Source organism: Cohnella sp. GCM10020058 (genome assembly GCF_042683485.1).
GTDB lineage: Bacteria > Bacillota > Bacilli > Paenibacillales > Paenibacillaceae > Cohnella.
In genome coordinates this window covers 1-56,693 of the sequence record NZ_JBHUJV010000015.1, presented here as the reverse complement: position 1 = coordinate 56,693, position 56,693 = coordinate 1, and the positions used below count along the sequence as shown (strand labels likewise).

General features: G+C 55.6%; 58 protein-coding genes (1 of these 58 running past the window's edge). 19 read left to right on the top strand and 39 right to left on the bottom strand.

Features of this window, described 5'->3' with window-relative positions:
* Positions 1-47 carry the 3' end of a hypothetical protein gene (locus tag ACFSR7_RS25205; RefSeq protein WP_378166379.1) on the top strand. It extends 340 nt beyond the left edge of the window, so the window shows 47 of its 387 coding nt (coding positions 341-387); the start codon falls outside the window, past its left edge; its stop codon occupies positions 45-47.
* Between the two features lie 85 nt (positions 48-132).
* Here the strand turns inward: ACFSR7_RS25205 and ACFSR7_RS25200 are convergent, their stop codons facing one another.
* Entirely contained in the window at positions 133-1,212 is a 1,080-nt protein-coding gene (locus tag ACFSR7_RS25200; protein ID WP_378166377.1) for a zinc metalloprotease, read from the bottom strand.
* A 460-nt stretch (positions 1,213-1,672) separates the two neighbouring features.
* Between ACFSR7_RS25200 and ACFSR7_RS25195 the strand changes: the two genes are divergently transcribed.
* Together ACFSR7_RS25195 and ACFSR7_RS25190 are read left to right on the top strand one after the other, a co-directional pair.
* A complete protein-coding gene (locus ACFSR7_RS25195) occupies positions 1,673-2,029 on the top strand; it encodes a hypothetical protein (protein WP_378166376.1) in 357 nt (118 codons plus the stop codon).
* 640 nt (positions 2,030-2,669) lie between these two features.
* Positions 2,670-3,233, top strand: a complete 564-nt coding sequence (locus tag ACFSR7_RS25190; protein WP_378166374.1) for a dihydrofolate reductase family protein — start codon at positions 2,670-2,672, stop codon at positions 3,231-3,233.
* Positions 3,234-3,314: 81 nt separating this feature from the next.
* Here ACFSR7_RS25190 and ACFSR7_RS25185 read toward each other — a convergent pair whose 3' ends face one another.
* Complete coding sequence (locus tag ACFSR7_RS25185) at positions 3,315-4,013, bottom strand: VCBS repeat-containing protein (protein WP_378166372.1); 699 nt, start codon at positions 4,011-4,013, stop codon at positions 3,315-3,317.
* 276 nt (positions 4,014-4,289) lie between these two features.
* On the opposite strand from ACFSR7_RS25185, the gene ACFSR7_RS25180 reads away from it, so the two are divergent.
* The 4 genes from ACFSR7_RS25180 to ACFSR7_RS25165 all read left to right on the top strand — a co-directional run bounded on the left by ACFSR7_RS25180 (position 4,290) and on the right by ACFSR7_RS25165 (position 6,365).
* On the top strand, positions 4,290-4,760 hold the full coding sequence (locus tag ACFSR7_RS25180) for a CDI toxin immunity protein (RefSeq protein ID WP_378166370.1): 471 nt from the start codon (positions 4,290-4,292) through the stop codon (positions 4,758-4,760).
* 36 nt (positions 4,761-4,796) lie between these two features.
* A complete protein-coding gene (locus tag ACFSR7_RS25175; protein WP_378166368.1) occupies positions 4,797-5,393 on the top strand; it encodes a HEAT repeat domain-containing protein in 597 nt (198 codons plus the stop codon).
* Positions 5,394-5,458: 65 nt separating this feature from the next.
* Positions 5,459-5,809 carry a hypothetical protein gene (locus tag ACFSR7_RS25170; RefSeq protein WP_378166366.1) on the top strand — a complete coding sequence of 117 codons (351 nt, stop codon included), beginning with the start codon at positions 5,459-5,461 and terminating at the stop codon, positions 5,807-5,809.
* On the top strand, positions 5,796-6,365 hold the full coding sequence (locus ACFSR7_RS25165; protein WP_378166364.1) for a dihydrofolate reductase family protein: 570 nt from the start codon (positions 5,796-5,798) through the stop codon (positions 6,363-6,365). The genes ACFSR7_RS25170 and ACFSR7_RS25165 overlap by 14 nt, the downstream gene beginning before the upstream one ends.
* Before the next feature lie 81 nt (positions 6,366-6,446).
* Here the strand turns inward: ACFSR7_RS25165 and ACFSR7_RS25160 are convergent, their stop codons facing one another.
* Positions 6,447-6,776, bottom strand: coding sequence for a hypothetical protein (locus tag ACFSR7_RS25160; protein WP_378166362.1), 330 nt, complete (start codon positions 6,774-6,776; stop codon positions 6,447-6,449).
* A gap of 298 nt (positions 6,777-7,074) precedes the next feature.
* On the opposite strand from ACFSR7_RS25160, the gene ACFSR7_RS25155 reads away from it, so the two are divergent.
* The 3 genes from ACFSR7_RS25155 (at position 7,075) to ACFSR7_RS25145 (ending at position 9,631) form a co-directional block, all read left to right on the top strand.
* Complete coding sequence (locus ACFSR7_RS25155) at positions 7,075-8,295, top strand: copper amine oxidase N-terminal domain-containing protein (RefSeq protein ID WP_378166361.1); 1,221 nt, start codon at positions 7,075-7,077, stop codon at positions 8,293-8,295.
* Positions 8,296-8,502: 207 nt separating this feature from the next.
* Positions 8,503-9,147 (top strand): hypothetical protein, encoded by a 645-nt coding sequence (locus ACFSR7_RS25150; RefSeq protein ID WP_378166359.1) that lies wholly within the window; start codon positions 8,503-8,505, stop codon positions 9,145-9,147.
* Between the two features lie 130 nt (positions 9,148-9,277).
* Positions 9,278-9,631, top strand: a complete 354-nt coding sequence (locus tag ACFSR7_RS25145; protein WP_378166357.1) for a hypothetical protein — start codon at positions 9,278-9,280, stop codon at positions 9,629-9,631.
* A gap of 169 nt (positions 9,632-9,800) precedes the next feature.
* Here the strand turns inward: ACFSR7_RS25145 and ACFSR7_RS25140 are convergent, their stop codons facing one another.
* From ACFSR7_RS25140 to ACFSR7_RS25120, 5 genes are all read right to left on the bottom strand, one after another.
* Positions 9,801-11,792, bottom strand: a complete 1,992-nt coding sequence (locus ACFSR7_RS25140; RefSeq protein WP_378166355.1) for a GDSL-type esterase/lipase family protein — start codon at positions 11,790-11,792, stop codon at positions 9,801-9,803.
* Between the two features lie 20 nt (positions 11,793-11,812).
* Positions 11,813-13,432, bottom strand: a complete 1,620-nt coding sequence (locus tag ACFSR7_RS25135; protein ID WP_378166353.1) for a glycoside hydrolase family 43 protein — start codon at positions 13,430-13,432, stop codon at positions 11,813-11,815.
* Positions 13,433-13,476: 44 nt separating this feature from the next.
* A complete protein-coding gene (locus tag ACFSR7_RS25130; protein ID WP_378166351.1) occupies positions 13,477-14,607 on the bottom strand; it encodes a glycoside hydrolase family 88/105 protein in 1,131 nt (376 codons plus the stop codon).
* Positions 14,604-15,668 (bottom strand): dienelactone hydrolase family protein, encoded by a 1,065-nt coding sequence (locus ACFSR7_RS25125; RefSeq protein WP_378166350.1) that lies wholly within the window; start codon positions 15,666-15,668, stop codon positions 14,604-14,606. The genes ACFSR7_RS25130 and ACFSR7_RS25125 overlap by 4 nt, the downstream gene beginning before the upstream one ends.
* 76 nt (positions 15,669-15,744) lie before the next feature.
* Complete coding sequence (locus ACFSR7_RS25120) at positions 15,745-16,635, bottom strand: pectinesterase family protein (protein WP_378166348.1); 891 nt, start codon at positions 16,633-16,635, stop codon at positions 15,745-15,747.
* 81 nt (positions 16,636-16,716) lie between these two features.
* Between ACFSR7_RS25120 and ACFSR7_RS25115 the strand changes: the two genes are divergently transcribed.
* Positions 16,717-17,586, top strand: coding sequence for a helix-turn-helix transcriptional regulator (locus tag ACFSR7_RS25115; RefSeq protein WP_378166346.1), 870 nt, complete (start codon positions 16,717-16,719; stop codon positions 17,584-17,586).
* Here ACFSR7_RS25115 and ACFSR7_RS25110 read toward each other — a convergent pair.
* Both ACFSR7_RS25110 and ACFSR7_RS25105 read right to left on the bottom strand, forming a co-directional pair.
* Positions 17,583-19,070 (bottom strand): glycoside hydrolase family 28 protein, encoded by a 1,488-nt coding sequence (locus ACFSR7_RS25110; protein ID WP_378166344.1) that lies wholly within the window; start codon positions 19,068-19,070, stop codon positions 17,583-17,585. The two genes, ACFSR7_RS25115 and ACFSR7_RS25110, sit on opposite strands and share 4 nt — an antisense overlap.
* Before the next feature lie 16 nt (positions 19,071-19,086).
* Positions 19,087-20,706, bottom strand: a complete 1,620-nt coding sequence (locus tag ACFSR7_RS25105) for a glycoside hydrolase family 43 protein (RefSeq protein WP_378166342.1) — start codon at positions 20,704-20,706, stop codon at positions 19,087-19,089.
* 194 nt (positions 20,707-20,900) lie between these two features.
* Between ACFSR7_RS25105 and ACFSR7_RS25100 the strand changes: the two genes are divergently transcribed.
* The 4 genes from ACFSR7_RS25100 to ACFSR7_RS25085 all read left to right on the top strand — a co-directional run bounded on the left by ACFSR7_RS25100 (position 20,901) and on the right by ACFSR7_RS25085 (position 27,020).
* The gene (locus ACFSR7_RS25100; RefSeq protein ID WP_378166340.1) at positions 20,901-23,168 is read left to right on the top strand and encodes a helix-turn-helix domain-containing protein; all 2,268 of its coding nucleotides are present in this window, start codon (positions 20,901-20,903) and stop codon (positions 23,166-23,168) included.
* A 251-nt stretch (positions 23,169-23,419) separates the two neighbouring features.
* Entirely contained in the window at positions 23,420-24,376 is a 957-nt protein-coding gene (locus tag ACFSR7_RS25095; RefSeq protein ID WP_378166338.1) for an ABC transporter permease, read from the top strand.
* A gap of 12 nt (positions 24,377-24,388) precedes the next feature.
* Positions 24,389-25,273, top strand: a complete 885-nt coding sequence (locus ACFSR7_RS25090) for a carbohydrate ABC transporter permease (protein WP_282910662.1) — start codon at positions 24,389-24,391, stop codon at positions 25,271-25,273.
* Positions 25,274-25,442: 169 nt separating this feature from the next.
* Entirely contained in the window at positions 25,443-27,020 is a 1,578-nt protein-coding gene (locus ACFSR7_RS25085) for a DUF3502 domain-containing protein (protein ID WP_378166336.1), read from the top strand.
* Between the two features lie 666 nt (positions 27,021-27,686).
* Here ACFSR7_RS25085 and ACFSR7_RS25080 read toward each other — a convergent pair.
* From ACFSR7_RS25080 to ACFSR7_RS25045, 8 genes are all read right to left on the bottom strand, one after another.
* On the bottom strand, positions 27,687-29,999 hold the full coding sequence (locus tag ACFSR7_RS25080) for a glycoside hydrolase family 95 protein (RefSeq protein ID WP_378166334.1): 2,313 nt from the start codon (positions 29,997-29,999) through the stop codon (positions 27,687-27,689).
* 225 nt (positions 30,000-30,224) lie between these two features.
* Positions 30,225-30,782, bottom strand: a complete 558-nt coding sequence (locus ACFSR7_RS25075; RefSeq protein ID WP_378166333.1) for a cupin domain-containing protein — start codon at positions 30,780-30,782, stop codon at positions 30,225-30,227.
* A 471-nt stretch (positions 30,783-31,253) separates the two neighbouring features.
* On the bottom strand, positions 31,254-32,204 hold the full coding sequence (locus tag ACFSR7_RS25070) for an NHL repeat-containing protein (protein WP_378166331.1): 951 nt from the start codon (positions 32,202-32,204) through the stop codon (positions 31,254-31,256).
* Positions 32,205-32,736: 532 nt separating this feature from the next.
* On the bottom strand, positions 32,737-32,973 hold the full coding sequence (locus ACFSR7_RS25065; RefSeq protein WP_378166330.1) for a hypothetical protein: 237 nt from the start codon (positions 32,971-32,973) through the stop codon (positions 32,737-32,739).
* A gap of 126 nt (positions 32,974-33,099) precedes the next feature.
* Complete coding sequence (locus ACFSR7_RS25060) at positions 33,100-35,001, bottom strand: glycoside hydrolase family 127 protein (protein WP_378166328.1); 1,902 nt, start codon at positions 34,999-35,001, stop codon at positions 33,100-33,102.
* Between the two features lie 60 nt (positions 35,002-35,061).
* Positions 35,062-35,931 (bottom strand): carbohydrate ABC transporter permease, encoded by an 870-nt coding sequence (locus ACFSR7_RS25055; protein ID WP_378166326.1) that lies wholly within the window; start codon positions 35,929-35,931, stop codon positions 35,062-35,064.
* Positions 35,928-36,854: a carbohydrate ABC transporter permease gene (locus ACFSR7_RS25050; protein ID WP_378166324.1), complete on the bottom strand. Its 927-nt coding sequence runs from the start codon at positions 36,852-36,854 to the stop codon at positions 35,928-35,930. The genes ACFSR7_RS25055 and ACFSR7_RS25050 overlap by 4 nt, the downstream gene beginning before the upstream one ends.
* A gap of 72 nt (positions 36,855-36,926) precedes the next feature.
* Entirely contained in the window at positions 36,927-38,345 is a 1,419-nt protein-coding gene (locus tag ACFSR7_RS25045) for an ABC transporter substrate-binding protein (protein WP_378166323.1), read from the bottom strand.
* Positions 38,346-38,668: 323 nt separating this feature from the next.
* Here ACFSR7_RS25045 and ACFSR7_RS25040 point away from each other — a divergent pair, with 323 nt between their 5' ends.
* Positions 38,669-39,559: a helix-turn-helix transcriptional regulator gene (locus ACFSR7_RS25040; protein WP_378166321.1), complete on the top strand. Its 891-nt coding sequence runs from the start codon at positions 38,669-38,671 to the stop codon at positions 39,557-39,559.
* Between the two features lie 631 nt (positions 39,560-40,190).
* On the opposite strand, the gene ACFSR7_RS25035 is transcribed toward ACFSR7_RS25040, so the two are convergent.
* From ACFSR7_RS25035 to ACFSR7_RS24975, 13 genes are all read right to left on the bottom strand, one after another.
* Positions 40,191-40,586 (bottom strand): hypothetical protein, encoded by a 396-nt coding sequence (locus ACFSR7_RS25035; protein WP_378166320.1) that lies wholly within the window; start codon positions 40,584-40,586, stop codon positions 40,191-40,193.
* A gap of 144 nt (positions 40,587-40,730) precedes the next feature.
* Positions 40,731-40,982, bottom strand: coding sequence for a type B 50S ribosomal protein L31 (locus ACFSR7_RS25030; RefSeq protein WP_378166318.1), 252 nt, complete (start codon positions 40,980-40,982; stop codon positions 40,731-40,733).
* Between the two features lie 99 nt (positions 40,983-41,081).
* On the bottom strand, positions 41,082-41,408 hold the full coding sequence (locus tag ACFSR7_RS25025; protein WP_378166316.1) for a DUF3024 domain-containing protein: 327 nt from the start codon (positions 41,406-41,408) through the stop codon (positions 41,082-41,084).
* A 30-nt stretch (positions 41,409-41,438) separates the two neighbouring features.
* A complete protein-coding gene (gene rpsN / locus ACFSR7_RS25020) occupies positions 41,439-41,708 on the bottom strand; it encodes a 30S ribosomal protein S14 (RefSeq protein ID WP_282912893.1) in 270 nt (89 codons plus the stop codon).
* An 88-nt stretch (positions 41,709-41,796) separates the two neighbouring features.
* Positions 41,797-42,657, bottom strand: coding sequence for an AAA family ATPase (locus ACFSR7_RS25015; protein WP_378166314.1), 861 nt, complete (start codon positions 42,655-42,657; stop codon positions 41,797-41,799).
* Between the two features lie 20 nt (positions 42,658-42,677).
* The gene (gene rpmG, locus ACFSR7_RS25010) at positions 42,678-42,827 is read right to left on the bottom strand and encodes a 50S ribosomal protein L33 (RefSeq protein ID WP_378166312.1); all 150 of its coding nucleotides are present in this window, start codon (positions 42,825-42,827) and stop codon (positions 42,678-42,680) included.
* Between the two features lie 119 nt (positions 42,828-42,946).
* Positions 42,947-44,149: an MFS transporter gene (locus tag ACFSR7_RS25005; RefSeq protein WP_378166310.1), complete on the bottom strand. Its 1,203-nt coding sequence runs from the start codon at positions 44,147-44,149 to the stop codon at positions 42,947-42,949.
* Positions 44,150-44,227: 78 nt separating this feature from the next.
* The gene (locus ACFSR7_RS25000; RefSeq protein ID WP_378166839.1) at positions 44,228-44,815 is read right to left on the bottom strand and encodes a TetR/AcrR family transcriptional regulator; all 588 of its coding nucleotides are present in this window, start codon (positions 44,813-44,815) and stop codon (positions 44,228-44,230) included.
* Positions 44,816-44,933: 118 nt separating this feature from the next.
* Entirely contained in the window at positions 44,934-45,410 is a 477-nt protein-coding gene (locus tag ACFSR7_RS24995; RefSeq protein ID WP_378166308.1) for a hypothetical protein, read from the bottom strand.
* A gap of 66 nt (positions 45,411-45,476) precedes the next feature.
* Positions 45,477-45,857 carry a hypothetical protein gene (locus ACFSR7_RS24990; protein WP_378166307.1) on the bottom strand — a complete coding sequence of 127 codons (381 nt, stop codon included), beginning with the start codon at positions 45,855-45,857 and terminating at the stop codon, positions 45,477-45,479.
* 52 nt (positions 45,858-45,909) lie between these two features.
* Positions 45,910-46,122 carry a hypothetical protein gene (locus ACFSR7_RS24985; protein WP_378166305.1) on the bottom strand — a complete coding sequence of 71 codons (213 nt, stop codon included), beginning with the start codon at positions 46,120-46,122 and terminating at the stop codon, positions 45,910-45,912.
* Positions 46,123-46,356: 234 nt separating this feature from the next.
* Positions 46,357-46,983 (bottom strand): hypothetical protein, encoded by a 627-nt coding sequence (locus ACFSR7_RS24980; RefSeq protein ID WP_378166303.1) that lies wholly within the window; start codon positions 46,981-46,983, stop codon positions 46,357-46,359.
* A gap of 28 nt (positions 46,984-47,011) precedes the next feature.
* Complete coding sequence (locus ACFSR7_RS24975; protein ID WP_378166301.1) at positions 47,012-47,938, bottom strand: helix-turn-helix transcriptional regulator; 927 nt, start codon at positions 47,936-47,938, stop codon at positions 47,012-47,014.
* A 96-nt stretch (positions 47,939-48,034) separates the two neighbouring features.
* On the opposite strand from ACFSR7_RS24975, the gene ACFSR7_RS24970 reads away from it, so the two are divergent.
* Positions 48,035-48,517, top strand: coding sequence for an effector binding domain-containing protein (locus ACFSR7_RS24970; RefSeq protein WP_378166300.1), 483 nt, complete (start codon positions 48,035-48,037; stop codon positions 48,515-48,517).
* Between the two features lie 64 nt (positions 48,518-48,581).
* Here ACFSR7_RS24970 and ACFSR7_RS24965 read toward each other — a convergent pair whose 3' ends face one another.
* The 6 genes from ACFSR7_RS24965 to ACFSR7_RS24940 all read right to left on the bottom strand — a co-directional run bounded on the left by ACFSR7_RS24965 (position 48,582) and on the right by ACFSR7_RS24940 (position 53,435).
* Complete coding sequence (locus ACFSR7_RS24965) at positions 48,582-49,982, bottom strand: M56 family metallopeptidase (protein WP_378166298.1); 1,401 nt, start codon at positions 49,980-49,982, stop codon at positions 48,582-48,584.
* Between the two features lie 9 nt (positions 49,983-49,991).
* Complete coding sequence (locus ACFSR7_RS24960; protein ID WP_378166296.1) at positions 49,992-50,366, bottom strand: BlaI/MecI/CopY family transcriptional regulator; 375 nt, start codon at positions 50,364-50,366, stop codon at positions 49,992-49,994.
* A 201-nt stretch (positions 50,367-50,567) separates the two neighbouring features.
* Positions 50,568-51,044, bottom strand: coding sequence for a hypothetical protein (locus ACFSR7_RS24955; RefSeq protein ID WP_378166294.1), 477 nt, complete (start codon positions 51,042-51,044; stop codon positions 50,568-50,570).
* Positions 51,045-51,595: 551 nt separating this feature from the next.
* Positions 51,596-52,027, bottom strand: a complete 432-nt coding sequence (locus ACFSR7_RS24950; protein WP_378166838.1) for a DoxX family protein — start codon at positions 52,025-52,027, stop codon at positions 51,596-51,598.
* A gap of 56 nt (positions 52,028-52,083) precedes the next feature.
* Positions 52,084-52,479: a VOC family protein gene (locus tag ACFSR7_RS24945; RefSeq protein ID WP_378166292.1), complete on the bottom strand. Its 396-nt coding sequence runs from the start codon at positions 52,477-52,479 to the stop codon at positions 52,084-52,086.
* Positions 52,480-52,640: 161 nt separating this feature from the next.
* Positions 52,641-53,435 carry an alpha/beta fold hydrolase gene (locus ACFSR7_RS24940; RefSeq protein WP_378166290.1) on the bottom strand — a complete coding sequence of 265 codons (795 nt, stop codon included), beginning with the start codon at positions 53,433-53,435 and terminating at the stop codon, positions 52,641-52,643.
* Between the two features lie 28 nt (positions 53,436-53,463).
* Between ACFSR7_RS24940 and ACFSR7_RS24935 the strand changes: the two genes are divergently transcribed.
* Positions 53,464-53,778, top strand: a complete 315-nt coding sequence (locus tag ACFSR7_RS24935; RefSeq protein ID WP_378166288.1) for a hypothetical protein — start codon at positions 53,464-53,466, stop codon at positions 53,776-53,778.
* 246 nt (positions 53,779-54,024) lie between these two features.
* Here the strand turns inward: ACFSR7_RS24935 and ACFSR7_RS24930 are convergent, their stop codons facing one another.
* Complete coding sequence (locus ACFSR7_RS24930; RefSeq protein ID WP_378166287.1) at positions 54,025-54,402, bottom strand: VOC family protein; 378 nt, start codon at positions 54,400-54,402, stop codon at positions 54,025-54,027.
* A gap of 84 nt (positions 54,403-54,486) precedes the next feature.
* Entirely contained in the window at positions 54,487-55,317 is an 831-nt protein-coding gene (locus ACFSR7_RS24925) for a DUF6597 domain-containing transcriptional factor (protein ID WP_378166836.1), read from the bottom strand.
* Positions 55,318-55,407: 90 nt separating this feature from the next.
* On the opposite strand from ACFSR7_RS24925, the gene ACFSR7_RS24920 reads away from it, so the two are divergent.
* The gene (locus ACFSR7_RS24920; RefSeq protein ID WP_378166285.1) at positions 55,408-56,541 is read left to right on the top strand and encodes a serine hydrolase domain-containing protein; all 1,134 of its coding nucleotides are present in this window, start codon (positions 55,408-55,410) and stop codon (positions 56,539-56,541) included.
* The last annotated feature ends 152 nt before the right edge of the window (positions 56,542-56,693 follow it).

The following is a 56,693-nucleotide window of genomic DNA, read 5'->3' as shown; positions in this document are numbered from 1 at the left end:
AGGTAAGTAAACATACATTTGTTTTAGCCCAGGTGCACAAAGTTTAATATCTATTTTCAAATGAACAATGAAACAAACTTCGGTCCACTTGAACCCGAGGTTTGTTTCATTGAGTTTGTTTCATTGAGTTTGTTATTTTTGTATCGTTTGAACAAGCTCTTCTACGTTGGTAACTTCTCCAGTTTTTAAATTCGTGTATTCGTTTCTTGCCCCCTTTAAGGATTGAGTTGCTTTGAAGGTAGAATAATCTTCATTTATCGGAGAATATGTGTCATCCTCATTTTTGCGCAAAAACAACAATACGTTATCTCCCGATTTAAAGATAGTTGTATCATCGGAAATTACTGCCACATTTCCATCCAATCCCCCCATTTGTTGAATTTTCAAGTTAATTCCATCAGTAATATTTTCACCTTTTATAACATTCGTTACATTCAATTCTGAAATTGTTTCAAGACTGACAGGGCCATCTGACCGCTTTAGTTCACTGTTCTTATCCGTAATTACGCCCGAAACCACTATATCCGCTTTGTGAGCCAAACTATTTAAATTTTCATATTCAACCGCCCAGCTTGCTTCAATAGTAGTCACTAATTCATATTTACTTAAGTCAAGATTCTCATCAATTGCTGTTAAGTATTGGGCGGGCCCATATTTTGTGTTTAAACCCTCTTTGTCTGCATTTGTTGGCCATGTATATGGTCTTGTTGGCGTATAAACATCAGTAGCAGCATTATAATTAAACGTGGCGCGATACATTACAGATGGTTCACTAGTGTTATTATTATGTTCTAATCCAATTGCATGCCCCATCTCATGAGTGGCAATTCCTTTAACCATGTCCGTTGTATATCTAGCTAAACTAGTATAAAAAGTATTCACCCAGCTTTTTTGCGATATAACTAGGGTTGTAGCTGAGTTCCAAGTAGTATCGGTAACGCCATCCCAATCCACGGCGTTGTTGCTTAAATTTCCAGTTCTATAATTATCTGTTGTGCCTGTAGTCACGGAAACATAATGTGTACCGTTCCAGAGTGAAGCAGCATTAGTCCATATGTCCGAATAAAAAGTGTTTGTTCCATCGTTATAAAAGGTTGTCATTCCATTGCTTATCTTATAACCTTTTGTGGGAGTGGCGGCTGTAGCAGCTGTTCCCGCGATTGAGGATATAACGGTAAGTACAATGAATGATTTGAGAAGTGGCTTTTTCATTTTGGACTCATCTCCTTTTAGGTAATTATTAACAAATTTATTGTATCACGAATATTATCGCTTTCTATCGAACTAGAGTCCTTATTGGAAACTTATAGTTTAGGAATAAATATATGGAAATATCTTATATAGTCGAATTTTAAATAAATGTGAAACAAACCGTCGTTTTATGTAGTTCAATTTTTCTCAATAAATTATTATTCTGCGCAAAAGATTATTAACAGAGTCCGCTCGACAGCACTCGATCATTGTAAAGAAACGAAGAAAGCTCAAAACTGATATATAGACTGCCTCAACAATATCTTCCCGTAAAACCGTTCAAGGCACGCGCAGAGTATATTGTTTATGATAAGATCGTAAATTCGATAGGGGGAATATGATCCTGTTCAATTGCTTTTTTCAGTTTGATTGCTTCAAAAATTCATTGATAAAACCATGAACGCGAGAAGGGGACATTGAGGTGGGTATTGAAGCAGTTCTCATTGAAGCCGAACTCTATTGCGTAACTTTTGTTCGCGATTATGTTCAATTCGGACTTCATTGCAAATCGGAAGATGCAAGCTTAAGTGCTTATACATTACCAAAGGTTACGGTAAAAGGTAAACAGTATGCTTTTGCAGATATCGGCTATCGGGATGCCCTGTGTGGGCTCATTAACCAAACTGTAGAGGCTGTTTCTATAATGGCCGGTATTTCTATAAAAATAAAGTTTAAAAATAGTGATGAACTGCTCATTAAACTTACTGATACAGAACATAAAACACTTGTTGAATTTGCTCAGTTTCAATGCGGGGATATCGTTCAAGTATGGAATTAAAATGTAAAAGTTATGAGCCTTCAAAAATGTAAAGTAAAGCGATAAGCATGAAATAGGTTGAGGTGAAATTTATTTATTCCTATATCAGCATCCATTCTAATGACTATACAAAAAAAGTAGAATCCAGCGTTTTGGAACAATTCTTGATTAGTAGCTTGGGTTTCAACAAGACGAGTCACCTACGATTTTGGAAAGAAATCAGTGGGGTACGTATTTATGTCAAAGGCATTCCCGCTGCATTAAATGGTAATTATGCGTTCGACACCCTAGAAGGGGTCAAAGAAGTCAATTTAATTGAAATTGATTTGCCACGATCTTATTGATAACATGCTTGAGCAAGCCATAACAGGGATTGCTGTCCGTATTGCGAAGGAGTTTTCATGGATCATTCACGAAGATCATGGTTTAGACTAACGAGTAATGAGCTCAGCGGTACGGAACGTGTTATTCTGCTTCGCTGTCTTTTCGATCAGGATGACGATCGGTTGTTTCCCGTAATCTTGGATGGCCGCACATTAGCAATCCATAAGAAGCCCGGCCTCCTTTGGAATGATAAGATGTTGTTGAATGCCAAAGCCTGCCGGGTCCCCGTCGGCGGGCCGTGCAACCAACGGTCACGAAAATGGGAGGCGTTATTGGAATGGCTAAACTGATCTATCCTATTAATCTATCCTTGGACGGCTACATGGAGGACGAGCGCGGCGATCTCGATTGGTCGGTCTCCGATGACGAGACCTATGCGTTCTGGACCGGCTTCCAGCGGACGATCGGCACCTACCTGTACGGGCGCGGGATGTACGAGTCGATGGTGTACTGGGAGACGGCGCACGTCAGCGAAGACGAACCGGCGGATAAAGCGCGGGAGTTCGCGCAGATCTGGCGAGCGGCCGATAAGATCGTGTATTCAAGGACGCTTCCGGCGGCAGCAAGCGCCAAGACGAAGGTCGAGCGTGAATTTGATCCTGAGGCGATCCGTAGGCTGAAGGCGTCGTCGGAAGCCGACATTACGATCGGCGGCCCCGAGCTTGCTGGGCAGGCCATGCGCGCGGGACTGATCGACGAGTGCCATCTGCTTCTTAATCCGATCGTCTTAGGCGGAGGCAAGCGAGCATTGCCCGACAACCTCCGCATGCGGCTCGAGCTGCTCGGCGAGCGCCGCTTCCAGAGCGGCATTATTCATCTCCACTACCGCGTGATCGTCTGACCGCCAGCCCGCTCAGCGACAACAAGCTGCCGCAGATCGGCAGCTTGTTGCGTTAATGGCCATTTAACGGAAGAAAAAGTTCTAGAAAAGACTGATCAGCTTCGATCCAAGTATAGCGACTGTCAATCTGGAGGATGCAAATTGCGTGCCGTTCCAAGTCAGAAGGTTCTCGACATAGCCTAACGTATCGGCGTTCGTCGTACCGATAATGCGTTGCAGCGCAAATAAATCGTAGCCCACGCCTCTCTCGTTCGTCACGATGGGAAACAGTCCGCCTAGCGCAAGAACCTCGCCCTGGACAGGCTTTTTCAGCTTGCCGTCGTCGTCGTAATATTGCGTTAAATAGTCGTAGCCCTTGTTGCTAATGTCTATCGTAAATAGCACGTCAAGCTGCGGATTACTGACGCTCACCTTGTAGAAGTCCTCGTAATTCACGTTAAACTTATAGGCCTCGTTATATTTTTCAAAGTCAAACATCTCGTAAACGACATTGTTCTTGAAGGAATACATATAGAAGATCCCGTATCCCCCGCTCCCGCCGGTATCGATGCTGACTAAAATGTCCTGTACGCCATCCTTGGAAAAATCCCCAAGGAAGAGCCTCGCATTGTATCCCGCATTGTTCGGAAGATTGACCGCCGTGCTGCGATTCGAATGTCCATCCTGAATGATCAGCGTGATGTGGTCGGCGAAGGGGCCATCGGTTTGGTTGTCGTATAAATACACGTTATCAAGGATGCCGTCCCCATTGACGTCCCCTTGCTTCGCATCGAGCAGCACAATGCTTCATGCATGAGCGTAGTGCATCCGAACATCCCCTATTCGCAGTCAAATGTCGAATGCCTACAAATATGTAGGTCGGTGCGGATGCCTAGCTGCGCATGAAGGAAATGAAAATTCGGCTGTGAAGCGCGTGGTTATTGCGTCAACGTAATTACAATGCCTGCCAGCGAATTCTATTATATGGTTCAGCTCCAAGGGCAGGATAGTTCCATTACATCGCGAATGATAGTCAGTAGCTTAAAATGACATTTTATTCAATTGAGGCGTGATTTCATGGATAGACAAGAAAGAAAATTTCGAATCGAGCAGTTGAAAAGAAAAATAAAAAAGGAAGTACAAAAGAATACTTTGTTTGATGAATGTATAAGTGCCTTAGGCGAAAATACACGAATTTATAGTTTGAACGAATCCGTTAGAGTTGTTGCCATGTTAGTGATGTCGTTTCCTTTTACGAATTGGGGACGAGTTGACTGGAATTCAGTAGAAAAGAAAATCACCATTCATGATATCAATGAAATAAGAAATCTAAAGGAGTTTGAAAACGAGCATGAGGTATTATTGATATGGGATGAGATGAATTTACCTGTAGTCGAGAGCACATTGGCAAAGATACTTACTCATATTGAAGACGTCGTGGCCGTTGGGTTTAATACTTGGATGATAAACTTGGACATGAATAAAATCATTGAGATCCACCATGATGGTGAGATAATCGCTGGAATTCATTGCGCAAATCTTTCTTGATGACATCGTTATTATATATAGGCTAAGGGGATTTTAATGGACGACTGGTACAGGATCAAACACGACCCCAATAAAGATATTTATCAAAAGTTTGATGAGCAGGTAGACGAGTTCTGGCATTGGTCCAAATCAGTCAAGCAAGTCCTTGAATGGGAAACCAACTATCCGTACTGGACTATACTCAACACCATTTTTGATAGCATAATTGAAACAACAGACCCTAATAAATGGGATCGAAGAACGATCAATAACTTGCTTTATATTTTAGGGAGAGATAATGAATGTGAAATGCTGATCCAAAAACTTAGTGATTTCCCCGCAAGCTTTATATTCCTAGCTGAAGAAGGAATCCATTATCCCGACCGCGACACGAAGTGGCAGATAGCTCATTATTTAACGAAATGTACATCAACCCATTTTACGGAAGCAGAACAGCTTCTCATCAGGTATTACGAGGATGAAAACGAGTATGTCAAAAGACGTGCCCTTTTAGCATTAGGGATGATTAAATCAAATTACGCAGAAAAATATGCGCTGAATTCATGGAGTACAGGAATTGAATATCAAAGAATAGCTGCACTTCAAGTCCTTAAGCAATTAGACTCTCCTCATTATGATGAGCTCCAACTTTGAACGACTGACATCCGACTGGGCGGCATTTTTAATAATCCAAGGCAGCAAAGAAAGGATAGAGCGACTTGGAACATGTATCGATTGCAGATCAACAGGAATCCATAAAGTCTTTGCGTTCGACAATAAGCAAACTGGAGAATGCCTTATCCCAGATGACTGAAACCGGCGCAAGTACGACGCTAGTGAAGAAACGACTCAAAGCGATTAACGTCGGCCTAGCTATGCTAGAAAACGTTTGGCATCAAAGCCCCCACCACTATACCCTGGAAGATTTAACGGAAGCCCGAATGGTGATTACGGGTTTATTTCCATCCATTGAAAACAGTTATGCGAAGGCAAAGGCAGGCAGTCCCCAAAAAACGCTTTTGGAAAGACGAATGAAAGCGTTGGAACTTGCCCTTCATGCAAATGGGTAAGCTGATCTATCCTATTAACCTATCCTTGGACGGCTACGCGGAGGACGAGCGCGGCGATCTCGATTGGTCGATCTCCGATGACGAGACCTATGCGTTCTGGACCGGCTTCCAGCGGACGATCGGCACCTACCTTTACGGGCGTCGGATGTACGAGTCGATGGTGTACTGGGAGACGGCGCACGTCGGCAACGACGAACCGGAGGATAAAGCGCGGGAGTTCGCGAAAATCTGGCGGGCAGCCGATAAGATCGTGTATTCCAGCACCCTTCAGGCTGCGTCAAGCGCCAAGACTCGGCTCGAGCACGAATTCGATCCTGATGCGATCCGGAGGCTGAAGGCGTCGTCGGAAGCCGATATTACGATCGGCGGCCCCGAGCTTGCTGGGCAAGCCATGCGCGCGGGACTGGTCGACGAGTGTCATCTGCTTCTGAATCCGATCGTCTTAGGCGGAGGCAAGCCAGCATTGCCCGACAACCTTCGCATGCGGCTCGAGCTGCTCAGCGAGCGCCGCTTCCGGAGCGGCATTATTCATCTCCACTACCGCGTGATCGTCTGACCGCCAGCCCGCTCAGCGATAACAAGCTGCCGCAGATCGGCAGCTTGTTGCGTTAATGGCCATTTAACGGAAGAAAAAGTCTTAGAAAAGACTGATCAGCTTCGACCCAAGTATAGCGACTGTCAATCTGGAGGATGCAGATTGCGTGCCGTTCCAAGTCAGAAGGTTCTCGACATAGCCTAACGTATCGGCGTTCGTCGTACCGATGATGCGTTGAAGCGCAAATAAATCGTAGCCCACGCCTCTCTCGTTCGTCACGATGGGAAACAGTCCGCCTAGCGCAAGGACCTCTCCCTGGACAGGCTTTTTCAGCTTGCCGTCGTCGTCGTAATACTGCGATAAATAGTCGTAGCCCTTGTTGCTAATGTCTATGGTAAATAGCACGTCAAGCTGCGGATTACTTACACTCACCTTGTAGAAGTCCTCGTAATTCACGTTAAACTTATAGGCCTCGTTATATTTTTCAAAGTCAAACATTTCGTAAACGACATTGTTCTTGCGTATTGCTTTCGAACATCCCCTATTCGCAGTCCAATGCCTTATGCCTACAAATATGTAGGTCGGTACCTAGCGGATTGTGTAGTTGCCTAGGAAGGCCGGAATACCGCGCCTTAAATCATTTGGGAAATTGTGTTAACCAACTTCAACCTTTTATCCGATAACAAGTTACGAGCGATTGAAATCAATTACGGTGAATAGGATGTGTCAAATGGTCAGAAAGCTTATCGGTATGTTGGTTGTCTTCTGCTTGGTTATCAATTTCCCGCCTGTAGCGGGAGCCGCTTCTATTGACAAGCCGATTCAACTGTTTGTAAACAATAAACGCATTGTCGGTGTTAATCCTATCGTAAAGTCGGGCGTCTTGTACGTACCTTATCGCAAATGGTTTGACGCTATGGGTTATAAGGTGGCTTACGATCATGTTGCCGGGCAAATCTCAGGGGTGATCGACGGAGCAGAAATTGACTTCTGGGCCGGCGAGGATGTTATTACGTATAACGATCGGAGTTATAGCTTACCCCAAGCAATCCCTGTTTTTAATGGACAAGTTTATGTCCCGCTTCGCCAGTTTGGAAACATCATCAAGTATTCCGTTTATTTTGATCAATCGAATCGTACTGTGAATGTGAAATCATTTGGTTACGGTCAGGAGGCGGCAGTGAAAGAGCTCGTGACGAAGTATTACGAAACCTTCAGCCCCCATTTACTGACGTACGACCATCAAGAGCGGAGTTACTCCAATCTTGAATACGATTACGAAACCGATCGAGCAATCAGCGAGGTCCCGGTTCGAGAATTTAAGGTGACCATTGATAAAATTGAATACAATTCCAACTCAGAAGCAACGCTTCTAGTAACTTATATCAAGAATACGGAATTATTAAATCAAACGAATATGTACGCCTACAACATTCGCTATGAGCAAGGACGATGGAAGATCGCGCATTATGGCTCGTTTTATAACGATACGGAACTTTCGGAGGAGATCGAGCAAAAAGCTGCAGCCATTTTGGAAAACCAATATAGCGCGCAAAATACCGTATTGTCGGATCTAAGAACTTACTATACAGCATTTAATGCAGAAGATCTCGAGCAAACGCTTCAGTATACGGCCCCCTCATTTATAAAAGAATGGGATAATTATGTCATCGGTTCAGAAACATGGGAAGACCATTTGAAGGAGTATTTTCCCTATCGAGATGAGAGATTCAAGTTGTCTGATGAACGAGTCGTTTTCCTTGGAAGAAACGAGGCCGTCGTCCAAGGGGTGCTTAGCTGGAGCGATGCTGCAGACGACATTCATGAAGGTGACTATGTATACGAAGCCCTTATTTATCTTGAATATGCCAATGGTCGCTGGACGTACAAAGAAGATATTGATCTCGATCAGGACTACGATCAACGTGCAGAGATCAATGTGTTTAAGTGACCTATCGATAGCAATGGGTTCGACCGAGCAGTCCCCAAGATGACGGCAGCCGAAGGTGACAATAATTGGGTCAGTGCAAGGTATGCGACTGGCGCGGTATGGTTGCGATTGGCTGGCAGCCGGCCAGATGTTCGGTTCCCCTTTTATTGAAGAAACTAAATTTAACGTGGGGACAAGTGATAGTATTCATTAATGGGGCGATTTCTTGTGCTAAGTAAAATAGATACAATTTGCAACATTACTTATCGACTGGCATGGTTCGAAGTACCTGAAAATCAAATAAAGAGATCTTATAACAAGCTAAGAAAATTAACTCGTGAAGTATGGACGGAATTTCACCATGAGTTGTTAAGTAGATTGAAAACCTTGGAGAATCCTGCAGCTGACTATCAGCTATTTTGGTTTGAATGTATGGCTGGTTCACCGGTAGGTCCGAATCTACACAACCTAAAGGGTATGCCTCTCAGCTTACCGTATCAGAGCTTACCCACAGATTATAATGAACATCAGGGACTACATGACTCTAAAGTCAAGAGCTTTCGCAATGACGGACAGAATCTTATTGTAAATATCCTTTTAGATTCTTGGAAACATGAAAGTGCAGAATTAAGCTTCATTAATGTCAGTCATTACGTTTACCAAAATGATAATAAAGTGATTGAACTGGCATTAGAGAACATCAAAGAGTTCACTATTTTATCTGATGGAGAAGCTCCATTAATTGATTATTGTCTTAAACATCTGGGAATCGAAAGAAATGAGGCTATGTTAAATAAAAGATTGTTTTACTTGTTTTCACCCTCCGAGGCCATCTATATTTTTGCTGATTCTTGGTCCATTAAGACATACTAATTTAGGCACAAACTGATTATGCTCCCTATCGGAGAACGATAGTTCAATTGAACAACTCGCTGGTGTGCCTGGCGGATTAATCCAATATCAGGAAGTTTACACCAACGACTAAATGCTTGGAGTGACTGGTATGTATGATTATGTGAGTATCCATTCTCAAAGCTATAAAGAGAAGATTCAATCAAAGGTATTGGATCACTTCCTAACCTTTAAAATGGGTTTTAACAAATCAAGTCACCTTAGATATTATACAGAGGTAGATGGGCAGCTTATCAGTATAACAGGCAATCCTGCTAATCAAGATGGAAACTACGCCTATAGCACACTCGACGAGGCTTCAGAGGTTAATCTAGTTGAAATAAATGTTCCGAGCAACTCAAATTCCGTTCTTGAGAAAGCAATATCTGAAATTGCAGTTGCTATTACACAACAATTTTCATGGATAATTGATGAAGACCATGGATTAACGGAAAACGATAGTTGAACGAACTTAAGGTGAAAGTTAAACAAAGGTTATGCCTTGAAGGATTGAGCTGTCTGGGAATTTTATTAAATCTGCAGATTCTTGCAAGTACGCACTAAGAATCGAATGGAAAATAGGATGAAGCAGAAGCACCTCTGCCCCATCCTATTTTTGCTTAATATATGCCTCGCTAGTCTAGAGCGCTAACCTGATTCTCCCCCAACACATCCTGCCGCAGCACCCACATGAAGTACAGCACTTTGGCGGCTTTGGCGCGAGTGACAACGGTCTTCGGCTCGAACGCCGTGCCGTTTGCCATCAAGCCCCGGGCGATGCCGTTCTCCGAGCGGATGAGGCCGAGCTCGTAGGCTTCCTTGGCTTTGGCGAATAGCTCCGGGGCGATGGCGACGGTGTCGGTCAGCTGTGCAAAGGAAACGAGCGGGTAGTACATCGCCCCTCTCGCGCCCGAATCGAGGTTCAGATCGTAGCCGGGATCACCGGGGATAACGGATGCACCGTTGTAGTCGGTCATGAACCGCGGCTTGTTGACAGGGAAACGGGCGTGGTAGGCGTCGGCCAAGATCGCGGCCATCGTCTCTCGGGTCAGCTCGCCGTTCGGGTAATCGGAGACGGACGATGGGGAAACGCCGAATGCGAGCGACAGCGCCTCCTTGAACGCGGACACGGTCATCGATTCGTTCGGACGGAAGTTGCCCTGCGCATCCTTGTGCATAACGCCGAGCTGGATGAGCTTCTCGATCTGGTTGCGATAATAAGCGTCGGGGCCGGTAGTCGTGTCCCGCGTCATCTCGGGGAAGATTGCCGACCAATCGCCGGAGACAACTGCGTCTCTGACTGCCGGCAGCAGCAAGGACGAGATGGCGCCCGCCGTGAGATCTCCCGCTTGTCCCAGGCGGAACAGCTCGGTCGCGACGATGCGGGCGAATGGCTTGGCGAGCGCCTCCTTGTAATGCGTGCCGTCGATCTTGTTTGCGGGATGGCCGTTGGCGTAGCTGCCGTCGTTGGTCTTGCCCGGGGTCTCGCCGGCTTCGAGCGACATGACGATGGCGCTGACGGCGTCCGGGCCGGATTCGTTGTAAAACTTGAGGCTCTCCGCATTGAGATCGACCAGCGTGATCCCGGCAGATTCGGCCAGGCGCTTCATCAAGGCGGGGAACTGGCGGACGACAAAGGAATTCGTAAATACGTCGGATATGGAATCGCCGTCGACCCGGGACATCGGCGTGACCATGACGGGGATCAGGCCGCGTGCGCGAATGGCCGGGAGGTACAGCTCCGTCATATATTTTGCATACATCTCTTCGGTTGACCCGCGCCCGAAGCGCCGGAATTCGTCGTAGCTCTCGTCGTTGTGGCCGAACTGGATAAGGATGTAGTCGCCGACGCGGCCTTCAAGCAGAATCTCGTTGAGGCGTCCTTCCCAGTACGAATTCTTGAACGAGCGTCCGCCCATCGAATAGTTGATGACGTTCACCCGGTCCGCGTCGAAAAGCGAGCCGATGATCTGTCCCCAGCCGCTCATCGGCGCTTCGTCGAACGTGTATGTCTTGACCGTCGAATCCCCGAGCAGGAATAGGTTCGGCACACGTCCGTCCTCTCTCTTATGCGGAAGCAGCGGTTCGAGCGTGATCTCTGCGAGCCCGACGGGAACGCCGATCTCGGTCGGCTCGATCTCGACTTCAATCGCATCGTATCCGTTGACGTACGTGTACGTCCACTCGCGGTCCGCAGCCTCTGCCTTGAAGCGGATCGGCAGCAGCTTCGCCGCATCCCAGTGGCCGTCCTGGAGCAAACGGTCGCCATGCATGCCGGATACGGAAACGGTCGTCTGCGCGGCGTTCGAGGTCAGCTTGACGCGGATGCGATAAGCGCCTGGCGGCGCGTCGATCCGGAACGCCATGCCGTAGCGGTTATATTCGTCGCCCTCAAATCCCGGTTCAGCGTCGAACGCCGTCTCCGTTATTGAGAAACCCGTGCCGTCCGATGTGATGACTTCGGTATGTACGATTCTGGACGGCAGCGCGCAGGTCTCGCCGACAAAGCCATATCCGACGTCCGAATCGTAGAGCGGTGCGCGGCCATCCGTATCCAGCGCTACGGTCACATACCCAGGCATGGGTTGTTCGGTAAAATTAAATTTTAGTGCAAGTTCCTCCGTCATGCGCGAGGCCCTCCTTCCTTCTATCCGTCGACCCGCGCCGACACACGAAACCAGTCGGCCTCCAACTGCCCGCCCCCGGAACCGGACGCGAACAAACCGAGCTTGGCGCCGACCCAGTGGCCTTCCGAGGCCTGAAGCGCTTCTCCCGGAACCGCGGCATAAGACTTGCCATCGTCCAGGCTATAGCTGTAAACGTAGCTGGTATCGGCTGATACCTCGACTCGCAAACGGACGACCTCCGTCCCTGCCAGCGGCAGCGACCACAACTCGGTTTCCCCGGTTTTGTCGCCGGCAGCGATATAAAGGGTCAGCGGAAACGCCTCGGCATCGTCGGCCATCCTCGAGGATCCGGCAGACCCGCCAGCCGTGTCTGCAGCCGCCGCACGCCCCGCCTCTCTCCGCACAGCCAGACAGCTGTACCGGTAGCCAAACACGATCAACCCGCCACTGTCTCCGTCCTTAAGGCCCGTCGCGTCCACGAGGCATTCAGCCGCAAATGCCGGCGCCGGGAACTTCTGCATCAGCAGGTTCGGCGATTGATACAAGCCGCCGCCTTCCCCAACCCGCGGCATGGCAAGCAGCCGAATAAAGCCCGGACGCGCCGACAGGCTCCACCAGCGCATGTCCGGATTCGCCTGCCACTGCCATTGCAGCCCGAGATGCGGCGCGTCGAATTCATCCGACGTTGCCGGCACTTCTACCGCGCACGCTTCGCCCACATTCGGCTTGCGCCAGCGCAGCACCGGCTCCCCGATCGCTTCACCTGCCCGCCGTTCGCCCATGACCGGCCAGCCGTCTTCGTCCCAGCTCATCGGCTGCAGATGCACGACCCGGCCGTACGGCCCCTTGTCCTGGAAATGCACGAACCACGACTCGCCCGACGCCAGCTCCACCCAGCCGCCTTGGTGCGGGCCGTTGACCTCCGTTTCACCCTGATGCAATACGATTCGGTCCTCGTACGGCCCCCAGACGCTGTCCGATCGGAACACCGTCTGCCACCCCGTCGCGACGCCGCCCGCGGGCGCAAAAATATAATAATAGCCGTCGCGCTTATATAACTTCGGCCCCTCCAACGTCGGATGCTTGTCCGTCCCGTCGTAGACGATCCGGCCCTCGCCCAACACCGTCCGGCCATCTGCCGACATTTCGCAGACGTTCAGCTTGTGCTTGATGCCGCTGCGGCTGTGCGCGTACGCGTGGATGAGATACGCCCGGCCGTCCTCGTCCCACAGCGGGCAGACGTCGATCAGCCCCTTGCCCGGCTTCACCAGATGCAGCGGCGCCCATTCCCCCGCGGGATTGTCCGCGGTCGTCATCAGGATGCCGACGTCGGGGTCGCCGTAGTAGATCCAGTACTTGCCCGCATGGTAGCGCAGGCTCGGCGCCCAAACGCCGCCCCCATGCTGCGGCGTATCGTACCCGGCCAGCGGCATGCGGGTCATGGCATGGTTGATCAGCCGCCAGTTGACCAGGTCCCGCGAATGCAAAATCGACAGCCCGGGCACATGCCCGAAGCTTGATGCCGTCATATAGAAGTCGGACCCGACCCGGATGACGTCCGGATCGGAATAATCCGCGTGCACGATCGGATTAACATAAGTGCTGTCGCCCTGATCGGGCACCCACGGATGCTGCGACACGGTAGACCCTCCTTTTTCAACTCCAAAACGACAAACCTTGCCGACTACGCCTGCCCCAAATAACGCTCGATCTCAAGCGCGCACAGCAGCAGCGGGCCGATGCCCATATAGTGATCCGAGACGATCGCTTCGGAAATGTAGTAGTCGAACGTGCCGTTGCGCTCCTTGCTTAAGCCCGCGCCGTTGCAGATCCGGTGCAGATGCACGCCGTCCGCGTCCTCCGTGACGAGCCGCTCCTGGATGCCCTGCCAGCCCTTTAACGCCGCATCGCGGAAGCCGCCGCTCAGATAGCCGAGGCGCAGCGCCTTGGTCATCGCATAGACGAACATGATACTACCGGACGCCTCAAGGTAATTGCCCTTGCGATCGCCTTGATCGAGCACCTGGTACCACAGGCCGCTGGCCGGATCCTGCACGCGGACCAAGGCATGGCACATCCGTTCGAAAATGCCGATAATCGTCCCGCGCTTCGGATGCGCGACCGGGATATGATCGAGGCAGTCAACGACCGCCATCGCGTACCAGCCCATCGCCCGGCTCCAAAAGTTTTTGGACAGGCCCGTGACCGAGTCCGCCCACTCCTGCTCGCGCGCCTCGTCCCAGCCGTGGTAGAGCAGCCCCGTCCGCGGATCGCGGGTGCGGCGCTCCACCAGCAGCAGCTGATGCGCGACTTCGTCCGTCAGCTCCGGGCGCTCCATCACCTTGGCATATTCCGCCAGAAACGGCGATGCCATATACAAGCCGTCCAGCCACATCTGGAACGGATAGATTTTCTTGTGCCAGAACCCGCCCTCCGATGTGCGGGGCTGACCGATCAACTGCGTTGCCAGCGTATCCGCCGCCTTGGCGTACCGCGAATCGCCGCCGCGCGCCAGCAGCGGAAACAGATTTTTGCCCTGATTGATCTGGTCGAGGTTGTACTCCTCCAGCGAATACGTGGCGATCTTGCCGTCTTCGGCGATATAGTGGTTCATGTGCAGGCGCATAAAGTCAAAATAACGTTCGTCGCCGAGCTGCTCGCCCGCCCGCGCCATCGACATGAGCAGCATCCCCGGAACGTACGCCCAGCGCTCGAGCGGATACGGATGGTAGCCGTCCTCCCCGCACTGCCGTATAATCGTGTCCGCGATTCGCGTCGACCAGGCCGTTTGCTTCGTTATCGATTCGGTTGTCATCGTGTTAAGCCCCTCTCTTCGTACCCGTTAGACGCCGCCGACTGCAATTGCTCCCGCAGCCAGGCATACGCAGGTTCCCCGTGAATCTCATGCCCGCCTTCGAAAAAGTCTGCCTGCACCGCATCCGCGGCACCCGCTTCGGCATACAAAACCTTCAACTGCTCGAGCGCCTTAACGGCCGGCTCGCGGGGGAACACGCGGTCCGTATCGCCCGACTCCAGGAACAGGCCTCTCGGCGCGATCAGCCCGAGCAGGTCCGGCATCTCCGCTTCCGGCAGCAGGCCGGGGATGTAGTTGTCGAGACAGTGGTTGCGATCCAGAATGCTCTCCTCGAACAAGCTAGCGTACCCGCTAACGACGGCGCAGCTGATGCGCGGGTCGAGCGCAGCCGTGAAGCCCGCCACGAGACCGCCGCCGGAGATGCCCATGATGCCGATGCGCGACGGATCCACCTCGCCGCGGCTCTGCGCATAGTCGATGGCCGACTTGGTCTCCCGTACCCGCAGGCCTGCAACCGTGCGCCCGGTCATCAAGAGATGAACCGCCAGCCGGAAGCACGAGGACTGGCCCGGCCCCTGCGCGGTGTCCTCCTCCAGCCTGCGGTCACCGAAGCCCGCCAGCTCCGGCGCGATGGCGACGAATCCCTGCCGGGCGAGCGCCACGGCGAAGTCCTTGTGCAGCCCGGCCTCGCCCGCCCGCTCGCGCCCGTCCGGCTCCAGACCCACGATCTCGCGTGCGCCGTAGCCGTGGCCGTGAAGGGCGATGACCGCCGGCAGCTTTGCCGCTTGTGGGCCCGCGCCGGTCGGAACGAGCACGTACACGCGCATCCGCAGCCCTTCGACCGTGCCGATCTCCACGAGCTCGCGCGTATAGCCGTCGCACGCGACTTTTTCTACTAGCTGAGGCCGCAGATCGTCCCCATCCTCTGGAAAGTCGCCGAGCAGTCGCTCGAACGCTGCTATCAACCGGGCCCTCGCCTCTTGCGTTACCGGCAGGCCGCGCGCCCGCCGCTTCTCCGCCGCCTGACGTTTCAGCGCATCCAGATAATGCTCCAGCTTCATCGCGATCCACTTCCTTTTCTCATCAACAACCTTCTATTCAATCAACAGAGCCTTCTATCCGATTAATAGCTTTCACTTAATACCCTTCCGGATGCCAGCCGCCGAAAATCTCGATAATCCGGTAATCCGCCGCTTCCGCCGCGGATAGCTGCCGCGACCATGCGACCCGCGCCCCCAAGTCGGCGCCCTGTCCGCTGCTCGCAAACTCCTCGTACCGGCTCGTCCCCTCGCGGTCCGGCTGACCCCAGTTGTGCCAGCCTTCCGCCGCCACCGAACCGTCCATGACCGTCCGGATGAACGCGACATGCGCGTACGGACGCCACGGCCGGCCGAGGTAGACGTCCCTTACGTCTTCGCCGCTCGTAATCTTGCAGTCGAGGAACACGTACCCGAACCGTGTCCCCTCCGGCGTCGAGGCGGCGGTAATATAACCGCGCGACCGTTTGTTGTGCAGCGTGCACCGGTCGAACACGGCCGTGGCGGCGCCGAAGATGTAATCGACGTCCCCTTCGATGTAGCAGTCGTTATAATATTGCAGGCCTTGGCCCGTATATAGCGTATCCTGATCGCCCAGCAGCGCGGCATTGCGGAACACCGCCCGCCCCGCGTCGACGAATGCCGCGACGGCTTGGCCCGTGCCGGGTCCGGACGCGTTGCGGATCGTCACGTTTTCCGCCGTGAACGACTCGGCCAGCACGTTAAGCGTGCCCGAGCGGAACGTGCCGAGCGGCTGCCCGTCGGCGCCCAGCGTATGGGCGTTGTCCGACCAGGTCAGAATCGTCCGCGCCCGGTCCTCGCCCAGCAGCAGAATCGGCGGCGCCGTGGCCGGAATCGTGATTTTTTCCTCGTATACGCCTGGCTTGATGCGGATCGTGACCGGCGCGCCGCCCGCTGTCGCGAGCGAATCGACGGCGTCCTGCAGACGGCGATAATCGGCGTCTCCTTGCGCGGATACAGTGATCAACACGGCATGAACTCCTTTCCAATGCGAACCTAATTCATTATAATCTAGGATCAAGAACCGCTGCCCGGATACGGAGGAATGACGATGTCCGCCTCGATGGACGCTACGCCCAAATATTTCGTGGAAAATGGAAGCGTCAGCATTCAGCGCATCAAACGCCACGGCGTGACCGCGATGCCGCGGCCGCACAGCCACGATGCCATAGAGCTGTATTACCTGCTGGACGGCGAGCGCGTCTACTTCGTCGACGGCAAGGTGATCACGCTGCGAAAAGGCGAGCTGATCGCCATCGCCGGCGGCGTCATCCATTCGACGGCCAGCTCCGAGATCGCCGAGTTCGAGCGCGTCCTCATCCACTATGAAGCGTCCGCGCTGCCCGGCGCGCTGCGCGGCCAGGTGCTATTCGAGACCGGCGAATCGTGCCGAGTCTTCGCGCTGAACCTGCGCGAGCGCGAGGAGGCCGAGCGCCTCATGCGCCGGATGCTGGAGGAATGCGCGCTGGCGCGGCCTTATTACGAGCCGTGCTGCTTGTCGCTCCTCGCCGAGCTGGCTATCCTGCTCGGACGCTCCGAGCGGTCGGCGGCTGCCGGCGCTTCCCGCGACGCCTTGCATGCGAAGGTATCGGAGGTCGCCGAATATTTGCAGCGGCATTACCGCGAATCGCTGACGCTGGCGGATACGGCGAAGCACTTTTACCTCAGCAGCTCGTATCTGAGCCGCGTATTCCACCGGCTGACCGGCTTTCATTTCCGCGAATACATCCTTCATCTGCGCGTCCGGGAGGCCCAGCGCCTGCTCGCCCATACCCGCAAGCGCATCTCCGACGTCTCGCTCGACGTGGGCTTCGAGCACCTGTCGCACTTCAACAAAGCGTTCAAGCAGGCGTGCGGGCTGACGCCCATGCAGTACCGCAAGTTCGCCAAGGCGGACCCGGCGAGACAAGCCGAGGTCTAGCGGATATCCGTGTTCGTGCAGGCATGGAGCCGGATCTCCGGCTCTGAAGTAACCTGCAGCCGCAAGCCCCGCAGCGTCAGCCGGTCGGCATGGCGCGCGACGACGCCGCTCTCCGTTTCCGCCGTAAAGTTTTCCACCGTCAAGCCTTCGAGCGGCAGCTCCGGCAGCCCGTTGATCAGCAGCGCGGTCTGCGCGCCGATGCAGGTCAGATCGCGCAGCGTAATGTTGCGAATGACCGGCGTCTCCTCCGTCACCGCGTACGTCTGCGCGTCGTAGCCCTCCGAGCCTTCCTTGCCCGCGTAGAACAGGTGGAACGACACCGCTTCGAGCGGAATGCCGGACATATGAATCCGCTCCATGACGATATCCTCCACGACGCCGCCCCGGCCGCGCGCGCTCTTGAAGCGAATGCCGATATCCGTATTCATGAAAAGGCAGTCGGAAACGCGCACCGCGCGGACGCCGCCCGACATCTCGCTGCCGACGACGACGCCCCCGTGCCCGTGATACACCGTGCAGTCGCGGATCGTCACGAATTCACACGGCAGCCCGCGCCGCCGACCTTCCTCGTCCTTGCCCGACTTCAGGCAGATCGCGTCGTCGCCGACGTCGAACGTGCAGCGCTCGACGAGCGCGTGCCGGCACGACTCCAGGTCCAGCCCGTCGCCGTTTTGCGAGTACCAGGGATTGAGCACCGTCACGTCCCGCACCGTCGCCTGCTCGCAGTCCATCAGGTGCAGGCACCAGGCGGGCGAATTTTGAAAAGTAGGTCCGTCCAGCAGGACGCGTTTGCAGCCGCGCAGGCTGAGCATCGCGGGACGCAGATGCGCCCGCGCCGGCAAGTAGGCCTCCGTGTCCGTGACGCCTTGCTCGCGCAGCTGACGGACAAGAGCTTCGCCGTCCCGCGCCTCGGCTGACGGCCACCACATGTCGCCGCCTTCGCTGAGCGCGCCGCCCGACTGCAGCAGCTTGCGCCACTGGTCGTCGGTCATCTTGAACCGCTTGACCGGGCGCCAGCCTTCGCCACTGCCGTCGAACACGCCGCTGCCCGTGAACGCGATGTCCTCGAGCGCTTCGCCGTCCAGCGGCGACAGGCAGCGCACGGCCGATTGGCCCTCGTACTGGGTCGCGACCAGCGGATACAGGGCGGGATCCGCCTCGAAGCGCACGAGCGCGCCCGCCTCGACGTGCAGCGCCAGCCGGCTGCGCAGCCGGATCGGCCCCGTGCGCCAGATGCCCGCCGGGATGTGCACGGTGCCCCCGCCCGCCGCGGCGCAGTCGTCGATCGCGCGCTGCAGCGCGTCCGTGCACAGCGCGAGCGGATCGGGCGCCTCGACGTAGTCGGCGAGCGAGAACGTCCGGTCCGGGATGTCCGGCAGCGCGGGGATCGGGTACGCCTGGTTTTGGTGTTTATCTTGATCTCGGTGTTCTGCTTGGTCGTAGTGTTCTGCTTGATCTTGTGCCCCATGCGTCTGTGCCGTCATCTGCGTCTCCCCTCCCTTAGGCGTCCGTCGGCTCATAATCGAACCAGTCGAAGTACGCGTAGTTGTTGATGTCGTTGGCGTTGTCGTTGTCCGCCTCGTGGCCTGCCCTGCGACCTGTCTCCGTGCCCACCGCATACATCCCGATATAGGCGCCGGTAAACCCGCCCGCAATATCGGTGCTCAGCAGCGTGCCGTCGGCGTCTTCGAGCAGCGTCCGCCACTCCGATGCGCCCGGCTCCCGCCAGCTGAACGCGTACCGTTGGCCGTCCGCCTCGGCGCGCAGTTCCAGCGCTTCGCCCGCAAACGCGGCCGTCGCCAGCACCGTCTCTTCGCCCCGGCGCCTCTGCGTCAGCCGCAGTTCGTTGCCCGCTCCCGCGCCGCCGAATCTGCCGTAAGTGAAGCGGAACTGGTTGTCCGCGTTCTGCAGCAGCACGAGCCCGGCCTCGTCGCCTTCCGCCTTCGGCGCGAAGCGCATCGCGGTCGAGGCCTTAAACCCCATATGCTGCTGCCTGCGGCCCACGAACGCCGGGTTGTCATCCCGCGCGATCGACGCCGCCTTCAGCGCCAGCCGCAGCGCGCCCGGCTGCGCCGCAAGGCTCCAAAATTCGCCGCGCGGCGTGCGAATAAAGTTCCAGTACGGCGCCAGCGCCGGCGCGTCGAAGTCGTCCCGCACCGCAGCGGACGCCACCGGCGTCCAAGGCAAATCCGGCGCTTCGCCCTCCAGCTCCACGACCCCTTTGCCCGGATTAACGACCGGCCAGCCGTCTTCCCACGCGACGGGCACGAGGAACGTTTCCCGCCCGAGATTGCGATAGTAGCCGCCGTAAGGACGGGACGCGAGGCACACCATCCACCAATCGCCCTTTTGCGTCTCAATCAGCTCGCCGTGACCGACGTTCACGATTGGATAGCCGCGGCCCAAATGGCGGTGCGTCAGGATCGGATTGCCTTTGTACCCTTCGAACGGTCCCATCGGCGAGTCGCTGCGCGCGATCGTGATCGCATGCGTGTGGCCCGTGCCGCCCTCGGCGATTGTCAGATAGTACATGCCGCCGATCTTGTACAGATGCGGCCCTTCTTGCGCATGGGCGACCTTGAGCGCGCCGCGCCACAGGCTGACCTTCGGTCCGACGAGCCGCCCGCTCGCAAGGTCCAGCTCCTGGAGCCAGATGTCCATTTCCTTCGCGTACTGCTGGCCCTCGGGCGGTCGCCGGTTGCCCGTATAGTAGACTTTGCCGTCGTCGTCGAACAGCAGCGACGGGTCGATGCCCGGCGCGTCGTCCAGCCACACCGGATCGGACCAGTTGCCGGCCGGGTCTGTCGCCGTGACGTAGAAGTTGCGGCATTCGAGGTCGTTCGTGACGAACGTCGTAATCATATAGAACACGCCGTCATGATAACGAATCGTGGGCGCCCAGATCCCTTTGGAAGGCAGGATGCCGTCCAGGTCCAATTGCGACGGGCGGTCGAGCACATGGCCGAGCTGGCGCCAGTGGACCAGATCCTTGCTGTGGAAGATCGGCACGCCGGGATAAAACTCGAAGCTCGAGGTGACGAGGTAATAGTCGTCGCCGACGCGAATGGCCGACGGATCCGGATAAAAGCCGGGTAGAACGGGATTGCGGAACATGCGCATGCTGCGGCCTCCATTGCCTGACGTTGAAGAAGCAGCTTCAGTATAGTTGATGAAAACGTTAAAATATTGGCATTCCCGTGCTCATTTTTCATTTTTTTATACTTCCTTGTCCTCACATCCCCGCTTACCCTGCAATAGGCAGTTAACAATCGCCCCGACATCCTTTATAGTAAGTCTACAAAGGAGCGATGGGCATGAACGGGGAAAGACGGCTGAAAATCCGGTTTTTTATGAGCTTGACGTTAATCTCGATCTGTTCGGTGCTTGTCCTGGCTACTGCCCTTTTCTTCTGGTTCCGCGGCAAGACGATCGACTACGTCAACAAAGCCAACGATAGCGTGCTGCTGAACACGGAGACGGTGTTCGCCAAATATATGGATTCGGTGCAAAACTATACGCTCGCCTTCTACCGCCACCCGAACATCAACTCGGTCATGCAGAGCGGCGACAGCAGCTGGAGCGACCAGCTTTTCAGCGCGCTCAGCCAGATCAAGGGGACGCTCACCGTCAACCCTTATCTTGAAAACGCTTATATCATGGGCGCCAACGGTCCGGTCATGATGTTCGAGAACAATCCGCTCAGCAAGGCGTCCAAGCAGGAGCTGTACGAACGCATCCGGGACGGCCTGATCAAAGATTCGCCCTTCCTGTGGACCGCGACGCTCAACAACGGCGACAAGGAAACCGTCATGCTGACTTATTACAACGACAAGGTGTACGCGAACAGCGAATATACCGGCGCCATCGCGATCTCGACCAATCTGAGCAAGCTGCAGGAGAACATCTTCACGGACGTCGCGGACAGCGATACGCATTATGCCGTACTGAGCCCGGAAGGCGCCGTACTCATGCAGAGCGGTCCGCCGGGCGACGACTACGACGAGGCGCTGCTGCAGCGCATTGTCGGCGGGCGCAGCACGTCCGGTACGCTGGTCTGGAAGCCGGACCGCGGCCCCAAGCAGCTGATCACGTATCGCCTGGCTACCAAGCAGGGGCTCTGGTATCTGTCGGAGACGTCTTACCGCAACAGCATCCGCGACATCTCCAACGCCATGGTGCTCCTGATCGCGCTGTGCGTCGTCCTCGCGGCGGCCGCGGCGGGCGTCGCGGCGTTCGTGTCGCATCGCATGTACAAGCCGATCGGCGCGCTGTTCGGCAATATCCGCAGCCTGTCGGGCGAGCGTCTCGCCTTCGCGGGCGCGGGCGGCTTCGAGGAGGCGAACCGGGAGCTCGAGCGGATCGCCGGCCGGTTCGGCGAGCTCAAGCGCGAGAACGAGGACAGCGCGCTGCTGTCCTGGCTCACGACGCCGTACCGCTCGGGCGAAGCGGTGCCTTCGGCGCTGCCGCTGCTGAAGGGCGGCGGCCCCGGCAGCGCGGCCTTCTGCGTCGCGGTGCTGCGGCTGGACGAACGCATCGGCGAAGCCGACGCGATGACCGACGCCGAGCGGATGGCGCGGCTTCGAGATCTGCCGCGGGCGGTCGAAGCGTCGTTCGAGGGCGCCTGCGCGTGCCGCGGCTTCTTCCCGCATTCGGGGACGGCCGTGCTGATCGTGAGCGAAGCGCGCGAAGGCAGCTTCGGCGACCAGGGCATTGCCCGCGAGCGCTGGGAGCAGCTCGAGCAACTGGTCCGCGCCTGGCCCGGAACGCAAGGCGCGCTTGGCGTCAGCCGGCTGTCCGCGGATCCTTCCCAGCTGAAGGCGCTGTATGAGGAAGCGAGAGACTGCCTGCAATACATGAAGTTCCAGTACCGGACGCCCGTCGTCTACGCCGAGGATGCCGCGCAGCTGTCGGAAGCGCCGATGCCGGAGCAGACGCTGGAAGCCGTGCTGCAGGTCGTCCGCGAGCAGAAGCACGAGCTGATCCCGCGCGCGGTGGAGCGCGCGCTCGCCGAAGCCGGCGGTTACCGCGCCGAGCAGGCGACGATCGCGCTGTCGCGGATCGCTTCGGAGCTGTCTGGCATCGCCGAGACCGGCGCGGCGGGCGGCATCCCGCGGCACGCGGACTTCCTCGAGCTGTACCAGCGCATCTGGAGCTTCGCCGTCTACGAGGAGCTAAGAGCGTGGCTCGAGCAATTAAGTTTCAGAGCCTACGAGAAATTAAAGGAACGCAACGCCGTGCAGACGCGTGACGTTGCCGGGGAAGCCATCGCCCATATCCGCAAGCACTTCGCCGATCCGATGCTGTCGCTGAACGCGCTGGCGGACAAGCTCGCGATCAGCCCACCGTACCTGAGCCGCCTGATCACCGAGTCGACCGGCAGCAGCTTTCCCGACTTCGTCAACCTCGTCCGGCTCGAGTATGCGCGCTCCCTGCTCGTGGACGAGCTCGAGCTGGACATCCGCACCGTCGCCGAGCGGTCGGGCTACGGCAGCAGCACGTACTTCACGACGCTGTTCAAAAAACGGTACGGCATGACGCCGACCAAGTGGCGGCTCAATCATATCGTGCAGCAGAGCGAATGACCGCAATCCTCTCCGCAATCCTCGTTCGCAAGCCCCGAATCCGCGCCGGATAAGGGGTTTTCGTTTTTTTGAGCAATTTTATTTTTTTGAAGGCGGGCTTCGCTTCGATTTTTTAAGCGATTTCATTTCTTTGAGATGGCGCTTTGCCGCCAGGGTGAATAAGCTTGGGTCAGTAAAGCGCTTTCGGTCCACGGATCGATGCGAAGCTGCTTGAGCACCATCCACCAACGCAGGACAAGGAGTGAATCTTGATGACGGAAAAAGCTTATCCGACGCCCAAGGCGCGGGAGCGAAGCAAATGGCTGAGGTCGCTGCGCAACGACAGCTCGCTGTTCCTGCTGGCGCTGCCCGGCGTGATCGCGCTGATCCTGTTCGCTTATTTGCCGATGAGCGGACTCATCCTCGTGTTCAAAAATTATAATTTTAACGGCGGCATCTTCGGAAGTCCCTGGGCGGGCTTCGACAACTTCGACTTCTTCTTCTCGAGCATGGATAGCGCCATCCGGGCGACGCGCAATACGGTTATGCTGAACGTGCTGTACATGCTGACCGGCACCTTCTTCTCGGTGGCGCTCGCCATCGCGCTGAACGAGCTGCGGAGCAAGGGCTATATCAAAATTACGCAGAGCGTCATGTTCTTTCCGTACTTTATCTCGTGGATCGTCATCGGCGCCATCCTGTTCTCCCTGCTCGACTTCGAGAAGGGCATCGTCAACCGCATGCTCGAAGGCATCGGCATGCAGCCGATCGACTGGTATGCGCATCCGTGGCTGTTCGTCGTCGTGCTCGTGCTGGCGAATATCTGGAAAAGCGCGGGCCACGGCGCCATCATCTACTATGCGGTGCTCCAAGGCGTCGATACGTCCTACTACGAAGCAGCGAGAATCGACGGCGCGTCCCGGTGGCAGCTCATTACCAAGATCACGCTTCCGATGCTGATTCCTTCTATTATATTGCTCACGCTGCTGAGCATCGGCGGCATGCTGAAGGGCGACCTCAGCATGATCATGGGCGTCACCTTCCTCAATCCGCTGCTGCTGCCGACGACCGACATCATCGACGTCTTCGTATACCGGACCGCGATCCGCTCCGGCGAGTTCGGCTTCGCGTCGGCCATCACGCTTTATCAATCCGTATTCGGTCTCGTGCTCGTGCTCGTCGCCAACAAGCTGGCCGGCTGGTACGACAGAGACAGCAAACTATTCTAGGAGGGACGCGTCATGGCAATCCGGGAAAATCGAACGCTGCTGATTTTCTTCTACGTATTCATCGGCGTGTTCGCCGCCATCTGCTTAATCCCGTTCATCCTCGCGGTATCGGGCTCGCTCTCGTCGGAGGCCAAGATCGCGGCGAACGGCTACTCTTTTTTGCCGCAGGGCTTAACGCTGGATACTTATAAATTCATGTTCGGCTCCAAATCGGACGAGATCATCCGCGGCTATCTGAACTCGGTCAGCATCACGGTGCTGGGCACCGTATCCGCCGTGCTCGTCACGTCCGCCTACGCCTACGTCATCACCGCCAAAGGCTTCCGGTTCCGCGGCGCCTTCGCCTTCTTCGCCTACTTCACGATGCTGTTCAGCGGGGGGACGCTCCCCTGGTACATTTTGACGACCAAGTACTATCATCTGAACGATACGCTGGCCGGCCTGTTCTTGCCCTACTTGCTCAACGTGTTCCTGATGTACCTGCAGGCCAACTATTTCAAAAGCATCCCGCACGAGGTCGTCGAGTCGGCGCAGATCGACGGGGCGGGGCATTACCTGATCTTCTTCCGCATCATGCTGCCGCTCGGCCGCGTCGGGCTCGTCACCATTGCGCTCTTCTACGCGCTGCAGTTCTGGAACGACTTTTTCCTCCCGCTCATGCTCGTCACGGACGAAAAGCTGTTTACGATCCAGTACATGATGTACTATATGATGGCTAACATTCAATTTCTGGCTTCGGGGAATGCTTCAAGGATCAGCGGCGCCCTCATCGCGCCTCCGCTCGAGACGGCCAAGCTCGCCATGACCTGCCTCACCGTGCTGCCGATCGCGATCCTGTATCCGTTCCTGCAGCGCTACTTCGTCCGAGGCATCGTCGTCGGCTCCGTCAAAGGCTGACTTTCAGTGGCTTCGTTCATAAAACTAAAGCGATTTCATGTTTTTTAAGGCGTTCAAACCGTTGATTTTTAACGATTTTCATTTTCTTGAGATAGCGGCGGCGGGAATGTAAACGTATTCTGAAATCGCTTCCCGAAACGCCAAAAACAAATCCAGGAGGTCATGTTCCATGGTACGTCGCAATGCTTCGAGGGCGCTGCTCGCCTTCATCTTCACCCTCACGCTCGTCTTGTCCGCCTGCAGCTCCAAATCGAACGAAGGCGGCGCGGCCGAGTCCAGCTCGCCAGCAGCGGCATCGTCCGGCGCAGCGTCTTCGGCGGCTGCCTCGTCCGACGCGAACGATGCATCCAAAGCCGACTTTTCCGAACCGGTCAAGCTCAAGCTCGTATTCTACACCGGCCAGTCCAAGCGCATGGCCGAGCTCGCGAGCAACGAGTTGAAGGATCTCGTCAAGAAAGAGATTAACGCCGAGATCGAATACGTCTACCTGCCCTGGTCCGAATACGGCGGCGGCAAGACCGACCTCATGCTCTCGTCCGGCGAAGAGTTCGCCGCGTACACGGACATCAATTATATGTCCAAATCCGTGTCCAAGGGCTTGTATGCGGACTTGACGCCCTACGTCGATACGTATGCGCCGGATCTGAAAAGCAACGTCGCGGCCGCTTCATTCGACGCCTTCAAGCTGAACGGCAAGCAGTATGCGATCCCGATGGGCAACCGGGCAGGTTCGGCCGCGTTCTACAGCGCCATGGTCCGCCAGGATCTGCTCGAGGAAGTGGGCATGAAGACGATCGGCTCGCTCGCGGATCTGGAACAGTACTATGACAAGGTGCATGCCAAGTATCCGGACATGATCGGCTTCGCGTCGACGGACGCCACGTACATGCTCATGTACGAGTACACCGACCAGAATCTGAACTGGATCAACAACTTCATCGCGGTCAACGAAGCCGCCCAGGACGACAAGCTGATCAGCTGGTACGAAACGCCTGAGTTCAAGAAGTACGCCGGCCTGATGAACGGCTTGTACAAGAAAGGCATCATTCCGAAATACGCCCTCACGAACCAGCCGCAGCTCATGTCCGACTGGAACGCGGGCAAGGCGATGTTCTTCACCGGCACGGCGACCCGTCCGATCGAAGGCATCGCGGGCATCACGAAGGCAGTGCCGACGGCCAAGCTTCAGAACTATTTCCTGAGCAAAAACGACCGTCCGAAAATCAGCCGCGGAACTTATAATACCGCCTACTTCGTATCCGCCAACGCCAAGCATCCCGAGCGCTACGTCGCCTTCTTCAACCTGCTGCAGAAAAATCAGGAGCTGTACGACCTGTTCACTTACGGCATCAAAGACAAGGACTACACGATCGACGAAAACGGCCGCGTGACGAAGCTGACGTCCGACCTCTTCTTCGACGACTGGATGATGATGAACGACAAGTTCATGCGCTTCGAGAAGAGCGTGCCCGACGACTTCATTGAGCAGTACAAGCATTGGGACGATGATGCGATCCTGTCCAAGACCGCAGGCTTCAACTTCGACAACACCGCGGTCAAAAACGAAGAGTCCAAGCTGAACGGCGTGTTCACCGAATTCATCGCGCCGATCGCCAGCGGCTTTGTCGACTACGACACCTACTTCCCTAAGGCGCTCGACAAGCTGAAGGCCGCGGGGCTCGACAAGTACATCGCGGAATATCAGAAGCAGTTCTCGGCGTGGTATGCGAATAAGCCGAAGGCATAAGTAGTCACTTTCAGCTCAAGCTGCCCCTGTGGGGGCGGCTCGGGCTGAAGTCGTCTCATCCGTGACCTCCTGCACCATACGCGATGCGCTCAAGCTCAAGTAGTCTCATCCAGGACTTCCTGTACCACCTGCGATGCGGCTCGAGCGCAAGTAGTCTCATCCAGGACCTCCTGCACCATACGCGATGCGGTTCGAGCTCAAGTAGTCTCATCCAGGACTTCCTGCACCGTACGCGATGCCGCTCGAGCACAAGTAGTCTCATCCAGCAACTTCCGCATCGTCCGCATCGTCACTCGGTCTAAAGTAGCGTCGTACAGCGTTACTTCAACCTCTCGTAGTGTGACTGGAGCTCAAGTGGCGTCGTATAGCGTTACTTCGACCTCTCGTGGCGTGACTTGGGCGTAAGTGGCGTCGTATAGCGTTACTTCGACCTCTCGTGGCGTGACTTGGGCGCAAGTGGCGTCGTATAGCGTTACTTCGGCCTCTCGTGGTGTGACTTGGGCGCAAGTGGCGCCGTACAGCGTTACTTCGACTATCCATCCCGCGGCTTGTGGCGTCGTACAGCGTCACTTTCGCCGCCACCCGTGCCACGGCTTGGACTCAACGCAAAAACGCTCGTTCCGGGATTCGCATCCTTCGGAACGAGCGTTTTTTCTCTTCCGCCGGCTACCGCGGCCGGATGACGACGGTCTCTCCCGCGCGCATCGCTAGCGCGAGCAAGCCGTTGGCGTGCTGCGCCGCCTCCGCGATCGGGCTGCCGTCCGGGCGCAGCGCCCGGATCGGTTCGCCTGCGCCGGCGCGCAGCCGGAGCGTCTCGCCGCCAGTCGACGTCACGCGCGCTTCCTTCAGGCGGCCGTCGCGCCAAGCCAGGTCCAGCTCGAAGCCGCCTCGCGCGCGAAGGCCCGAGAGGCTGCCCGACGGCCATGCCGCCGGCAGCGCCGGGAGCAGCGCGATAGGGTCGAGATGGCTCTGGAGCAGCATCTCGGCGATGCCGGCCAGCGCGCCGAAGTTGCCGTCGATCTGGAAGGGCGGATGGTTGTCGAACAGGTTCGGCAGGGTCGACTTGCGCAGCAGGGCCATCGTATGGTCGTAGGCCTGCTCTCCGTCCAGGAGCCGCGCCCAGAAGTTGATGATCCAGGCGCGGCTCCATCCCGTATGCCCGCCTCCATTTTCCAGACGATGCAAGAGGGTCTCCTTCGCCGCGTTCGCCAGCGCCGGCGTCGCGGCCGGGCTGATCGTCGTGCCCGGATGCAGGCCGAACAAGTGGGAGATATGACGGTGCCCCGGCTCCTGCTCCTCATAATCCTCAAGCCACTCCTGAAGCCGGCCGCCTTCGCCGATCTTCATTTCCGGCAAACGCGCCTTGGTCTCCTCCCACATACGTCGATCCGCTTCGTCCGTATCCAGGATCAGGCTGGACTGAATGCAGGCATTCAGCAGCTCCGTAATAATCTGCGTGTCCATCGCTGGGCCATAGCACAACGTGCCGGTCTCGCCGCTCGGCATCCGGTAGACGTTCTCGGGGGAGACGGACGGATTGGTCACGAGGTAACCTTCGGGGCTTTCCACCAGGAAGTCGACAAAAAACAGCGCCGCTTCCTTCATAGTAACGTAGGCGCGTCTTAAGAACTGCTCGTCCGGATGAAAGCGGTAATGCTCCCATAAATGCAGGGTCAGCCAAGCCGCCCCCATCACCCATTGCGTCGCCGGACCATAAATGTCCTGAGGCGCAGTGTCCGCCCAAATGTCCGTATTGTGATGCGCGACGAAGCCGCGGCAGCCGTACATCTCGCGCGCCGTCACCCTGCCGCTCTCCCGCATGCGCTCGACCAGCTCGAACAGGGGCTCGTGGCATTCAGCAAGATTGCAAGACTCCGCCGGCCAGTAGTTCATTTGCGTGTTAATGTTGATCGTATATTTGCTGTCCCAGGGCGGCGTCATCGAGTCGTTCCAGATGCCCTGCAGGTTCGCCGGGAGCGAGCCCGGCCTGCTGCCGGCGAGGAGCAGGTATCGGCCGAAGTGGAAGTAGAGCGTGATGAGGCCGACATCCTCGCCGCCCTGTGCGACCTGTTCCAACCGCCGCGCGACGGATGGGTCGTTCCCCGCATCCGCGGGCGAACCCAGCGTCAGCTTCATTCTATTGAATAGCGGCGCGTAATCCGCGATATGCCTTTCTTTTAACTGCGCATACGTCTGCTCGGCCGCGCCGCTCAACAAGTCCAGGCACTGCCGCTCGGGCTCGGGATACCGGAACGTACTTGCCGCAGTCAGTATCAGCGTCACTGCGTCCGCACCTTCAACAAACAGATGCTCGCCGATGATGCGAACCCGCCCGCCCTCGGCGACAGCCTTGACCGCTGCCGTATAGGACAGCCCGTCCTTCCCGCCGCAATCGTTGCTCATCGTGATCGTATCCGTGCCTGCTCGCCCCGACGCGTCCATATAACGCCCTTTATTTCGCTCAAAACGCGCATTTAACGAGATCGTCCCGGGCCGATCCGCCGTGAGACGAATGAAGATTCCCTGGTCCGGGTAGCTGCTGAACGCTTCCCTGCGGTACGTCACCCCGCCGTATTCGTACGCCACGGACGCGACGGCCGACGCCAGGTCGAGCTCTCTGCGATATTGCGCCGCCACACCCTCGGGATGATCGAACCGGATGACCAGATGGCCCGCCGTCAGATAATGGCGCTCGCTCCGCGGTGTGGCGGACAGCGCGGCCTCGGCCAGACGATGCGCTTCCTTGAGCCTGCCTTCGAACACCAGCTTGCGCACTTCGGGCAGATAGGTCAGGGCATCCGGATTGTTGCGGTTGCGCGGTCCGCCGTACCAGACGGAGTCTTCGTTGAACTGGATCAACTCCTCTTCGATCGTGCCGAACACCATGGCGCCGAGCCGCCCATTCCCTATCGGAAGCGCCGAGTTCCAGTCGCCGGCAGGCTCCTCGTAGGACATCAGCGTTTCAGATAACAGCTTCATCACGGCTCTCCTTTACTTTAGGGTCGCTTGAAGGATCGCAATCCGAGCAAGTCCCCTCAAGTATAGGTCAACGAATCGCCAATATCTTGGGATTGCGATGTTCCTTTTTCGCCTATTTATACATTTTTGTCCTGTCCCATTGTTGCGACGATGCCATCCGTTTCTCTCTACGCAAACAAGCCGACCGCCAGGGACGGCTTACTTGTATTTTTATGCCTATCCTGCTCACTCAGCGGCTTCGGCATCCGCCTTCGTCACATGCACCGTACCGAATGGGTGCTCCGGCGGCGCATAAACGACGGATACCTTGAGCGGCTTGTCGCCTGTATTGGTGACATTGTGCCAGGTGCCGGCAGGCGTCATGACCGCATCGCCCACGGAGGCGGTAACGACGTAGTCCAGTTTATCCTTGGTTTTTCCCATCTGGACGAGTCCTTGTCCTTCTTCAATTCGGGTGAATTGGTCCGTATTCGGGTGCACCTCGAGACCGATGTCGCTTCCGACAGGTATGCTCATCACGGTTACCTGGAAATGCGCGCCAGTCCATATAACGGTACGAAATGTGTCGTTCTGCTTTGCTGTCTTTTCAACATTGATAACGACCGGTTGTTTGCCATAATCCTGAAGGACCGGCGCCGGTACGGGCTGCGAGCCGAAACGCCCATAGCTATACGAAGACGGATAAGCAGGCTGCTGAAAATAGGGATAACTGCAGCTGCGATACAGCTCCCATACATAATAAGAATACGCCAGGTTCGGATGGGCTTGGAGCAAAGCTTGCATTCGGTTCATCCCTCCACGCTTGATTACCTCATCCTATGCGCGGGATGGGCAAATGTACCTGGCCGCCGTAGGGCAGCAATCGTCGCTGCATCGTTCTAATGCCGAAATGCCTGCAAATATACATCCTTTTAGGCCAATATCGCCCCTTTGGGACAGGAAAGATGCAAAAATGCAGGCTTTTTCCTCCATCATCCGGATTTCCGGCTTGCACATTGAAATTACCTGCATATCTGCAGGTATTTCAACTGACAACGCGGGCCAGCTAAAAATACATGTATACATGCAGGCTTTTCGGCCCGCTCAACATTCGCCATGCTTCAGGCGAGCTCGCTCCCCCTCCCCAAGCACGCTTACCTTACCAATCCACGTTTTGCCGCCGCCCAGGTCGTGATGGCAACCAAGCCCCTCTCGCAAAAATCCCCTCCAACGGCGCTTCCGTAGGAGGGGATTTCGTTTTATTCTCGCTTCCGCTTAAGTCCCGAGTATCTTCTTCCGGTTCAACACCGCCGCGTTCGGCGGGCCGTAATCGTGCATGACGTCGATCTTGGAGATCTCGTCGTTGTACACCTTGAACGAGCGGATCGCCGAGTACGAGTCGATCTCGGTGACGTACACTTTGCCGTCGAAGTAGGACATGTAGTAAGGTACGCCCTTGAAGCCCATTTTCGTATACAGATCCTCGGCGGTGCTAAAATCGGACAAGTCTTTCAACCGAATGAACTGGTTGTAATACACCGTGATGTAGTAGTAGTTGCCGATCTTCTTGATATCATTCATCGCGCGGTAGCCTTCCGGCACGTCGTACTTCTGCTGCAAGGAGAAGGTGCCGTCCTTGTAGTTGGCGACCAGGATCTGGTTCGGTCCGCTTACGAAGTACATCAAGCCGTCGATGATCGAGAAGGATCTGACATAAGCCGCCTCCATATAGGGGAGGTTCTTCTTGCTGTCGATCACGACATGGCCGTCTTTGACCGACAGGGTGTATATGTTCTGCGTGTCCGAGGTGAGGACGTAAAACTTCTGGGTGGCCGGATCGTAGATGGTCCGGTGCGGTCTGCCCGTAATGCCGCTGATCGCCTGCGTTCTGACGAAGCCCTTGGTCGTGAGGGTATACACGATCAGGCGGTCCCGGCCGGTGTCTTCGGTGATGAAAATGGTGCCATTACCCGCAATGGAGTGCGGAGCGGCTATGTAATCGTCGAGCACCTTCCACTGGCTGATCGGAAGCTTTACGTCTCTGCTGTAGAGAACTCTATGATTCCAGGAGTCGGTGATAAAGTAGAGTCCGGAGATCTTGGTGATGAACATCGGCGAATACAATCGGTCGGCATAGGTGGCGGTAGCGGCGTTGGTCGGCGTCGACTGGAAGACGAGCGCGATCAAGAAAACGAGCATCGTGAAGCGCAAGCCTGCTTTTCTCAAAATATCCCTTCCTCTCTAGTAGATGTCACCCCAATATATAACCGCAAAATACATGTTTCGTAACAGGGAAGGACAATTTGAGACAAAATTTTATTGGCCGATATATATAAAATAAAAAGCGCTTCCCCGAGAGGAGCGCTGCGTGATAGCGTTTCTGTTATTTGTGGTCGGGGGCAACCGGCATAGGCGGATGACTGATTGCGAATCCCAACGGTTCGTCTTTTAGTTCAACTTGCGTGAAATGCGTGATCTCCTCCCGCGGTCGCGGATCAGGTTCTTTTGCGACAACTTTGCCGGCATGATTGGCCTTGGCATAGCTTAAGGATTGTACGACAAACGTCCCTCCCATTACGCACGCGCATAATACGCCGATTAGCACAGCCCGCTTCGTTCCGTTTACACGCAATTGTATCCCCCCCATTAATTGTTATTTATTTAGACGCGGTGAAGGAGGGGATGTTGCAGTATCGCACAAACAGGACCAAGCAGAGGCCCTCCTGCTTCGTCCCGTTTGCGATTTTTCCCGCAGCCTTTAGATCAGCGCGATCGCCAGCAGCGTAAACAACGACAGCGCGACGATCCCGGCTCCCCAGCCGCCGTAACCGCCATAGCCGACGCCCCATGCGGACAACGTCAATTCGCCCTTGGCAGGCTTCAGGTACAGATTATCCCAGTCCACACCCACGATCGTCCCCTCAAAGGCGCCATTATGCGTGGTCACGCGCACCCTGCGATTTTGATGCTGGACGCAGAATTCGTACATCCCCATCGATTCCCAACCTCCCTATACGTATGCCGGCAAGGCTGATATCAACGTATGAGAGATGTCCGCGCCGTGATTGGATTGATAGAGAAATGTGCGGTTGTCCACGTCGCGATTCGTTTATCGCAGACGTTATTTCTCCCGAATCCATACCGTCATCTCGCCCGGCTGCCGATTGCCCCAGTAGGCATAGGGCACCGCCGTGATGCGGACGCCGTTCTTTTGCCGGTTGACCGGCCTGTAGAGCTCGCCGCGCCAGGAAGGATCCGAACGGAATCCTTCTCCCGTCAGAACAACGGTGCCGCCCAGCAGGTCCTCTCTATATTCCGCGATAAACTCGGCATCCTCGGCCAGGCTAATATCCGTGAGGTCGGCGCCATTGTCCGCTTCCTCCAGGCAATAGACGATCGGACCGTATTGCAAAGCGACTTTGCCGGCGTTCTCGTGCACCTTGGGGTTCGACTCGATCCGCTCGACGACCATCGGGAAGCTCAGCCGGACTTCGTCGCCCTCCGTCCACGTTCTGCGAATGCGCGCATAGCCGCGCGTGACGATCGCATCCAGCGCCACCGGCTCCCCGTTTACCTGAATGCTCGGGTGTCTGCACCAAGCCGGCATGCGAAAAGCAAGGGTGCAATCGGCCGGCGCATCGGCCTGCACGCGAACCTGAATCGTACCGTCCCATGGATAACGCGTGTCCGTCCGCAAGCCGAGCTTCTGCCCCCGAACCTGGAAGCTGCTCTCGTTGGAGCCGTACAGATGCATGGCGATCTCCGCTTCATCCTGCGTAAAGAAATACGTATCCAGGGATGCGAGCAGCCGCGCGATGTTGGGCGGACAGCAAGCGCAGCCGAACCACGGCACGCGCTCGGTCTTGACATGCTGCATATCGTACCGATATTGCGCGACGGCGGGATGAACCTCCAGCGGGTTGACGTAGAAATAACGCGTCCCGTCCAGCGACATGCCGCTCAGTACCCCGTTGTACAGCACGCGCTCCATGACATCCCCGAACCGGCTGTCCATTTCAAGCCGGAGCATTCGAGAGGCCAGCATCACCAGTCCGATGGACGCGCAAGTCTCGGTGTAAGCCGTATCGTTGGGCAGATCGTAGTCGAGCGTGAACCGTTCGCCATGGCCCTGCGAGCCGAGCCCCCCGGTAATATACATCCGCTTGGACGTCACATGGTCCCATAGCTTGTGAAGCGCCGCGGTCAGCGTCTCGTCGCCGTACGCGATCGCCAGGTCCGCCATGGCCGCGTACAAATACATGGCCCGTACGGAATGGCCTTCGGCCGTCTCCTGTTCTCTCACCGGCGCGTGCGCCTGATGGTAGTCCAGCTCGAACCAACGGTCCTTGAATTGGTAGCCGAATCCGGGATCGTTCTTCAGGAAGCTCGGCTGCTTGCCCCGCTCCTCGATAAAGTGGCGACACAGCTTCAAATACCGTTCCTCCGACGTCGTCCGGTACAGCTTGGCGAGCGCCAGCTCGATCTCTTCATGTCCGCAATACAAATGCGTCCGGTCCGATTCCGGCCCCATCCTCCGGTCGATATAATCCGCATAGCGGCACATGATGTCCAGGAAAGTCCGCTTGCCCGTCGATTCGTAATAAGCCACCGCGGCCTCGATCAGGTGACCGGCGCAGTATAACTCATGCCCGAATGCGAAGTCCGTCCACCTCTTGTCGGGCTCGGCGACCGAAAAGTAAGTATTTAAATAACCGTCAGGCTGCTGGGCCCTTCCCATCAAGTCGACGACCGCATCGATAACGCCTTCGAGCTGCGGGTTCCGATATTGGCGCAGGCTGTATGCCGCAGCCTCGATCCACTTGGCCACGTCGCTGTCCTGGAAAACCATTCCGTAAAACGTGCCCGTCTGCTCGCCCGCCGCGATCCGGAAGTTTTCCACGGCATGACTGGGCTCCGCCCCTTCGATCTCGTCGTTCAGCGCCCGCCACTGATAAGGAATCGTCGCGAGTGCCGTCTGCTGCACCTTGGGCTGCCAAAACTGATCGCTAAGTCTAACCTGCATGTCAATCTCTCCTTCAATGGGACAACAATGGGACAGTGCGACTGGAGGCGCGAGCTCGGACTAACTTTTCATGCCGGTCAGCGTGATGCCCTCTACGAAATACTTTTGACCGATCAGGTAGAAAATGACGCCGGGGGCAAAGGACATGCACGTGGCCGCCATCGTCAGCGACCAGTCCTGCTTCAATTGGCCTCTGAAGTTGGTCAAGCCGAGCGCGATCGTATATTTGTCGCTGCCGTTGATATAAATCATCTGTTGGAGCAGGTCATTCCACAGCCCGATAAAAATAAACAAAGCGACGACGATCATGGCCGGCCGAATCGCAGGCATGATGATGCTGAACAATATGCGGAAGTAACCGGCGCCGTCGATCGTCGCCGCCTGATCGAGCTCTCTTGGAATCGAGACGATAAACTGCCGGATCAAAAAGATATTAAAAGCGCCGCCGCCGCAAAAATACGGCAGAATCAGGGGCAGATAGCTGTCATGAAGCCCCAAGCCTCGCGTCCACCCGATATACAGCGGAATGAGCGTTACCATGGCAGGCAGAAGCATCGAACCGACGCATAGCGCCCAGATCAGCTTTTTCCCGCGGAACCGCAATCTGGCGAAGGCATATCCGCACAAGGTGGCCGTAAAGGTCCCTGCCAGACAGGAAGGAACGATGATGATCATCGTGTTCCACAAGTACTTCCAGAACTTGAATACCTTCAGCGTTTTTTCATAGTTGGAAAACAGCCAGTCGGCCGGGAGCAGCGAAGGCGGATATTTGTAGATCTCGGCGTTCGTCATGAGCGACGTGCGGAAGATCCACCAGATCGGGAACAGCACAAGTATGGCAAAAAATACGACGACGACCAACGTAATGAGGTTTGCCGTCCGATCCTTGCGTTTCTTGCTCTTAAGCCTTCCGTATGCCGCCTCGCTCATTTGTCGTCGTCGCCTCCTTCGTCGAAAATCCATCCTTTGGACGTCTTGAACAGCACGCCGGTGAACGCCGCAAGTATCGCAAAAATAATAAAGGTCGTCGCGCACGCATAACCCAGCTTGTAGTTGACGAAGGCTTGGTCGTACATCAGGTAAGTCATGAAGCGCGAGGAGTTGCCGGGTCCGCCGTTGGTCAAGGAAAGCGCGGGGGTAACAACCTGAAGGTTGGCGATCAAGCTCATTAGCAGGTTGTAAAAAATGATCGGCGTCATGCAGGGCAGCGTGATATGGCGGAAACGAGCCCATCCGTTCGCGCCGTCCATCTCGGCGGCTTCATGGTAGACGCTCGGCACGTTCTGAAGTCCGGCCAGGAAAATGACGATCAGGTTGCCGGCCAGCCAGACCGAGATCAAGGACAGCGACGGAACGACGTGGCTGGAATCTGCGATAAAAAGCACCTTGTGCAGGCCGACTTCGGAGAGCAGATAGTTGAAAAAACCGAAGTTTGCCTCGTAAAGCCAGGACCAGCCGACATAGATGGCGGTAGCAGGCAGCACGTAGGGTACATAGAATACGGCTCTGAAAAACCCTCTGGCCGGAATCTTGCGATTGAGCAGCATGGCGACAAACAGGGAATAAATCATGCTGCCTGCTACGGATAACGCGGCAAAGTAGATCGTCGCGATAATGGAATCCTTGATATAAGGGTCGGAGGTAAACAGCTTGCTATAGTTGTCGAAGCCGATAAACTTGGGCGCGGACAGACCTGTCCAATTCGTCAGGCTGATGCCGAACACGCTAAGCAGCGGCACGTAGGTAAGAAAGATCAGGCCGATAAAGGCGGGGATCAGGCAAATATAAGCGACGCGCGCCTCGGCTGAATAGATTCGGGAACGTCGTTTGACCGATTTGTTGATGGTGTCCATAGTTCGCTCCCCACCTCATGTTTAAAGGATGACCGCCGCTTGCGCGAACCCGGCGGTCATCCTATTTATCTCTTATTTGCTGCCGGTATGCGCGGCCTTCAGCGCGTCGAGATTTTTGGCGATCGCGTCCTTGGCGGTCGTCTTGCCGGTCCATACGTCTCCCAGAATCGAGCCGAGCAAGGTGTTGAAATCCGTGGTGTGATTCGTGTAGAACCAGGAGGCGGGTCTCGCCGCGGACGATTGTGCGTAATCGACGACAGCGGACTTGTATTCTTCGTACGGCGGGAAGTTCGGATTGTCGACCCATTTGTGGGTAAGGGTTTCGTCTTTATACCACTTCTCGAGCGTCGGCATCCAGATGCCCGAGCTGATCAGTCCCCAGTTGTTTTCCTCGGAGTTGTACCATTTGAGCCATTCCATCGCTTCTGCCGGATGCTTGGTTTGGGAGAATACGACGTTCGCGCCGCCCGTGTTGAGCGTCACTTTATCCTTCATGTAAGGCAGCACGGCAACGCCGTATTTGAGGCCGCCTTCCTTGGCCGTGTTGAGGCTGGTGCCGACGTTCCAGGCGCCGTTCGTCGCCATGGCGACCGTGCCTGCGATGATGGTGCGCTGAATGCCGTCGTCGGTCTGGCCGACGGACAGCGGCGCGACATGATCCTTGAGGTACAGGTCCGCGACGCGCTGAATCGCTTCGGCGCTGGCGTCTTCCCCGATTTTCACCTCTGTGCCGTCCGCGGAATAGAAGCCGCCGCCATTGCTGAGCGTCCACGTCTCCAGCTGCCAAGGCAGGTTTTCGACGGATGCGCCGTACTGCACGATGCCGTCCTTATCGAAGCCGTCTTCGCCGGGATGCTTGCCTTTCTTGTCGTTCGTCAGCTTCTTGGCCGCCGCTACGAATTCGTCCCAGGTCCACGCCTTATCGAGCGCGGACGGCGGGTAGGCCACGCCGGCTTTGTCGAACATGTCTTTGTTGTAATAGAGGAGGAGCACTTCGTTGGCGGCCGCGTAGGCGACGGTCTTGCCTTGGTATTTGTAAGCCAGGCTGTCCAGCGGCTTGCTGTCGCTGCCCTCGTACATGGAACTTACGTCGTTCAGCATGCCGTCGGAGGACCACTGGATGACGCCGTCTTCCTTGAGCATCCCCGTGTCCGGCAGCTGATTGCCCGTTGCCTGCGTATTGAGCTTCGTCATGTAGTTCTCCCAAGGAATCGCGACCACTTCGACTTCGATCTTGTCCTGGGAGGCGTTGAACTTGTCCGCGATCTTCTGCGTGACGCTGCCTTCTTCCGCGCTGCCCCACATCGAATACGTAATCTTGACCTTCTTCGTCTTGGCGGGCGCCGTCTCGGCTGCCTTCGTACTGGCGGCTCCCGTCGCTGCCGGCGATGATGCGTCTGTCTTGTTGTTGTCATTGCCCCCGCAGCCTACGGCGCTCATTGCCATTGCTGCCAGGAGAACGCCTGCCCCAAGCTTCTTTCCCGTGTTCATTGCCCCACTCTCCCTTTAATATTCGCATCATGACTGCCTAACCGTTCGATCCATTGACCCGGTATAACCAGGCGAATGAGTCAAACGTCGAGCGCCCGCCCGCTTCAAGCCCGCAAGCTCTGTTCGCCTTCTTGCAAGAAGAATTTGGTAAGCGCTTTAATCGTATTGTGCCATGAGTGAACCTCAAAATAAACAAATGAATCCAACCTAATTTTTAATAATTTCAACCTTTTATCTTTTTATAACGAGCGTGTTCAAGTATCATAAAAATTGAAACGTCTTCCATTTCAAAACGATCGATAGGATGTTTGGGAGGAACGCGTATGGACACCGCAATCTTGCACTTCATCTCTCCGCCAATCCCCTATTTCGTAGACTTCGGTTATGCCAATTACGGCGTCGGGGATTCCCATATCGAACGGAACGAGATCCGCGTATTCGACCTGATCGTCGTCCGCAAAGGCGTGCTCCCCATCGGCGAGAACGGACAAGCCTGGGAGATCCATGAAGGAGAAGCGTTTATTCTGCTGCCTAACGGCCATCATTACGGCAGCGCGCCCTGCAGGACGGATACGGAGATCATCTGGATCCACTTCCAGACCTTCGGCAGCTGGCAGGTGTGCCTGGATATGGACGAGTGCATGGGCAACCAGCTGGCATTGATTGAGGAACACAAGAAGCTGGCGTATCTGAACCACGCGGATGTCAGTTCTATCTTCATTCCGAAACATATGAAACTATCGGCAAAAGCGATCGAGGTGCTCGAGACGTTCTTCCAGCAGGCGCACGAGCCGCAATCGCTCCGGAACTGGAAGCGGCAGGCCACCTTCCAATCGTTTCTCCAGCATCTCAATCGCGAGTCGGCCTCGTCCGCGAACAACACCGCAATCGAGCTCGCCGACCGGATCGAGCTGTTTATCAGACAAAATTATGCAAGCGATATCACGAATTCGGTGCTGCAGCAAAAGATGAACTACCACCCCAACTACCTGGCCAAGATGATGCTGAAGGTGTACGGCATGACGCCTATGAACTATCTCCAATACTACCGTCTCGAACAGTCCAAACGGCTGCTGCTGCAGACACCCTGGCCTATTGCGCGGATCGCGGAAGAGGTGGGGTTCCATCACGTGTCGCATTACTCGACTTTCTTTTCGAAAAAAGAGGGGCTGTCGCCGTCGGGGTTTCGGAGTAAGTTTGCGAAGAAGCATTAGGGGGAAGGTTGGCTGCGGTGGACCCCGGTAGGGCGGGCGGCTATGTGACGCTGTGCAGCGTCTCTTTGCCTCGGTTGGCCGCGCGGGGCGGCCATGTGACGCTGTACAGCGTTTCTTTGCCTCGGTTGGACGCGCGGGGCGGCCATGTGGCGCTGTACAGCGTTTCTTTGCCTCGACTGGCTGCGCGGTCCGGCTATGTAGCGCTGTACAGCGTTTCTTTGCCTCGACTGGCTGCGCGGTCGGGCCATGTAACGCTATACAACGTCTCTTTGCCTCGATTGCCACCGCGATCCGGCCATGTAACGCTGTACAGCGTCTCTTTGCCTCGATTGGCCTCGCGGGGGGGCCATGAGACGCTGTACAGCGTCTCTTTGCCTCGCTTGGCCTCGCGGGGGGGCCATGTGACGCTGTACAGCGTCTTTTTGCCTCGATTGGCCGCGCGGGGCGGCCATGTGACGCTGCACAGCGTTTCTTTGCCTCGGTTGGCCGCGCGGGGCGGCCATGTGACGCTGCACAGCGTTTCTTTGCCTCGGTTGGCCTCGCAGGGCGGCCATGTGGCGCTGTACAGCGTCTCTTTGCCTCGATTGGCCGCGTGGTCCGGCTATGTAACGCTGTACAGCGTCTCTTTGCCTCAATTGGCCGCGCGGTCGGGCCATGTGACGCTGTACAGCGTCTCTTTGCCTCGAATGGCCGCGTGGTCCGGCGATGTGGCGCTGTACAGCGTCTCTTTGCCTCGATTGGCCGCGCGGTCCGGCCATGTGGCGCCGTACAGCGCCTCTTTGCCTCGATTGGCCGCGCGGTCCAGCCATGTAACGCTGTACAGCGTCTCTTTGCCTCGATTGGCCGCGCGGGGCGGCCATGTAACGCTGTACAGCGTTTCTTTGCCCCGATTGCCCGCGCGATCCGGCCATGTAACGCTGTACAGCGTCTCATTGCCTCGATTGGCCGCGCGGTCCGGCCATGTAACGCTGTACAGCGTCTCTTGCCCGCGGTTGGCCGCACGGTCCGACCATGTAACGCTGTACACTGTTTCTTTGCCCCGATTGCCCGCGCGGGGCGGCCATGTGGCGCTGTATACCGTCTCTTGCCCGCGGTTGGCAGCGCGGTCCCGCTATACGGCTCTGCGCATAATAATCGCCGCCCGCTTCCATCGGAAGAGAGCGGCGACGCTTTATTTTCTAACTTGGGACAATCTCTGGTTAAACTTGTCGATCCGCCCGCCCGTCTCGGCCAGCTTCTGCTTGCCCGTGTAGAACGGATGAGACGCGGAGCTGGTGTCGACCCGGATGACCGGGTATGTCTTCCCGTCTTCCCAGACCATCGTCTCATTCGAGCTTCTCGTGGAGCCGCTCAGAAATTTGTAACCTGCACCGGCGTCATAGAAGATAACCTGCTGAAACTTGGGATGTATGCCGTCTCTCAACGTAATTCCTCCTTCATCTGGGTTTCGGCCCATTGCGCAGCTCACCGCACGAGGTGCGATGGTGCGTGTCGGCTGCCATCCTCGCTTCGGTCACTAGCATCAAGCTGTCCAAAATATGCCTTGTGGGTCCGCCTCGACCTGTTCAAGCTGGGACTCAAAATCGAAATGCGGCTCGATATCCTCGACCGCCTCCCATTCGCCCGCGCTGCTTTTCGCGCATACTTGCCACAACGACCGCTGCCGGCGAAATTGAACGATCGGCACGCCCTGCCACCCGGCCGTATCCGGACGCTCCTCCGTCAAAGTCACGCCATTCTCGTCCCACCTGTAGGACAAGCGTACTGAGGTACGCATGTTGCGGGGCACCTTGAGCGCGATGTAGCCCTCCAATATTTTCTCGATCCTGCAGACTGTAAAGGTGTCCATCCGTTTATCCTCCGCTTACGGCGCAAATCCCTACCAGCTTGCTTTTTTGACGCCGGGAATCTGCCCTTTGTAAGCCAGCTCGCGAAACGCGATCCGCGACACCTTGAACTTCCGGAGGTACCCGTGCGGCCTGCCCGTCAGCTCGCAGCGACTGTGCAATCTCGTTGGAGACGCGTCTCTCGGCAGCTTCTTCAGTCCTTCATAATCTTTGTTTTCCTTCAGCTGCCTCCGGATTTCCGCATAACGCGCCACGGTCGCTTGCCGCTTGCGCTCCTTGACGACCTTCGATTTTTTAGCGATGACGAACACCCTTCCATCCTTATTCATGCGAATAGCGCCGTCGAAAATAGTAATTATTACGATAAATCGACACACCTCATTCCATTCTTCATCCAGCCGTCTCCCTCACCGCAAGCTGCGCCGTATCCTTCCTATGCCTTACTTCATCGTGATCCGGTTTGTACTCGGCATACGAATCCTTCACATGGCTGACGTGCAGCGGACGGTCCTCGATGATCGCCTTGCGCTTGGCCTTCAGCAAAATCTGCTCCATGTCGGCATAGCTGCAGCCGCCAAGCAGCTCACTCGCGCTCCGACCGACGCCGTCCTCCTGCGCAAACCCGCCAATGAGCCGGCCGATATATTCGGCGCGCGTCAACTCGTCCGGCATCCGATACGACATCTTCGTATCGAACCGCCGCCAAACGGCCTGATCCAGCTCCGCCTCCATGTTCGTAGCCGCCATCAGCACGCTGTCCCCGTCGAAAGCGTCCAGGCATTGCAGCAGCGTATTGACGACTCTCGCCATTTCCTTGACCTCGTCATTATTGTCGCGCGTACGGGCGAGGGCATCGAATTCATCCAGGAACAGCATGCAGGGCGATGACTGGGCATGCTCGAAAATCTTGCGCACATTGCTCCCCGTCTCGCCAAGGTGGCTGTGGATGATCGCATCCAGCCGCACGACGATCAAGGGAAGCGCAAGGCGTTCGGCGATGTGGTAGGCGGTCAGCGTTTTCCCCGTGCCGGGCGGACCGTACATCATAATCTTGTTAGGGATCGGCACCTCAAACTGCGCAAACTTCTCTTTCATCCCCAAAATGGCGATGAACTCCTCCACGATTTTCCGGTTGTGCGGCGGTAATACGATATGCTTTGCTTTTCTGGCGCATTCCTTGGGCGTATAGTAGGTCGCCATGTCGATTCCCTTGGCCCGGGGAAGACGGACGGCTGCGTTGCTTTTGCTCATTTGCCGGCTGCTCCTCGGGCTTAACGCGTCTCGCGGTGAAGCGTATGCCGCTTGAGTCTCGGGCAATACTTCATCAGTTCGATGCGGCCCGCGTGCGTCCGTTTATTTTTAGTGGTCGTGTAGTTCCGGTCCCCGGTCTCTGTACAAGCAAGCGTGACAATAACGCGCATTTATCATTCTCCTTTAATCGTAATTTTTACATATTAGAAAGATACCTTTTCCCCTTGCCTATGTCAAGGGGAGAAGATTGAGGACATTCATGTGTCCGCTTCGAATGCTATCCTTACCTTTAGTCTCCCGTCGCCGCCGTCTCTTTCCTTCTCTTGAGCGACACCGCAAAGCAAATCAGCAGCACCACGGCCGCGAGCGCATACGGCGCATTAATCTCGATATCGAACAACACGCCGGCGATGACCGGACCGAGGATGTTGCCAAGGCTCGTGAAGGCGGAATTCAATCCCGCTACGTAACCTTGCTGGTCCTTGGCCAGCTTGGACATCTGCGTGCTGACGGTAGGACGCAGAATATCGGTGGCGAGGAACACAACGAAGGTGACCGTGAAGATCAGCCAGAACTTGTGTACGAACAGCATCAGCAGGACGAAGATACCCGCAACGAGCAAGCAAGCCGTAATGATGCGTTTCTCCCCGAACCGGTTCAACAGCCAGCTGAAGATCGTGAGCTGCACGACCGCGCCGGCGATCGAGCCGAACGTGATGACGAAGGCGATGTCCTTGGGATCGAAGCCGAACTTGTGATCCACGAACAGCGAATAGATCGTCTCGAAGTTGGCGAAGCCGAACGACATGACAAAGACGATGATCAGGCTGAGAAAATAAGGCTCGCGGTACGAATACCGCAGTTGGGTAAGCAGATTGCTGCGCTTCTCCGCTACCTTTACCGGAACCTCGTTTCCCTTTCCTTTTGCCGGAAGAGATTCCTTGAGGAAAAATAACGTCACGAAGGCCGCGATCACGCCGCCTACCCCGGCCGCATAGAATGGTGCGCGAATGCCGAATTCGGCGATATAGCCGCCAAGGCCCGGACCGATAATAAACCCGGTCGTGATCGACGCGTTCACGTAACCCATGCCGGCTGCCCGTTCCTCGTTCGTCGTAATATCCGCCGCATACGCCATGACGGCCGGCATGATCATCGCCGCGCTAAGGCCGCCGAGCGCCCGCGACACGAACATGAGCACCGGAGATTGCGCGATGCCGAACAAGCCTTCGGATATTGCGAACACGAACATGCCGATGACGATCATCCGCTTGCGTCCTACCGAATCGGCCATGCGTCCGGCTAGCGGGGAAAACAGGAACTGCGCGAGCGAGAAAACCGCGATCATCAGCCCCATGAGGCTGCCGCTCACGCCCAGCTCGTTCATAAAGCTCGGCATAATCGGAATAATAAGACCGATGCCCGTGAATACCAGAAACAAGTTCAGCATCAAGATGAGCAGCGCGCCCTGTTGTTTAAGCAAGATAGCCATTTCTGAAGTCCTCCAAGTTCCTATCACAAATACTGAATATTCATTCTAGATGTGGGCAAAAAAAAGGAAAAGCGGCGTTTAAGCGATTCCGTGCAGGAACACGTCCACCGCCAGGCGATAAGTAGTGAGGGCCGTTTCTCTGTCCATGCGCCGGGTATGCTGGCTGAGCCCGAACATCAGGCTGTCCAGAATGATGGCCAGTCCCGTTACGTCCGCTGCCTTGAATTCCCCGGCGTCGATGCCCCGCTGCAGCAGCTGCTTGTTGAAGTTAACATACCCTTTCACCATCTGCTGGATCAGTTCCTCCACTTCCGAGCCTTTCTCGGCGTTGTTGAAGAACTCGTCGATCGCCTTGGTCAGCGGATGATTGATCTGATCGAGCGCCAGATGCTCGGCCACGCCGTACAGCTTGTCGGCCGTCGTCGCATAGAGCGCCTCCTTCGCGAGCCACGTTTCCTCCCACTCCCGGTCCCATTCCTCGATCAGATACAGGAACAGCCCTTCCTTGCTCTTGAAGTGGTAATAAATATTGCCCGCACTGCACCCGGTCGCCTTCACGATCTCCTCGATCGCGGTCGCTTTATAGCCTTTTTTGATAAAAAGCGCCTTGGACGCCTCTGCGATTTTCTTTTTCGTCTGTTCGGTTTGAAGTTGTTTTTTGTTGATGGAGATCACCTCGAATGCGATGTGGTGCTGGGATGTTGGAATACTGAATGATTATTCAGTATTATAGCGTGCCTGAAAATACTTTGCAATGATTCATGAAAAGATAGAAACATCAATCCTATTCCTCGGGATGGTAGGGTGAAATCCAAGGTTCCGCAAACAAGCCGGAATTAATAATTTTATTGATTACAGCGGAGCACGCTAAGTCACTTCCGATGTACATATAATAGTCGTATCCAAAATGGACGAATAGCTTGTCGCCCGCAATAAGTTTAAACCATAAATTTTCTCTTAAAGCCAGCCTGCTTAATGAACCGGCACTTTCCTTGTCGACAAGCTGATATTCCTGTACGGAACTGTACAACTCGACCATCTCCCGCGAATAAAGCTGTGGAAAATGGTGGATCCGTAACTTTTTATCCCGCTTCTCTAACCTTTGAACCTGCACTCGTCTTAACTGAAGGAAGTCGATGAAGCCGGTTATCGCTTCTATGTATAACTCTTCAAATAAAATATAATCCTCAAGGCTGTAGGATGCGTTTGGTTTAGCTATATCAAAGATCGAAGTCCAATCGTTTTTTGGTACCGTCCCCACGCATCGCGATTTTGTGGGTCATACTTCGTTATTCTCCATTGATAGTTGTATGGCAAGGTTAGCCCCTCACGTTCTTCTGCCTTTTAAATAAATGAAGGCCATATTCGTTGATTTTTCTAATGCAAAATACAACACAAGCTGAATACAGGCTACTTCTATCAGCGCGCTGCCCAAGTAGAAGTCCAGACCTATCCAAAGCAAAATCCATGCCAGAAAAACCGCTAAAACAAGTAAACAAAAAAGCTCGATAGTAATTTTAAAAAACAACCTTACATTCATAAATTTAGAGCTTACATAAGTTTGGATAGGAAGAACAAAAACTAAGAATAAAGGATATGCATACATAGCATAGATGTTTAGCGTCGTCATAGAGATTTGATCGTATAGTCTTAAAATAAGATAGCCCATGACATATATAGATATTAATCCTACAATCAATTTTCTCAATAAGAGACGCTCCTAAATTTTTAATTTTGCCCGGAGGACTTACCTTCTATCGTTAGGTTGATCGATTTAGCACGTAATAGGTCTTCCCGTCGATCATTTCTTTTTGAGCTTTAAAGATAGCAGTTTCTAAGCTAAAGCTAGCGCAGTTGGGATCGTCAAGCTTCTTTTTAAGAGAAAACTGCAATTTTTCAGGTCTCTCTGGCTCATACGGAATACTTACCTCTGCCACAATTTTGCTGTCAAATACAAATACGATTCCGCTCATCAGGTCTGTGCTGCCGTTATACGCAATGCCTAGCGCACGACTAACGAAATGGTACAACTAGAACGTTCGCCGCAGCTACGGTCAATGCCTTTAAGTATGGAGTTTGTTAACGAACTCCGCGGGCTGCAGCCCGCAGTCAGTACAGTCATCGATATCGATAGAACTAATAAAAAACGCTGAATTGATCGAGGTCTTCTTTTAGACATATATCAATGCCTCTTATCCGTCAAATTATCATTCCAGCTTTTTGGATGTCCCCGCCACTATATCGATTTCAAACTTCTCTTCCGATCTTTGAAGTTCTTCTGTTGTAACCAAGTCGTAATGGTCCAGCGTATCCGTATTCTCTAATATAGCCCAATTATTAACCTTTTTGACCCCCAGCACCACGATTCGGTCGGTTTGAACATCAACCGGAATAGTCGTAATCTCTCCGTCCGAAACGCGCCTCACATATAATCTCGCCTTACTATTTCTTTGAAATAGATTAATCAGTTCTAGTCGGTATTCGTACTTGCCGTCAGCAGTGACTTTTATGGAATCGCTTGTTACCTTTTCGGACAACCAACCTTCCGTATGTACATTTCTCAACAACAAAACTGAAAGCGCAAGTAGCAATATCATGCCGATCAGCACTCCTGCTCGCGTTAACCCGCTGATGGGAGTCCAGCTTTTAAGCAGCAAAAATAAAAATAAAACCGAAATCACCAAACAAGGAATCCCCAAATAGACCAGATTAACAGTAGCCACTAAATCCATCGAACGTTGAAAACCGGCAGTTTCCCCTAATAAAAACCAAATGAACGAAAACAACCCGAACAATGAAGAACTCCACCATAAGACCTTGGTCCATAACCGCACGCTCTTACGGATCTCCTTTCAGGGTGAATTAATCCCCGTACCTCCCCAAAATCCCCCGCACATACTCGGCAAACGCAGCCCGCACTTCCGGCGGCTCCAGCACTTCGCACTTATCCCCGAACGCGAGCAGCTTGTCGTAACCGAACGCATTGTTGACGATGGGATATGTAGCGAGGCAGGTGTCTTCCCCCATTTCGAGGACATGCGCTTCTCCGAAGCGTTCGATCACTTGATCGACGACGGAGCGATGGATGCGAATCTTGACGTTGACACGATCCTGATTCATCCAAGAGCCCCCGTCCATCGGCAGCGGTTTGAAGTCCCTCAGCGTAAAATGGTCCTGCAATACCCGCAGCCCGCGCATCCGCGCCAGCTTGAAGATGCGATAATCCGCCCGCTCGACGCAGTAGGCCTGCAAGTACCAGCTGCTTTCTTTGAAAACGACGTGGTACGGCTCGACCTTCCTCGCGCTAAGACGTCCGTCCCGATCCGCATAATCAAAGCCCAGATAACGCGAGTCGTTCATCGCCGTCTCGATCAAACTCAACAAGCTGCGCAGCGACTCGTTGCCTTGATTGAGCGACAGATCGACCGCGAACTTCCCGCCCGCCGCCAGGTCGCCGCCGTCCTCGCGATGGATGGCGTTCAGCTTCTCCAGCACGTAAGCCAGCTCTTTGTGACCGAACAACTGCCGGTAGCTTTTTAAACCGGCCGCCAACGTTTGCACGTCGCGCTGCGTGAAGAACGACTTGTCCACCTTATAGGCCTTCATCAGCCCGACGCCACCCGTCGCGCCTTCGTGCGTATAGATCGGCAGTCCGGCGACGGTTAGCGTATCGATATCGCGATAAATCGTTCTGCGGCTCACTTCCAGGCGCTCGGCCAATTCCCGGGCGCTGATCCGGTCGCGCTCCAGCAAGATCAGGATCAGCGCGATCAAACGATCGATTTTCATCCTGCCACCCCCGTCTCAAGTATGCCATACAGGTGTCATAGTTGACAGCTTATGCTGGAGATGTATTTCACACTTACCGATCAGGAGGCATCAGTCATGAACAAAGTTAAAGTCGAGATTAAACCCGCTTTTCGTCTCATCGGATTCAGAACGGTGCTCGAAGGCGGGACAAGCATCCACGCGCCGCAGTATTCGAACCAGAAGACGACCTTTTTCAAAAGCCAGCTCGAAAACGGGCAGCTCGCCGGCATTCGCCCCCTTTCAGAAGGCCCCTATGGCTATGCCGCGGTCGCGTTGGAAGATGGCTGCGTCCACTATTATGCGGGCGTTTCCTCCTTCAAACCATTGCCAGCAGGTGCAGATGAGCTACATTTCCCGGAAGGCGAGTATGTCGTGCTGTCGGGCCAAGGCGGATTGTCGCGCCTCGCCTTCGATCGGCTGGAGGATCAAGCCTTCGGCTCGCTCTTCACGGATGCATTCGAATACGAATATAACGGAGGACCGATCGCGGAAGTGCTGCTGAACGGGAATCCGATGGACGCGGAAGTCGAGGTATGGGTGCCGGTGCGGAAAAAGTAAAAAGAAAAACCACATGGAGCCGATGCGCTCGCATGTGGTGAAGGTCATTGGCTTCATTTAATAGTCATTTCTCAGAAGAAACCGCAACCGCCTGGGGTTCAGCAGCAGCATCTTCGGCCACCGGTTTGGCAGCTTGGGCAGCCGTCGGCGCTGCCGTCGCTTGCGGAACGGCATGTACTTCGTCGGCCGGAACCGTCTCGGCCACGGGTTTGGCAGCTTGGGCAACCGTCGGCGCTGCCGTCGCCTGTGGAACGGCATGCACTTCGTCAGATGGAGCCTCCGATGCTTGCGCAACGGCCGTCGGCTCGGCGGCTGCAGGCGCTGCTGTCGCTCTTGGCTCGCTTGCGGAACTCGCTGCCGCTTCGTCTTCTGCCGCAGCTGTCGGAGCAGGTTCCGTCACTGCGGCCCCGGCTGCAGCTGCGGTCGCAGTCGCCGTTTCAGATGGTGCCGCTTCTTCTTGGGCGACTACGGTCGGCGTATTGTCCGAAGCCCATACAGCCGCGGTCGTGCTGACCGCCGCAATCAAGAACACCGCGGACACGGTCAGAAACATCGTTTTCTTTTTCAACTTTTTCACGTTCAACATGAGCGTTAGTCTCCTTTTAAGCTGTTTACCGTCCCCCGATAAGGAGGCGCAGAACCACGTCGGTAAATTCCCCGAGCCTGCCACGACGTTAAGCAGCGTGCTACCATACCTTTTCCGCTCGGCATGGGACATGCCGACGACGACTTCCTCGTCGCAGGACAACTCGCTCCATAGCTGAATCTCCTTGCGAAGCAGATGAACCAGCGGGTTATACCAATGCAAGGCGCCGACGACCAGCGCGAGCGCCTTGACCCACAGATCCTTCCGTTTCAGATGCATCATCTCGTGTCGGAGCACCATGTCCAAGTCCACGTCCGAGGCAAGCGCTTGAGGAAAATAAATCGTCGGCTGCCGCAAACCCGCCAGAACGGGACTTCGAAAGATGGAGCTGCCGGCGAGCGCGACTTTGCTTTTTAAGCCGAGCTCTTCCTTGAGAAAGGATAGCCGTACGGCGGCCTCGCCGCGCTCCGGCAGATCGGTGCGCGAACGGGACAGCGCGACGGTGAACCTGCGATAATCGTACAGCTGCCGCGCCGCAAATCCGATCGCTCCGATCGCCCATATACGCAGGAAAATAAGGGCCGCACTGGCAGGAATGGTTCGCAAGGACATGAACGACTCCGTTATGAAGCCTGCCTGGGTGAGGGGCGACGAATTTTGCACGGAGGTCGTGGTCGTATGAGCTTCGATCAGCGGAACAATCCATGAAATTCCAGCCGCGACGGGCAGCAGGTATAACAAGATCGCGATTTTTTGAAGCCGATAACGCCACTTGGCGGTGAACAGGTGAACGGGTACTTTTCGCATAAACAAAATGCAGACGGTGACGACACTACCGGCTACGGCCAGCGTAAACAGCAATTCAAGCATCGTGTTCATCGGCAGCACCTACTTTTCTGAAAACCATTTTTTCAGATCGGCGATGTCCTGATCCGACAGCTTGTCGCCGTCATACATAGCCGCAATCAGGTTTTTCACGGAGCCTTGATACAACCCGTCCAGGACGTGCTGCGTCTCCAGCAGCTTGTAATCCTCGGGCGAAATCCGCGGCACGTACTTGTTGGTCCGTCCGTCTCGCGTCGCCTCAAGCGCGCCTTTATCCACCAAACGCGACAGAAAGGTGGAGATGGTCTGCGCCTTCCACGCTCTTCCCTTTTGCGCAAACAGAAGCAGCAATTCCGTGGATGTGACCGGAGGCGTGCACGCCCAGATCGCTTCCATGAGCTCCATTTCCGTATCCGACAGCTTCTGAACCAGGGCCACTGGTAACACCTCATTACGCCGCATGCGTCCATGACGGCATCTATTACTACACTACGTAGTAATAATAAACTACTACATTCCGTAGTAGGTAGTCAAGCGAGGCGTCGATAACACAAAAAGCCCCCTTCTTGCCGGACATGCGTCCGACTGAAGGGGATGAGGAGCAATGCCTATTCAGTTTCGCAGGATTTACTTCACGATTTACTTATGATTAAGGCCTTCCGCAAAGTCGCGCGCGCACTTCTCCATCAGCATGCAGAAGGAACGGTTGTGGCCGATCAGAAACGAAGAACAATCGTACCGGCCGCGCGCAGGCTCGAAGGTGACCAGCAAGCGCCGTGGCATATAAGTCATTGCCGTCTGCACGAACCGATCCGCCAGTGGAGAAGCAATGAAGGTAATGTAGGCGTACATGGAGTGATCCTCGGGCTCGTCCAGCACGCTGACGCCTGCGCACGAATATTCGGTCGCAATCCCGATTCTCTTAAACTGCACCAACGCGCCTAGCAGTTCGGCATCGATCTCGACGGGTCCGAGCCAGGCCGTCTGCTTGGCCTTCCTCCGAACCTTCGGCCGCTCCGTCCATTCGGCCAGCTCCAGCCGCCGTTTCCTCCACATCTGATCGTCGTGCTTGCTGACAATCGTCTCGCCATCTTCCGATAGACTGGTATCGGTCATTTCCGTCACCTCCTAGCTATCTGGTTCGTGTTATCATTGTAAAGGATAATGGGGCCATCCGCATGCTGAGCGAAGCGGGGGTAGGTACAACGAACAGTGCCCCGCCGGCACCTCCGTCATCAGTCTTTTTTTCAGCAGCAACCTTCACTAATAGTAATAATTACTAATATAAAGGTTAGGATATCCCTTTCATCCCATGCTGTCAACATGGCCTGTGTATCATCATCATTGCTCCTCGCCGTAATAACTGCAAATCTACATCTTTTTTCACCCCTATTGACCATTTCAGCAAGAATAGATGCAAATATACATCTTCTTTCCTAAATCCAGCCGGGTTGACGTTACATCTTATGAATTTACCTGCATATCTGCATTTATTTCACGAAGTGTCGCTGATCGGTAGAAAATAAATGTACCAATGCAGTTCTTTCGGCTCGCATCTATCCGGGAAGCTCCGCCCCTCCGAGCGCGGGCAAATTGCAGGCGAACATTTGCAAAAAAGACCGAAATCGCATCCGGTCTCCTTTGCTTTGAGCTATGGATGGATGGCGTCACGCGCCGCCGCTGAGCAGCTTCCGCAGACGCTCGTCCCGCAGCCAGAGCGCGCCCCAGACGAGGACGGCTACGTAGACCGGGAAGAGCGTGTTCGAAAAAAGCGGGGCGTCGACCCTTACTTGCGCCGCTACTGCGCCGCCCAGATACGCCGTCAGCAGCAGCGCGCCCAGGAAGGCGGTGCGAGGCACGATGTACAGCAGCGTCGCCAGCAAGCTGAGAATGCCCATGATCGCCAGGTGGCTCCCGGCGAAGCCGAGCTCGCGCGTGGCCTCGACGACCGGCGCCGGTCCGGCGAGCTTGCCGATCCCGTCAAACAGCATGAACAAAACCGCGATGCCGCCCATCGCCCGCGCCGTCCAGCGTCGCACGCTCGAGCCGTCCGTCCGTTTTGCGTTGGCCTGCATATTCTTTAATTCCCATTCGATCATCATATGAAAATCATCCTCTCGATTAAAGTAGGTCCAAGTAGCGTGTAAAAGACCGTTCACTGCTTCACAATCTGCCAGTGGATGCCGTACTTGTCCTCAACCTCGCCGTAATAGGCGCCCCATGGCTGCTGCTCAAACGGGAACTTGACCGTCCCGCCGCTTGCCAAGTTTCCGAATGCTTCGCGTGCCTCGTCTTCATCCGCGAAGGTGAGCGCCAGCGACACGATACGTCCGCTGCTCGCCGCCGTGAAGGTATCGGACAAAAACAGCATGTTTCCGCCCGCCACCTCGAGCACAAGGTGCATCACCTTGTCCTGCATATCGGCCGGCGCGTCCGGCAGCTGCCCGTGCGTCATGACGGACACAATTTGCCCGCCGAGCGCCTCCTGATAGAACCCTGCCTGCGACTTTGCATCCTCCGATTGAATATAAGCGTTCAGCTGTGCCTTCATGTTCAACATCCTCTCCATTGCTTTTTTGGGCTTCTTCTACCTAGACAACGAACGGCTGACGACAAAATCGACATACCGGCAAAAACTTTTTTTGAGAAAAAAATCCGCCCGAATATTCGGACGGATCGCAGGTTGAACGGAAGCAAGACGAGACTGCAAGTTTACTGGAAAAAATCCATTAATACGGGCGCCAGCGCGGCGGGTTTGACGATATGCGTCTGGCCGGGGAGCGTCCGATGCTGCGCATTCGGGAGCGCCTGCGCGAGCGAATCCATGCCATGGCGCATCCAGGCGGGACTCTTGCCGCCGACCGCGACCAACGTAGGCGTCCGGACGGCAGACCATCGGCCGAGCGGCTCCTTGCGGCCCTGCTGCTGATCGATCGTCAGCCGCGTATCGTACGGCAGCGTGTGCGCGACCGCCTTGAGCTTGGACCAGGCCGGCATCAGCGGCATGATCGCCACGATCGGCGCGGGCAAGCCCACGCCTTTTCGCATGAACAGCTTGATCGCGTCGCCCTGCCGCCCCTCCCGGATCAGCGCCTCCATTCGCCGCTCGTAATCGCTTGGCACGGGCTCGCGGCTGCCGTCCGTCACGAAGGGCGCCTCGTACAGCGCCAGCTTCCGGATCGACGGCAGACGCAGCGCCGCATCGAGCGCCAGCGCGGCACCCGAGGAGATGCCGTACACGAACGCGGCCCCTCCCGCCTCTCGAATCAGCGCGTCGAGATCCTCCACCTCTCGTTCCACGTCATAAGGCGTCTGATCTCCGCTCTCGCCGCGCCCTCTGCGGTCGTACGTGTACACTGTATAATGCTGCTTCAGCAGCGCAGCCAACGCACCGTTCGGGCCGTTCGTCCGGCTGCACAACGCGCCATCGACTAATATTAGCGGCTCTCCTTCACCGATCCGATCGTACGCGATCCTGGTGCCGTCCTTCGAAGCGACTGTTTTCATAGCAACCTCCCGATTGATATTGACCTCTATGAAGACGACGAACGGACGAGGCTGCAATCGACTTGTTGTGCATATTTTTTCGACGGCCGTGGGAAAGAACCCTGCCGGCGAGCAAGCCGCGCGACAACTATTGCTCTACGTGCATACTTCAACCGCCCAGCCGCCGCGAATTCGCCAACTATCGATCTATGTGCATACTTCAGTCGCCAAGCGTCCGCGCACCCGCCAACTTTCGATCTATGTGCATACTTCAGCCACCGAGCCCACGCGCACCCGCCAACTATCGATCTACGTGCATACTTCAGAAGCCAAGCCCCCGCAGGCCCGCCAACTAGTGATCTAACTTCGCCAACCGGAATCGAATGCCTGCAAATTTACATCTTTTTCGCGGATAACCGATCCGTAGCCGATAAAAGATGCGAATCTGCAGGCTTTTCTCTTTTTTCCTTAGATATTTCGGATTTCGCCGCTAAAAGGATGCTGATTTGCAGGAATTTCCGCTCCGGCTCCTCAAAGCGGCAAAAAGCCTGCACGGATGCAGGCTTTTCGCTATCGTCCCGTTTTTTTCCTGCTCTAACCCGCAGCACTCCTACGCGACCAGACTGATTAGATTGCCGTCGGGATCCTGCACGATCGCATAGCGCTCGCCCCACGGCGTATCTCTCGGCTCGAGAACACCGCGATGTCCGAGCGCCGTCAACTGACGGTACGCGCCGTCCAGCGCTTCGCGGCCCTCCAACGCGAAGGCGAGCTCCGTCCGATAGCCGACCGGCGCCTCCCAGCCTTCGATGATGCTTTTCACCGATTCGACCTTGTCAAAAGCGAAGACAAACCCGTCTTGCTCCACATCGACGTGATGCGCCTCGTCCGCGCCGTCCGGGATAACCAGCCCGAGCGTCCGGTAGAAGTCCAGCGACCTTTTCATCTCTTCAACGTAAATCGACACGCGTTTCATCTTAACCGTCATGGCTCCCACTCCCGTTCGCCTTTTATATTTTCACCCCCATTGTAACGATTGGCCCCCGCTCAAAATAGTAAAAAACGGCCCTGTTCAACCGCTTTGCGTCAGCTGTTTGAGGGGCAGCCCGTAATAGCGCGCGAACGTATGGCCGAAGTGCGATTGATCGTAGTACCCGTGTTGGAGCGCCAAGTCCGTCAAGCTGGCATAATCGCCTCTGCTCAACGCCTCCAGCACACTTTGAAACCGGACGATGCCCATCATCTCCTTCGGGCTAAGTCCGAGCTCCCGTTCAAAGGACCTCCGCAAATGCCGCTCGCTGAAACTCACTTTATTCGCCAAATCCGAAACGGAAAGCTTGCCCTTGTAATCGTAAATATACTGCATGCTTTGGTACATCAAGGCTGGAGCAGGCGCTGCCGCGGCGGTCAACATGCGCTCCAGCTGCCGTTCCGCAATCTCGATCCTGTCCGCAACCGACGTGGCGGCAAGCATCTTATCGATCCAATCCAATGCCTCATATCCCCAGACTTCCTCAATAAAAACGCGATTGGCGGCAAACTCCGACAAGGGGGCACGCAGAAGGGTACGGGCGGATTCCGCGTACAATCGAATGCCGAACACAGAGCGCGCCTCGGCAAACTGCATCACTTCCGCATGCGTCTTCACCCCCACGACATAGGCGGCCCGACGGCTTGAAGCAGCACGAAGATCCAAAATAATATCGACACAGCCATCCGGGATCGCCCGATGACCGTGATTGCCCGGCACCGGCTGAAAATCGACCGTCCAATAGGCGGCGACATGCGAAGCCAAGCCGTCGCTTGGCGCATACTCCCGGACACTGTGCGAGTCGCGATGCCATTGCGGCTGCAATTGAGGCGCGTGGAGCGGGCGATAGGGATGCGCCATATACGCGTGCATCAACTGAGTCCCTTCTTCCTTTGCGATTTGCAGGAACGGTTCTCCCTGCACAATAATAGAGACAACACCATTTGTAAAGGATGAGGAGTTATGGACTTCACGCCGCTGTCCCGGTTTATCGATCGAATCGTCGCCTGGCGCATTCCGTGGGCGGAGGTGCTCGTCATGCACCGCAATGAGACGGTTTTCCGCTATCGTGCAGGCTACGAGAATCTGGAGGCGAAGCTACCGATCGGCGAGGACCGGATGATCTATCTCTATTCGTTGACGAAAATACTGACGTGCACGGCCGCGCTGCAATTGGTTGAAAAGGGGGCGATCCTGCTTGGCGATCCGCTCTCGGACTATCTGCCCGAATACGCCGAGATGAACGTGCGAAAAACGCAGCCGGACGGCAGCGTCTCCGTGGAACCGGCGGAGCGGCCGATTACGGTTCGCGACTTGTTCACGATGACGGCCGGCTTCTCCTACGACCTGACGGCGCCTGCTCTTGCGGAGGCCGCGAAGCGCACGGACGGCAGGCTGCCGACGCGCGAATTTGCGGCTGCGCTCGCCAAGGAGCCGCTGCTGTTCGAGCCGGGCACCCGCTGGAACTACAGTCTCTGCCATGACGTCCTCGCCGCGCTCGTGGAGGCGGTGGACGGACGACGGTTCGGGACATACGTGCGCGAGGAGATTACGGATCCGCTCGGCATGCGCGATACCGGCTTCTTCCTGGACGAGGCGCAGCGCAGCCGGCTCGCGCCACAGTACCAGTACGATGACGAGCTGGGCAAAGCCGTGCCTATGGACGGAGATTGGCACCGCATCGGAACGGAGCTCGAGAGCGGCGGGGCCGGACTGTTGTCGACCGTGAGCGATTATACACTGTTCCTGAACGCGCTGACCAACCGGGGCACGAGCCCGGACGGCGTGCGCATCTTGTCGGCTGCGAGCGTCGATCTGATGCGCACGGACCACCTAAGCGAGCTGACGCGTATAGATTACAACTGGTCGCAGCTCGCCGGCTATGGCTACGGGCTCGGCGTCAGAACCCATATCTCTAAAGCAGGCAGCGGCTCCCTGTCTCCGCTCGGCGAATTCGGCTGGAGCGGCGCGGCCGGCGCCCTCGCGATCATCGATCCCGAGTCGCAGCTGACCGTCATGTATGCGCAGCATATGGTGAACAATCCGGAGCCTTACGTGCACCCGAGATTAAAGAATGTAGTGTATGGTTGCTTGTAGGGTCGGGCGGTGAGGTGCGGCGGAGTTGCGCGGTTTTTCCCACTAGCCTTGCATAAACATTGACCTAATCGAGATAGATGGATGCACGTGGGTATTTAATCAGGTTTTTACAGTTTCATTTTTGTGGTACAAGCCAAAAAGTCGAACTGGTA

What these genes read in the sequence shown, in the direction of transcription:
- ACFSR7_RS25200 (WP_378166377.1), bottom strand. Translation starts at nt 1,212, where the DNA reads ATGAAAAAGCCACTTCTCAAATCATTCATTGTACTTACCGTTATATCC.
- ACFSR7_RS25190 (WP_378166374.1), top strand. Translation starts at nt 2,670, where the DNA reads ATGGCTAAACTGATCTATCCTATTAATCTATCCTTGGACGGCTACATG.
- ACFSR7_RS25180 (WP_378166370.1), top strand. Translation starts at nt 4,290, where the DNA reads ATGGATAGACAAGAAAGAAAATTTCGAATCGAGCAGTTGAAAAGAAAA.
- ACFSR7_RS25175 (WP_378166368.1), top strand. Translation starts at nt 4,797, where the DNA reads ATGGACGACTGGTACAGGATCAAACACGACCCCAATAAAGATATTTAT.
- ACFSR7_RS25165 (WP_378166364.1), top strand. Translation starts at nt 5,796, where the DNA reads ATGCAAATGGGTAAGCTGATCTATCCTATTAACCTATCCTTGGACGGC.
- ACFSR7_RS25155 (WP_378166361.1), top strand. Translation starts at nt 7,075, where the DNA reads ATGGTCAGAAAGCTTATCGGTATGTTGGTTGTCTTCTGCTTGGTTATC.
- ACFSR7_RS25145 (WP_378166357.1), top strand. Translation starts at nt 9,278, where the DNA reads ATGTATGATTATGTGAGTATCCATTCTCAAAGCTATAAAGAGAAGATT.
- ACFSR7_RS25140 (WP_378166355.1), bottom strand. Translation starts at nt 11,792, where the DNA reads ATGACGGAGGAACTTGCACTAAAATTTAATTTTACCGAACAACCCATG.
- ACFSR7_RS25130 (WP_378166351.1), bottom strand. Translation starts at nt 14,607, where the DNA reads ATGACAACCGAATCGATAACGAAGCAAACGGCCTGGTCGACGCGAATC.
- ACFSR7_RS25125 (WP_378166350.1), bottom strand. Translation starts at nt 15,668, where the DNA reads ATGAAGCTGGAGCATTATCTGGATGCGCTGAAACGTCAGGCGGCGGAG.
- ACFSR7_RS25115 (WP_378166346.1), top strand. Translation starts at nt 16,717, where the DNA reads ATGTCCGCCTCGATGGACGCTACGCCCAAATATTTCGTGGAAAATGGA.
- ACFSR7_RS25110 (WP_378166344.1), bottom strand. Translation starts at nt 19,070, where the DNA reads ATGACGGCACAGACGCATGGGGCACAAGATCAAGCAGAACACTACGAC.
- ACFSR7_RS25105 (WP_378166342.1), bottom strand. Translation starts at nt 20,706, where the DNA reads ATGCGCATGTTCCGCAATCCCGTTCTACCCGGCTTTTATCCGGATCCG.
- ACFSR7_RS25100 (WP_378166340.1), top strand. Translation starts at nt 20,901, where the DNA reads ATGAACGGGGAAAGACGGCTGAAAATCCGGTTTTTTATGAGCTTGACG.
- ACFSR7_RS25095 (WP_378166338.1), top strand. Translation starts at nt 23,420, where the DNA reads ATGACGGAAAAAGCTTATCCGACGCCCAAGGCGCGGGAGCGAAGCAAA.
- ACFSR7_RS25090 (WP_282910662.1), top strand. Translation starts at nt 24,389, where the DNA reads ATGGCAATCCGGGAAAATCGAACGCTGCTGATTTTCTTCTACGTATTC.
- ACFSR7_RS25085 (WP_378166336.1), top strand. Translation starts at nt 25,443, where the DNA reads ATGGTACGTCGCAATGCTTCGAGGGCGCTGCTCGCCTTCATCTTCACC.
- ACFSR7_RS25080 (WP_378166334.1), bottom strand. Translation starts at nt 29,999, where the DNA reads ATGAAGCTGTTATCTGAAACGCTGATGTCCTACGAGGAGCCTGCCGGC.
- ACFSR7_RS25075 (WP_378166333.1), bottom strand. Translation starts at nt 30,782, where the DNA reads ATGCAAGCTTTGCTCCAAGCCCATCCGAACCTGGCGTATTCTTATTAT.
- ACFSR7_RS25065 (WP_378166330.1), bottom strand. Translation starts at nt 32,973, where the DNA reads ATGGGGATGTACGAATTCTGCGTCCAGCATCAAAATCGCAGGGTGCGC.
- ACFSR7_RS25060 (WP_378166328.1), bottom strand. Translation starts at nt 35,001, where the DNA reads ATGCAGGTTAGACTTAGCGATCAGTTTTGGCAGCCCAAGGTGCAGCAG.
- ACFSR7_RS25055 (WP_378166326.1), bottom strand. Translation starts at nt 35,931, where the DNA reads ATGAGCGAGGCGGCATACGGAAGGCTTAAGAGCAAGAAACGCAAGGAT.
- ACFSR7_RS25050 (WP_378166324.1), bottom strand. Translation starts at nt 36,854, where the DNA reads ATGGACACCATCAACAAATCGGTCAAACGACGTTCCCGAATCTATTCA.
- ACFSR7_RS25045 (WP_378166323.1), bottom strand. Translation starts at nt 38,345, where the DNA reads ATGAACACGGGAAAGAAGCTTGGGGCAGGCGTTCTCCTGGCAGCAATG.
- ACFSR7_RS25040 (WP_378166321.1), top strand. Translation starts at nt 38,669, where the DNA reads ATGGACACCGCAATCTTGCACTTCATCTCTCCGCCAATCCCCTATTTC.
- ACFSR7_RS25025 (WP_378166316.1), bottom strand. Translation starts at nt 41,408, where the DNA reads ATGGACACCTTTACAGTCTGCAGGATCGAGAAAATATTGGAGGGCTAC.
- ACFSR7_RS25015 (WP_378166314.1), bottom strand. Translation starts at nt 42,657, where the DNA reads ATGAGCAAAAGCAACGCAGCCGTCCGTCTTCCCCGGGCCAAGGGAATC.
- rpmG (WP_378166312.1), bottom strand. Translation starts at nt 42,827, where the DNA reads ATGCGCGTTATTGTCACGCTTGCTTGTACAGAGACCGGGGACCGGAAC.
- ACFSR7_RS25005 (WP_378166310.1), bottom strand. Translation starts at nt 44,149, where the DNA reads ATGGCTATCTTGCTTAAACAACAGGGCGCGCTGCTCATCTTGATGCTG.
- ACFSR7_RS24985 (WP_378166305.1), bottom strand. Translation starts at nt 46,122, where the DNA reads ATGAGCGGAATCGTATTTGTATTTGACAGCAAAATTGTGGCAGAGGTA.
- ACFSR7_RS24975 (WP_378166301.1), bottom strand. Translation starts at nt 47,938, where the DNA reads ATGAAAATCGATCGTTTGATCGCGCTGATCCTGATCTTGCTGGAGCGC.
- ACFSR7_RS24970 (WP_378166300.1), top strand. Translation starts at nt 48,035, where the DNA reads ATGAACAAAGTTAAAGTCGAGATTAAACCCGCTTTTCGTCTCATCGGA.
- ACFSR7_RS24965 (WP_378166298.1), bottom strand. Translation starts at nt 49,982, where the DNA reads ATGAACACGATGCTTGAATTGCTGTTTACGCTGGCCGTAGCCGGTAGT.
- ACFSR7_RS24955 (WP_378166294.1), bottom strand. Translation starts at nt 51,044, where the DNA reads ATGACCGATACCAGTCTATCGGAAGATGGCGAGACGATTGTCAGCAAG.
- ACFSR7_RS24950 (WP_378166838.1), bottom strand. Translation starts at nt 52,027, where the DNA reads ATGATCGAATGGGAATTAAAGAATATGCAGGCCAACGCAAAACGGACG.
- ACFSR7_RS24945 (WP_378166292.1), bottom strand. Translation starts at nt 52,479, where the DNA reads ATGAAGGCACAGCTGAACGCTTATATTCAATCGGAGGATGCAAAGTCG.
- ACFSR7_RS24940 (WP_378166290.1), bottom strand. Translation starts at nt 53,435, where the DNA reads ATGAAAACAGTCGCTTCGAAGGACGGCACCAGGATCGCGTACGATCGG.
- ACFSR7_RS24935 (WP_378166288.1), top strand. Translation starts at nt 53,464, where the DNA reads ATGAAGACGACGAACGGACGAGGCTGCAATCGACTTGTTGTGCATATT.
- ACFSR7_RS24930 (WP_378166287.1), bottom strand. Translation starts at nt 54,402, where the DNA reads ATGACGGTTAAGATGAAACGCGTGTCGATTTACGTTGAAGAGATGAAA.
- ACFSR7_RS24925 (WP_378166836.1), bottom strand. Translation starts at nt 55,317, where the DNA reads ATGCACGCGTATATGGCGCATCCCTATCGCCCGCTCCACGCGCCTCAA.
- ACFSR7_RS24920 (WP_378166285.1), top strand. Translation starts at nt 55,408, where the DNA reads ATGGACTTCACGCCGCTGTCCCGGTTTATCGATCGAATCGTCGCCTGG.